A 54,931-nucleotide genomic window follows, 5' to 3' on the forward strand; every position below is an offset into this window, starting at 1 on the left:
CGAACTGGTCCGCGCGAAGGGCCGCCCCGGCGAGGTCTACAACATCGGCGGCGGCACCGAGCTGAGCAACCGGGACCTCACCGGGCTGCTGCTCCAGGCATGTGGCGCCGGCTGGGACCGGGTCGACCACGTCCCCGACCGCAAGGGCCACGACCTGCGCTACTCCGTCGACTGGAGCAAGGCCCGCGACGAACTGGGCTACCGTCCACGGCGCGACTTCACCACCGCCCTCGCCGAGACGATCGCCTGGTACCGCGACCACCGCGCCTGGTGGCAGCCGCTCAAACAGCGGGGAGCGCGATGAGGTGGCTGGTCACCGGGGCGGGCGGCATGCTCGGCCGGGACACGGTCGTGGAGCTGCTCCGGCGCGGCGCGGATGTGCGGGGCCCGGACCGCGCGGCACTCGACATCACCGAACCCGAGTCGGTGCGCCGGGCCTTCGCGGAACACCGCCCGGACATCGTCGTCAACTGCGCCGCGTACACCGCCGTCGACGACGCCGAGACGGACGAGGCCCGGGCGCTCGCCGTCAACGGCGACGGGCCGCGCCTGCTCGCCCACGCCTGCGCCGCCCACGGCGCCCGTCTGGTCCACGTCTCCACCGACTACGTCTTCGACGGCGGGACGCACCCCCGTACCCCGGACCCGGCCCGGCCGGCAGCGGTCCCCGCCACGCCCTATCCCGAGGACCACCCCCCGGCCCCGCGGACCGCCTACGGCCGTACCAAGCTGGCCGGCGAGCGGGCGGTGCTCGGCGCGCTCCCGGGCGCCGCCGCCGTCGTGCGCACCGCCTGGCTGTACGGCGTCCATGGATCCAGTTTCGTGCGCACCATGCTCGAACTGGAGGCCCGCCGGGACACCGTCGATGTGGTCGACGACCAGCGCGGACAGCCGACCTGGAGCGCGGACGTGGCCGCCCGGATCGTGGACCTCGGCGTCCGGCTCGTCCAGGACGGCGGCGCGCACGGCGTGTTCCACGCCACCAGTTCCGGCGAGGCCAGCTGGCACGAACTGGCCCGGGAGGTGTTCCTGCTGGTGGGCGCCGACCCTGACCGGGTGCGCTCCATCGGCAGCGCAGCCTTCCCGCGCCCCGCGCCCCGGCCCGCCTACAGCGCCCTCGGACACGGCCGGTGGCGGTCGGTCGGCCTGGAGCCGCTGCGCGACTGGCGGCCGGCCCTGCACGAAGCACTGCCCCACATCCGCAAGGAGATGTCCCAGTGAAACGGCACGAGTTCCTGCGGGAGCTGCACAAGGTCACCGCGAACCGTAACTACCTGGAGATCGGTGTCAACGACGGCCGCAGCCTGACGCTGTCCCGGGTGCCCAGCATCGCGATCGACCCCGCGTTCAAGGTGGTCACGGAGATCCGCTGCGACGTCCACCTCGCCAGGGCGACCAGCGACGACTTCTTCGCCCGCGAGAACCCGCTCGCGCATCTGCGGGGCGGCCGTCATCCGCTGCGCAACCTCGCCCGCAACCGCAGCCCGTTCGGGTACTGGCGGCGCACCACCCTCGACCTGTCGTTCATCGACGGCATGCACCTGTTCGAGTACGCGCTGCGCGACTTCATCAACATCGAGCGGCACTCGGACTGGGCCGGCGTGATCGTCTTCGACGACATGCTGCCGCGCAACGTGGACGAGGCGGCCCGGGACCGGCACACCGACGCCTGGACCGGTGACGTCTACAAGCTCGTCGAGATCCTGGGCCGCCACCGCCCCGACCTCGTCACGGTCCTGGTCGACACCGCCCCCACCGGGCAGCTCCTGGTCTTCGGGGCCGACCCGTCCAGCACGGTGCTCGAGGACAGGTACGACGAGATCGTCGCCGAGTTCCAGGTCCCGGATCCGCAGAAGGTGCCCGAGTCGGTCCTGGACCGCACCACCGCCGTACGGCCCGAGGCACTGCTGTCGGCCGGCTTCTGGGCGCCGCTGGCGGCGGCCCGCAACCGCGGCACCAAGCGGTCCCGCGGCTGGGAGCCGCTGCGCCGCGCGGTGGCCCGGTACGGCGTCAGCCGCTGAGCCGCCGGGAGCGCAGCCGCTCGTAGTGGGCGGAGCAGTCCGCGTGGCTGGGAAGCAGTCCCGACCGCTCCGCCTCGGCCAGGGTGGGGGCCGCGGCGTCCTTCTCGGACAGCACCGGCGTGATGTCCCGCGGCCATTCGATGCCGAGCCGGGGGTCGAGCGGGTGCACTCCGTGCTCGTGCCGCGGCGCATAGCCGGCCGAGCACAGGTACATCACCGTGGCGTCGTCGGTGAGCGCCATGAACGCGTGGCCGAGCCCCTCGGCGAGGAAGACGGCGTGCCGGTTGCCGTCGTCCAGCCGCACCGCCTCCCACCGGCCGTAGGTGGGCGAGCCGACGCGGATGTCCACGACCACGTCGAGCACGGCCCCGCGCACACAGGTCAGGTACTTGGCCTGACCGGGCGGCACGTCGGCGAAGTGCACCCCGCGCAGCACACCCCGCCGGGAGACCGAGCAGTTGGCCTGCGCGAGGCTCAGGTCGTATCCGGTGGCCGCACGGAACTCGGCGCCCCGGTACCACTCGTGGAAGCTGCCCCGGTGGTCCGGGAAGACCTCGGGCTCCAGGACCCAGGCGTCCGCTATCTCCAGTGCCCGCACTCCGTCACGCCTTCCGTGTCGTCTCTCGCGCTGCCGTCGCCCGTGACGTCGTCCCGCGCAGGGCGGCGCCCAGGACGCGGCGTGCCCGGCGCACCAGCCGGCGCAGCGGTCCCGCGGCGGCGGGACGGGTCAGCAGGGCACCACCGGTACGCGCGGGCCGCAGGACGAGCGGCAGCGGCAGGAAGCGGGGCGCCTCGGCCCGTGGGGCGAGGCACACCTCCAGCCGCCAGGCGGCTCCCCGCACCTCGTGCAGCGGCACCCCGGCCTCCAGCAGGGAGCGGGCGCCGTCGGCCGGGGTGAGCGTCCCGGTCCGCTGGATCCGCTCGCCCGTCGCGGTGCTGGTCAGCCGCACCAGGACGGCGACCCGGTCGGGGACGTGCAGCGGCAGCGCGACGCTCAGCGGATGGGTCTCGGAGACCGTGGCGTCCTCGGGCGTCAGCCGGCCGAGGCCGAGCGCCTTGCCGGCCCGGTCGACGTCCAGAGAGAGGTTGTCGTGCCGCTTGGTCCAGTACGGCAGCACCACGCGGTCCGCGACGATCCCGGCCTGCGGCGCGGGGCGGTCCGGCCCGCGGACCGGACCCAGCCGGCACTCCTTGGTCCAGCCGCCGAGGCCGAGGCGTACGTACGCGTCCCACAGCCCGGCGTGGAGCGCGGTGCCGCCCGCCGCGGTGCCCGGGTCGACGTCGGCCGTCGCGCGCAGCACCAGCCGGACGCGCCCGTCGCCGGCCGGCACCCGTTCGCGGGTGACCTCCACCGGCTGGAAGAAGGAGGCGGAGCTGGCGCGGTCGCGCAGGACGAGGTCGACGGTCGCCTTCTCGAAGCCGTCGACGGCGTCCGCGCCCAGCCAGGCCACCGCCTGGGCCAGGTCCCGGGGCGCCTCGGCCGCGGGGGTGCCCTCCCCGCCGACGGGGAAGGCCAGGGGCGCGCCGTCCCGCCGGTACTCGGCGGTGAAGGAGATCCGCAGCGTGCCGTCGTGCCACTCGACGCCGGTCGGCGCGGCCCCGGGGCCGACCCCGGCCTCCCACTCGGCCTGGGCGACCAGGTCGTCGTACCGGTCGTCCCTGATCAGCGCGGCGACGATGCGCTGCCCCGGGCGCAGGCCGGGGGCCACGCCCGGGCCGAACCGTTCGAGGACGACCTCGTGCATCTCCCGGAACAGCTGCCGCCGGTAGTCGTCCGGGAGGCCGAGCAGGCGCCGGCCGCTCATCCGGTCGACGATCTCGACGCGCAGCCAGCGGCGCAGCAGCCGGTCGCGCAGGGGGCCCGGTTCGGTGTACCGCTCGACGACGTCCAGGGCCTCACGGAGGTTCGCGAAGTAGCCGACGGGGTCGAAGGGCTGGAAGCCGGCGTTCGAGGCGTCGTCCCGCTTCACGTGGTAGTAGCAGACGTAGTCGCTGAGCACGGAGACGTTGTCCGCGCGCAGATACGCCTCCGCGACGAAGACGTGGTCCTCCAGCCGGCGCCGGCCCTCGGGGAAGCGCAGTCCGGTGCGCTCCAGGAAAGCGCGCCGGACCATCTTGTGCGGGGTGAGGCTGTCGATGAGCGGGGCGCTGTCCACGGTGGCGCGCGGGTGGTTGCGCCGGAACAGCTCCACCGGTACCGGGCGGCCCTTGCCGGCCATCTTGCCCACGATCACATCGGCCCGGTGCGCCACCCCGTAGGCGTACATCCGCTCCAGGGCCTCGTCGCCCAGGTAGTCGTCGTTGTCGACGAACATCAGGAACTCGCCGCGGGACGCGGCGATCCCCACGTTGCGCGGCTTGCCCGACCAGCCGGAGTTCGGCTGGTGGACGACCTGGATGTGCGGATGCTCGGCGGCCAGCCGGTCCAGTCTCGCCGGGGTGGCGTCGGTGGAGCCGTCGTCGACGAAGATCACTTCGTACTCGTCGGCGGGCAGCGACTGCCGCAGCAGCGAGGCGACGCAGTCCTCGATGTACGGCCCGGGGTTGTGGACGGGGACGATGACACTGACCTTGACCGGCATCCGGCTTCCAAGCCCCCCTCAGCTCGCTTTCCGTTGCCTCGGTGGCACGGTGCGCGTTGCCGAATGTTAACCCCGTACCCGGTGGGGCGGCGGTCGCCCGGCACCGGGGCCGGGCCTGGGTCAGCCGTGGGTCTCGGCCAGGAGCCGAAGGATCTCCTGTGCCGTGCCGGTCTCGCCGAGCCGCGGGAAGATCCGCTCGACGCTGTTCGCGTGCGCCTCGGGCGTGATGTCGGCGACGGCGTCCGCGGCGACCGTGACGTGGTAGCCGTGCTCGTACGCGGCGCGGGCGGTGGACTCGACGCCGATGCTGGTGGCGATGCCGGTGAGCACGATCTGGGTGACGCCCCGGCGGCGCAGCTGGACGTCGAGGTCGGTGCCGTGGAAGGCGCCCCAGTTGTGCTTGGTGACGTGGATGTCGCCGGGGTGGCCGGACAGCTCGTCGACGATCACGTCCCAGCCCTCCGGGTAGCCGCCGCCGGGCCCCTGCTGCTCGGTGCGGCCGGGTACCCGGTCCGCCCGGTCCGGGGCGAAGGAGACCCGGACCAGGACCACGGGCAGGTCCCGGGCGCGGAAGGCGTCGGCCAGCTCCGCCGCGCGGGCCACCACCTCGGGGCCGCCGTACGGCTGCGTGGGCGCGGCGGCGATGCCGCGCTGGAGGTCGATCACGACGAGGGCGGTACGGGCGTCGAGGGCGGTGAGTGCCATCGGTCGGGCCTTTCGGGGTGTGGATCGGGGGATGGCGCGGGTGATCCTCCGCGTCACTGCTGCGACAGCCGTGCCAGGAGGGTCAGCGCCTCCAGGACCGTGCCGCGTTCGTCCTCGGTGAACCGGTCCTGGAAGGCGCGGGCCAGCCACTCCTCGCGGGCCTGCCGGTTGCCCTCGGCGCGGGCCCGGCCCGCGTCGGTGAGGGTGACCAGCTGCCGGCGGCCGTCGTCGGGGTCGGGGGCGCGGCGGATCAGGCCGTGCTGGTCGAGGGCGGCGAGGGTGGTGGCCATCGACTGCGGCCGCACGCCCTCCGCGGACGCCAGGGCGCTGGCGGTGGCCGCGCCGTGCTTGCCCACCAGGGTGAGCGCCGACTCCTGGGAGGGGGTGAGGTCGGTGTCCTGCGCCACCTCCCGTATGCGGCGCCGTAGTCGGCTGAACACCACGCGCAGGTCGCGCGCGGCCCGGGCGGCGGAGCCGGAGATGTCGTCCATGGCGAGCACCCTAGATTGTACAGGTGAGACTGTCCAGTTCGAACTGTTCAGCTGTCCCTGATTATTTCTCCTGGTTCTTCCGCCGGCCTACGCTGACCAGGTGCGCCTGCTCCTCATGTCCGACACCCACCTGCCCCGGCGGGCGAAGCGGCTGCCGGAGCCGCTGCTCGCCGAACTCCCGCACGCCGACGTGGTGTTCCACGCCGGCGACTGGGTCGACACCGCCACCCTGGACCTGCTGGAGAGCCGCAGCCGCCGGCTGGTCGCGGTGTACGGCAACAACGACGGACCCGAGCTGCGCGCCCGCCTCCCCGAGGTCGCCCACGCCGACCTCGGCGGCCTGCGCTTCGGCGTCGTCCACGAGACCGGACCCGCCGCGGGCCGCGAGGCGCGCTGCGCCGCCCGCTTCCCCGACCTGGACGTCCTGGTCTTCGGCCACAGCCACATCCCCTGGGACAGCACGGCCCCGACCGGCCTGCGCCTGCTCAACCCCGGCTCACCCACCGACCGCCGCCGGCCCCACTGCACGTACCTCACGGCGACCCTCGCCGACGCGGCCCTCACGGAGGTGACACTTCACCGGTTGCCCCGGTGACAGCGCCGGCCACGCGGCCGGGATCGCACACATCGGCGTACTCCCGCGACCACCAGCAGCAGCACGCCCAGCGCCGCCGCCGCGCCCGCCGCCCGTTTGGCCACCGGCAGACCGGCCGCCCGGATCAGGTCCAGCGGTTCCGGCTCCGCCGCGGCCGACGGCTCCGGCCGCGCACCGGGCGCCTGCGGGCGCTCGCCGAGCCGCTCGGCCAGACATTCCGCGAACTGCCCCACCAGCCGGTCACCGACCTCCGCGAGCACCCCCCGGCCGAACTGGGCCGGCCGCCCGGTCACCGTCAGATCGGTGTCCACCGACACCGCCGTGCCGCCGTCGCGCCCGCTCAGCGTGCCGGTCACGGTGGCCCTGGCCGTCCCCTGCCCCCGGGTCTCCCGGCCGCTCGCCACCAGCACCATCCGGTGCGCCGCCCCGTCCTTCTCCTCGAAGACGGCGGTGCCCCGGTAGGCCACGGTGATCGGGCCGACCTTGACCTTCACCGCGCCGGTCACCGTCGTGCCGTCGTACTCCTCCACCGTCGCACCCGGCAGGCACGGCGCGATGCGCTCGATGTCGAGGAGCGCGCTCCAGGCGTCGTCGACCGCGACGGGGACGGTGAACTCGTGGTGCAGATCCATGACTTCCTCCTCGCACTCAGGAAGCGCGCGCCGGATGGATGGCCCCGGCGGTCGCGGTGAGGGGCACGCCGCTGCCGCCCCACCGCAGCGCGACGATCTCGGCGGCGACGGACACGGCGACCTCCTCGGGCGTACGGGCCCCGAGGTCGAGCCCGAGCGGCGAGCGCAGCCGGGCCAGCTCGTCCGCGCCGACCCCCGCCTCGGTCAGCCGCCTCCTGCGCTCGTCATGGGTACGGCGGCTGCCCATCGCCCCGATGTAGGCGGCCGGCCGGCGCAGCGCCTCCTCCAGCAGCGGCACGTCGAACTTCGGATCGTGGGTGAGCACGCAGATCACCGTCCGTCCGTCGGTGTCGGTGCCGCGCAGATAGCGGTGCGGCCAGTCCACGACGACCTCCACGGCCGCCGGGAACCGCTTGGGCGTGGCGAAGACCGGGCGGGCGTCGCACACGGTGACCCGGTAACCGAGGAAGTCGCCGATGCGGGCCACCGCCGCCGCGTAGTCGATCGCGCCGAAGACCAGCATCCGGGGCGGCGGCGCGAACGAGTGGAGGAACACGGTGACCGCGTCCTCGCGGCGCTCGCCGCGCGGGCCGTAGTGCCTCGACCCGGTGGCGCCGAGGGCCAGTTCGCCGCGCGCGTCCGCGGTGACCGCCGCGTCCAGGCCGGCCGTGCCCAGCGTGCCGGACACCGCGCCCGGCCACACCGCCAGCGCCGCGCCGCGCGGCGCCGGCCCGTCGACCACCGTGGCCACCGTCACGGGTTCGCCCCGCGCGACCGACGCGGCGACCGCGCCGAAGACGGGATCGGCCGCGGGCGTCACCGGCCGCACCAGCAGCGTGAGTTCACCGCCGCAGGTGAGCCCGACCGCGAACGCGTCCTCGTCGCTGTAGCCGAAGGTCTCGAGGCGGGCCTCGCCGCTCGCCACGACCTCCTGCGCCAGCTCGAAGACCGCGCCCTCCACACAGCCGCCGGACACGCTGCCCACGACCTCGTCGTCGGGCCCGACCGCCATGGCCGCGCCGGGCCCGCGCGGCGCGCTGCGGCTGACCGCCACGACCGTGGCGAGCCCGAACGGGACGCCCGCCGCGTACCAGCGCTCCAGGGCAGGAAGAATCTCACGCACGCTCCGCTCCTCTCCGTACGGCGGCCCCGGCCGGATCGACCGCCGCCGCCCCGCGCACCACGGCCGCCAGCCGCTCGAGCGCCGCCAGGCTGTGCCCCTCGACGAACACGTCCACGCTCGGCAGGGCCGCCGCCATCCCCCCGGCCAGCGGCACGTAACCGGGGCGCGCCTTGCGGGGGTTGGCCCAGACCACCCGGTGCGCCAGCGCGTGCAGCCGGCGCATCTGCGTCCCGAGCAGTTCGGGATCGCCGCGCTCCCAGCCGTCCGAGAGCAGCACGACCACCGCGCCACGCGCCATGCCGCGCTGCCCCCACCGGTTCAGGAACTCGCGCAGCAGCTCGCCGAGCCGGGTGCCGCCACGCCAGTCGGGCACGGCCGCCGCGAGGGCCGCCATCGCCAGATCCGGGTCGCGGTGGGCGAGTTCACGGGTCACCCGGGTCAGCCGGGTGCCGATCGTGAACACCTCCGTCGGTGTCCGCCGGGCCGCCGCGTGCGCGAACCGCAGCAACGCGTCGGCGTACGGCGCCATCGAACCGCTCACGTCGACCAGCAGCACCATCCGGCGCGGCCGGCGCACCCGCGCGTGCCGCCGCAGCAGCGCGGGCTCCCCGCCGCGCCGCAGCAACTCCCGCACGGTACGGCGCGGGTCGACGGCGCCGCGCCGGGCCGGGCGGCGGCGCGCGGACAGCCGGGTCTGCCCGTGCGGCGCGAACGCGGCCAGCAGCCGGTTGAGCTGGGCGCGTTCGGCGGCGTCCAGCCCACCGACATCACGGTGGCGCAGCACCTCGGCGGAGCTGGCGAGCGCCAGGGCCGGCCGCCCCGGCGGCTCGCTCCCGTCCGCCGCCCGGGCGCCGGACGGCGCGTCCCGCAGGGCGAGCCGGGTCCGCGGCGCGGGCGCGGTGCGGACCGGGGGCGCTACGGAGCCGCCGGCCGGCCCGAAGTACGCGGCGAACACCCGCTCGTACCGCTCCAGGTCGTCCCGCCCGCCGCACAGCGTCGCCCGCCCCGCCGCGTGCACGTCCGCGCGCACCCCGGGCCGCAGCACGTCGACGGCGCGCAGGAAGGCGTACAACCGCTCGGTGCTCGCGTCGACCCCCGCGGCCCGCAGCGCGCGCACGAAACCGAGCAGCACCGCGTCGGGCCCCGCGGGCCCGTCCGCCCACCGCCCCTCGACCGCTGCGCGTGCGCTGTCCGTCATGGCGACCGCGCTCCCCGGGCCGCCAGCACCGCCGTGAGGTCGAGGCCCCGTGCCCGCTCCGTGTCCTCCCGGTACTTGAGCACCGAGCCCAGCGTGGCCACCGCCAGCTCCGCGTCGACCTCGCTCGCCCCGAGGGCGTCCAGGGCCTGCGCCCAGTCGATCGTCTCGGCCACACCCGGCGGCTTGAGCAGGTCGGCGGCCCGCAGCGCCTGCACCAGGGCGGTCACCTGCTCGGCCAGCCGCCCGGCGACCTGGGGCAACCGGCGGCGCACGATGGCCAGTTCGCGGGCGAAGGAGGGATGGTCGAACCAGTGGTACAGGCACCGCCGCTTCAGCGCGTCGTGCACCTCCCGGGTCCGGTTCGAGGTCAGCACGACGACCGGCGGCACCTCGGCGCGCAGCGTGCCCAGCTCCGGAATGGTCACCGAGTACTCGGACAGCAGCTCCAGCAGGAACGCCTCGAACTCGTCGTCGGCCCGGTCGATCTCGTCGACCAGGAGCACCGAGGGCCAGGTCTGCAATGCCCGCAGCAGCGGCCGGGCGATCAGGAACCGCCGGTCGTACAGCTCGCTCTCCAGCCGGTCGGCGTCGGTGACCCCGGCCGCCTCGGCGGCCCGCAGATGCAGCAGCTGGCGCGGGAAATCCCAGTCGTACAGGGCCTGTGCGGCGTCGATGCCCTCGTGGCACTGCAACCGGATCAGCGGGGCGGCAAGCGCCTCGGCGAGCGCGGACGCGAGCGCGGTCTTGCCGACGCCCGCGTCTCCCTCGCAGAACAGCGGCCGGTGCAGTCTCAGGGCCAGGAAACAGGTGACGGCCAGCCCCTCGTCGACGAGATACCCCGTCTCCTCCAGGCGGGCCCGTACCTGCTCCGGGTCGTCCATCCGGGTGATCGGCGCTCACCTCGCCTCGGTGGCGGCCAGCACCGCCCGCCGGGTCAGCACCCGGGCGAGGTGCGTCCGGTACTCGGGCGAGGCCGACACGTCCTGGGGCGGACGGGTGCCCTCGGCGGCCAGTTCGGCGGCCCGTGCGACGGCGTCCGGGCCGTCGGCGCCAGCCAGCGCCCGCTCGGCGGCCACCGCCCGCAGCGGGGTGCTGCCCATGTTGGTGAGCCCGACGCGTGCCTCGGCGATGCGCCCGTCGTCCCGGCGCACCAGGGCCGCCACACCGACGATCGCATAGGCCTGGGCCACCCGGTGGAACTTCTCGTAGTGGAAGCCCCAGCCGTCCGTCTTCGGCAGCCGCACCTCCACCAGCAGTTCGTCGGGGGCCAGCGCGGACTGGAGATAGTCCACGAAGAAGTCGCCCGCCGCGACGGTGCGCCGCCCGTTCGGCCCGGCGACGACCAGCTCGCCGTCCAGCGCCAGCACCACCGCGGGCAGATCACCCGCCGGGTCGGCGTGCGCCAGCGAGCCGCCGAGGGTGCCCCGGTGCCGTACGGCGGGGTCGGCGACGGTCTGTGTCGCGGCGGCGAGCAGGCCCGCGTGCCGGCGGACCAGCGGGTCGCGGAGCACGTCGTGGTGGGTGGTCAGCGCGCCGATGACGAGCGTGCCGCCGTCCTCGCGGACCCCGCGCAGCGCCGGGATCCGGCCGACGTCCACGACCAGTTCGGGGAAGGCCAGCCTGAGCCGCAGGAGCGGCAGCAGGCTCTGCCCGCCCGCCAGCACCTTGGCCTCGTCGCCCGCCGCGGCGAGCGCGCGCACCGCCTCGTCGACGCTCTCGGGGCGGGTGTACTCGAACGCGGCGGGAATCATGCCGCGGCCTCCTTCCCGGCGGCGGCCGACCGGACGGCCTGCCAGATCCGCTCCGGTGTGCAGGGCATCCGCACGTCGAGCACGCCGAACGGCCTGAGCGCGTCCACGACCGCGTTGACCACGGCGGGCGTCGACGCGATGGTGCCCGCCTCGCCGACTCCCTTGACGCCCAGGGCGTTCGAGGCGGCCGGCGTCTCCGTCCGGTCGGTCACGAAGTCCGGGAGGTCCACCGCGGACGGCACCAGGTAGTCCGTCATGGTGCCGGAGACGAGGTTGCCCTCGTCGTCGTAGACGGCCTCCTCGTACAGGGCCTGCGCGATGCCCTGCGCGAGCCCGCCGTGCACCTGCCCCTCGACGATCATCGGGTTGACGACCCGGCCGACGTCGTCGACGCAGACGTACGACCGGATACGGGCCATGCCGGTCTCCGTGTCGACCTCGACCGCGCACAGGTGGGTGCCGTGCGGATAGGAGAAGTTCTCCGGGTCGACCAGGTACTCGGCGTTGATGGTCGGCTCCATGCCGTCGGGCAGGTCGTGCGAGGAGAACGTCTCGAAGGCGATCTCCTGGATGGTCCGGCGCGCCTCCGGGGAGCCCTTCACGGAGAACACGCCGTCCGTGAAGTCCAGGTCCTGCTCGCTCGCCTCCAGCAGATGCGCGGCCACCTTCCGGGCCTTGTCCACCACCCTGGTCGCCGCCCGGTGGACGGCCTCGCCGCCGACCGCCAGCGACCGGGAACCATAGGTGTCCATGCCCTGCGGGGCGGACCGGGTGTCGCCGTGCACCACCTCGACGTCCTCGAACGGCACCCCGAGCACATCGGCGGCGATCTGGCTCCAGCAGGTCTCGTGCCCCTGCCCGTGCGGGCTGGTGCCGGTGACCACCTCGACCTTGCCGGTGGGCAGCATGCGGATGCTCGCCGCCTCCCAGCCGCCGGCCCCGTACCTGAGGTCGCGCAGCACCCGGCTGGGCGCGAGCCCGCACATCTCGGTGAAGGTCGACACGCCGATGCCGAGGCGTACGGTGTCGCCGCGCGCGTTGCGTTCGCGCTGCTCGGCGCGCAGCCCGTCGTAGCCGAACAGGGCGAGGGCCTTGTCCGTCGCGGCCTCGTAGTCGCCGCTGTCGTAGGTGAGCCCGGCGATGGTGGTGTAGGGGAACTCCTCGTGCCGGATCCAGTTGCGGCGCCGCAGCTCCACCGGGTCGAGGCCGAGCTCCGCGGCCAGCTCGTCCATGATCCGTTCGATGGCGAACGTCGCCTCCGGGCGCCCGGCGCCGCGGTAGGCGTCGGTGGGGGTCCGGGTGGTGAAGACGCCCGTGCAGGTGAACTCGTAGGCGTCCATCTTGTAGATCCCCGGGTACATGAAGGCGCCGAGGATCGGGATGCCCGGGGTGACCAGCATCAGATAGGCGCCCATGTCGGCGATCAGATCCACCTTGAGGCCGAGCAGCCTGCCCTCCCGGGTGGCGGCCACCTCGACGTCCTGGATCATGCCGCGGCCGTGGTGGGTCGCCAGGTAGCCCTCGGAGCGGGACTCGGTCCACTTCACCGGGCGGCCGAGCCTGCGGGCGACGGCCAGGGCGATGGCCTCCTCGCCGTACACCTGGAGCTTGGAGCCGAAGCCGCCGCCCACGTCCGGGGCGATCACGCGCAGCTTGTGCTCGGGCACGCCGGTGACGGTCGCCAGCATGATCCGCAGGATGTGCGGGATCTGCGTCGCCGAGTAGACGGTGTACTCGCCGGAGGCGGCGAGCGGGGTGACCACGACCGCGCGGGGCTCCATCGCGTTGGGGATGAGGCGCTGCTGGTGGTAGCGGCGCTTCACGGTGACCTCGGCGCGCTCGCGGACCGCGGCGAAGCTCTCACCGGTCGCCAGCGGCCACACATAGCTGCGGTTGGTGCCCTTGTCGGCGTGGACCAGCGGGGCGTCGTCCGCCAGCGCGGCCTCCAGGTCGAGGACCGGCGGCAGCGGCTCGTAGTCGACCTCGATCGCCTCCAGCGCGTCGGCCGCCAGGTACCGGTCGCGGGCCACCACCACGGCGACCGGGTCACCGGCGTGGCGCACCTCGTCCACCGCGATCGGCGGGTGGCCCGGCAGCACGATGTCCTCGGTCACCGGCCAGGCGCACGGCAGCGAGCCGAGCCCGTCGGCGAGGTCGGCGCCGCTGAACGCCGCGACCACACCGGGGCGGTCGAGCGCCGGGGAGACATCGACGCGCCCGATGCGCGCGTGGGCCATCGGGCTGCGCAGCACGGCGAGCTGCAGCAGGCCGGTGACCTGGATGTTGTCGGTCCAGTTGGTCTGGCCGGTGATCAGCCGGGCGTCCTCCTTGCGCAGCCGGGAGCGGCCGACCTCGCGTGCTACGGCCTGATCGGTCATGCCCTGACCTCCTGAGCGGTCTCCTGCCCTGACCGCGCGGTGTCCTGACCGGAGGCGGCGAGCACCGCGCGGACGATGTTCTGGTAACCGGTGCAGCGGCACAGGTTGCCCTCCAGGGCGTGGCGCACCTCGTCCGGGCCGGGACGCGGGTTCTCGCGCAGCAGATCGCGGGCCGCCATGATCATGCCCGGGGTGCAGTAGCCGCACTGGAGCGCGTGCAGTTCGTGGAAGGCGCGCTGCAGCGCCGTCAGCTCCCCGTTGCGGGCCAGGCCCTGCACGGTGGTCACCTCGGACCCGTCCGCCTGGACGGCCAGCACCGAGCAGCTCTTGACGGTCGCCCCGTCCAGATCGACCGTGCAGGCCCCGCAGTTCGAGGTGTCGCAGCCGATCGGGGTGCCGGTCAGGCCGAGGCGGTCGCGCAGATAGTGGGCCAGCAGGAGACGGGGTTCCACGTCGTCCTCGTAGACCGTGCCGTCCACGTTCACCTTGATGTGGGTCATATGCCCTCCAGACCGGGCGTGCGCGGGGGATATCGGCGATCTGGCGTGATGTACGTCACTCTATGACCGAGGTGTGGTCACGGCGAACGCTGCGGAGGCGGCTCGGGCCGGGCGTTAATCCGTTGCGGCCGGGGCGCGGGTGCTGCTCCACTGCACCGGACCCGTCGTCACACCGAGAGGATCTCCGATGCGCGCTGCGTGCATGTCCCCCCAGGAAGGAACCCCACCCATGCCGAAGGACATCACGCTCAGTGCATCTGCTCAATCTCGGAATCCTCGCGCACGTAGACGCCGGTAAGACCAGCCTGACCGAGCGGCTGCTGTACTCCGTCGGAGTGATCGACGAGGCCGGCAGCGTCGACGCCGGCAGCACCCGGACGGACACGCTCGCGCTGGAGCGGCAGCGCGGCATCACGATCAAGTCGGCCGTCGTCTCCTTCCCGCTCGACGGCGTGGCCGTCAACCTCATCGACACACCCGGCCACCCGGACTTCATCGCCGAGGTGGAACGGGTTCTCGGCGTGCTCGACGGCGCCGTCCTGGTCGTCTCGGCCGTCGAGGGCGTCCAGGCGCAGACCAGGGTGCTGATGCGGACCCTGCGGCGGCTGCGCATCCCCACGCTGGTCTTCGTGAACAAGATCGACCGGCGTGGGGCGCGCGAGGGGGAGGTGCTGCGGGCGATGGCCCGCCGGCTCACCCCCGCGCTCGTGCCGATGGGCACCGCCACCGGGCTCGGCACCCGCGGCGCCCGCTTCGTCCCCCGGCTCGGCCCGGGCGCGCTCGACGTCCTCGCCGACCGGGACGACGAGCTGCTCGCCGCCTACGTGGCGGGCTCCGTCGCCCCCGCCCGGCTGCGCGCCGCCCTCGCCGCCCAGACCGGGCGGGCCCGCGTCCACCCGGTCTACTTCGGTTCGGCCGTCACCGGCGCCGGTGTGGCCGACCTGATCGGCGGCATCGAGGAGCTGCTGCCCGCCGCCGCGGGCGACCCCGACGGGCCGCTGTCGGCGACGGTGTTCAAGGTCGACCGGGGCCCGGCGGGGGAGAAGATCGCCTACGCGCGGATCTTCTCCGGCACCCTGCGCACCCGCGACCGGATCCTGTTCGGGGACGGTCCGCAGGAGGGAAAGGTGACCGCGGTCAGCGTCTTCGACCACGGCACCGACGCCCGGCAGGAGAGCGTCGGCGCGGGCCGGATCGGCAAGCTGTGGGGGCTCGGCGGCATCAGGATCGGTGACGCGATCCAGGGGGCCGCGGGCGAGTCCGGGGGAGTGCCGCGCGCGGCGTACGAGCGCCACTTCGCGCCGCCCACCCTGGAGACCGTCGTCGTCCCGGGCCCGCACGCGGACCGGCGGGCGCTGCACGTCGCGCTCACCCAGCTCGCCGAGCAGGACCCGCTGATCGGCGTGCGCCATGACGAGGTGCGGCGGGAGACCTCCGTCTCCCTCTACGGCGAGGTGCAGAAGGAGGTCGTCCAGGCGACCCTCGCCGACGAGTACGGCCTCGACGTCACCTTCCGGGAGACCACGGTCATCTGCGTCGAGCGGCCGGTGGGCGGCGGAGCGGCCGTCGAGTTCAACGGGAAGGACGGGAACCCGTTCCTGGCGACCGTCGGCCTGCGGGTCGATGCCGCCCCGGCCGGCTCGGGCGTGGACTTCCGGCCGGCGGTGGAGCTGGGCTCGATGCCGTACGCCTTCTTCAAGGCCGTCGAGGACACCGTGCGCGAGACGCTCGGGCAGGGGCTGCACGGCTGGCGGGTCACCGACTGCGCGGTGACCATGACCCACTCCGGGTACTCGCCCCGGCAGAGCCACGCCCATCAGGGCTTCGACAAGAGCATGTCGAGCACCGGCGCCGACTTCCGCGGGCTTGCCCCGCTCGTGCTGATCGAGGCGCTGCGGCGCGCGGGCACCCAGGTGTACGAGCCGATGCACCGCTTCCGCGTCGAGGCCCCGGCGGACACCCTGGGCGCCCTGCTGCCGGTGCTCGCGCGGCTGGCGGCGGTGCCGCAGAGCACCGGGACGCACGGCTCCGTGTGCGTCCTTGAGGGCGCGGTGCCCGCCGCCCGGGTGCACGGTCTCGAGCAGCGGCTGCCCGGACTGACCCGGGGCGAGGGCGAGTTGGAGACCGCCTTCGACCACTACGCCCCGGTCACCCGCGGCCCGGTCCCCGAGCGTCCGCGCACCGACCACAACCCGCTGAACCGGAAGGAGTACCTGCTGAACGTGACGAACCGGCTCGGCGGCTGAGAACGGGCGGCGGTGCGGCCCGGCCGGACCCGCCGCGGAGGGTAGCCGACCGGGCTCATCGAAATGCCGTGGTGACGCGAGGCGTTGAGCCGGGTGGTGCGGCCCTCGCTGGTCGCCGGGTTCTTCGTCGGGCCGGTCCCGGCCAGCGTGATCGAGGTGCGTGAGGGCGCGCTCAGCGCGGGGGCGTGGGCCCGGGCCGGGGTGACAATCGGCCAGGATTGCCGCGGGCGGGCCAGTCATGGCCCGCCTCCGGGGTAACCGAGGTCCGTGTGTGGGTCGGGGTGCAGGGCTGTTGGTCAGCGTCGTGCGGCCCGTCGGGTGTGTCGGGTGTGCGGGGGCGTGAGCCTGGGGCGGGGGAGGCGGCTCGCAGTAGCGCGGTGGTCGTGGGCCGGGCCGGGGCGACGATCGGCCAGGATTGCCGCGGGTGGGCCAGTCATGGCCCGCCCTGGCGTAGCCGTTGGTGTGCGTTGGTCGGGGTGCAGGGCTGTTGGTCAGCGTCGTGCGGCCCGTCGGGTGTGTCGGGTGTGCGGGGGCGTGAGCCTGGGGTGCGGGCGGGGGCACGCGGCCCGCAGCAGTGATCGGAGCAGCGCGGCGGTCGCCGGTCGGCCCACGGCGACAACCGGCCAGGAATGCCGCGGCCGGCCCCGGCCGATCCCGGCCCGGGCCGAGAAGGTCCAGGTCAGACGGGCGTTGACCTGGACCCTCGCGGCCTTTCTCGCTACTCGTCCCATGCCTGGATCATGATCTGTTCGGCGATCTTGCCCTCGCGTAGCGTGATCATGGACTCGGCGAGCACACGGACGCCGTCCGCGTACTCGCAGGACTCGCTGTAGGCGGCGTGGTCGCCCTGCACGACGCACTGGTCCAGCCGGTGCGTCATGTCGCGGCTGTAGACGTCGTCGAGCATCTCCGCTATCTGCGGCCGGCCGCGCAGGACCTTGGGGTGACTGGGCTGGGTGCGCTGGTCGATGATGCGGATCTCCGCGTCGTCCGCGTACAGCGACAGCAGGTTGTTCCCGGTGTTCCCCTCGATGCCCCGGCGCAGGGTCTCGGCGGTGAAGGCGGAGCCGGTCGCGGTGCCCATGGTGACCTCCTTCGAGGGGCCGCGGGCCGGGCGGGGAGCGGGCCGTGCGGTCCCCTGATTCGAGCGTCCTCCGCCCCGGCGGCCCCGGCAAGCGCAGTCGGGGCGCTCCGCCTCACGGGTGAGCGGAGCCGGGCGCCCGTGTCCGCCGGAGTCCGGTGCCGTTGCTGAGGACATGATCTCAACACGACGTATCGTCGCCGCCGTCGGTCTCGCCGCGGGTGTCACGGGCCTCGCCGCACCGCTGGCGCACGCCGCCCCCGCGAGTGCCCGGGACACCGGGAGGATCAGCCCGATGGCGACGCTCGACTCGCTCGCCGTGAGCGGCGTCCCCGTGCAGCACCGGGGCGAGCTGCCGCGGGTCTCCGAGCAGTTGCGGGGGCTGAACGGGCTGCAGGACCTCGGGGAGCTGCACCAGGTCACCGATCTGGTGGCCCCCGTGACCGGGCTGCTGCCCGCCGTGGAGTCCTGAGCGCCGCGCTCCGCCCGCCGACCGAGGGCCGTCCGGAAACGGGCGGCCTCGCGCATGTCCGGGCTCATCCGGGACCATGGGGACGGGCGGCCGGATAGGATACCCCTGAGGGTATACAGGGAGTGGAGGGGTGGTCGTGGAGCTGCGGTTCGAGGGTGACGAGCTGTCATCGGTGCTCAACCGGTTGCGGCGGGCGCAGGGACAGATATCGGGTGTGGTCAGGATGATCGAGGAGGGCCGCGACTGCGAGGACGTGGTCACTCAGCTCGCCGCGGCCTCGCGGGCTCTCGACCGGGCCGGTTTCGCGATCATCGCGACCGGGCTCCAGCAGTGTCTCAACGACGAGCAGGACGGGGCCGACGGCGCCACGACCGAACAGATGAGGGCCCGACTGGAGAAACTGTTCCTGTCGCTCGCCTAGCCGCCGACCTGCCCGTCCGGCTGCCCTGTGCGCCGCTCGTCGTGTCGTGGTACGACCCGTACGGCCGGAAAGATCCACGGCCTTCGGGGTGCTCCGTGCCGCGACCGATCGGTCACGCGTAGGGTCGGAGGACAGGCAGATCGATGGAAGGGGCCAGGCCATGGCGCAGGAAGTACGCGGCGTGATCGCACCGGGGAAGGACCAGCCGGTCCGGGTCGAGACGATCGTCGTGCCCGACCCGGGTCCGGGGGAGGCGGTCGTACGTGTCCAGGCCTGCGGCGTCTGTCACACGGACCTGCACTACAAGCAGGGTGGCATCACGGACGAGTTCCCCTTCCTGCTCGGCCACGAGGCCGCCGGGGTCGTGGAGTCGGTCGGCGAGGGTGTCACCGAGGTCGCCCCCGGCGACTTCGTGATCCTCAACTGGCGTGCCGTGTGCGGCAACTGCCGGGCCTGTCTGCGCGGCCGCCCCTGGTACTGCTTCGACACGCACAACGCGCGGCAGAAGATGACCCTGACCGACGGCACCGAACTCGCCCCGGCCCTCGGCATCGGCGCCTTCGCCGAGAAGACCCTGGTCGCCGCCGGACAGTGCACCAAGGTCGACCCGGCCGTCTCCCCGGCCGTGGCCGGCCTGCTGGGCTGCGGTGTGATGGCCGGCATCGGCGCCGCGATCAATACCGGCAACGTCGGCCGCGGCGACTCCGTGGCCGTCATCGGCTGCGGCGGCGTCGGCGACGCGGCCATCGCCGGGGCCCGGCTGGCGGGCGCGGCGAAGATCATCGCCGTGGACATCGACGACCGCAAGCTGGCCAAGGCCCGCACCCTGGGCGCCACGCACACCGTCAACTCCCGCGAGACCGACCCGGTCGAGGCGATCCGCGAACTGACCGGCGGCTTCGGTGCCGACGTGGTGATCGAGGCGGTCGGCCGCCCGGAGACCTACCAGCAGGCTTTCTACGCCCGCGACCTGGCCGGCACGGTCGTGCTCGTCGGTGTGCCCACCCCGGAGATGAAGCTCGAACTGCCGCTCCTGGACGTCTTCGGCCGCGGCGGCGCGCTCAAGTCCTCCTGGTACGGCGACTGCCTGCCCTCCCGGGACTTCCCGATGCTGATCGATCTGCACCTCCAGGGACGCCTGGACCTGGCGGCGTTCGTGACCGAGACCATCCAACTCGACGAGGTGGAGAAGGCGTTCGAACGGATGCACGGCGGCGACGTGCTGCGCTCGGTGGTGGTGCTGTGATGGCCGCACGCATCGAACACCTCGTCACCTCGGGCCAGTTCACCCTCGACGGCGGCACCTGGGACGTCGACAACAACGTGTGGATCGTCGGCGACGACGAGGAAGTCATCGTCATCGACGCCGCCCACGACGCCCGTGCCATCGCCGAGGCCGTCGGCGACCGGCGGCTGACCGCCATCGTGTGCACCCACGCCCACAACGACCACATCGACGCCGCCCCCGCCCTGGCCGACCTCACCGGCGCCAGTATCTGGCTGCACCCCGACGACCTGCCGCTGTGGAAGCTGACCCACCCCGGCCGGGACCCCGACGAGCACCTGGCCGACGGCCAGGTGCTGGAGACCGCCGGCACCGATCTGACCGTGCTGCACACCCCCGGCCACGCGCCGGGTGCCGTGTGCCTCTACGACCCCGGCCTCGCGACCGTCTTCACCGGCGACACCCTCTTCCAGGGCGGTCCGGGCGCCACCGGACGCTCCTACTCCCACTTCCCGACGATCATCGCCTCGATCCGCGACCGCCTCCTCACCCTCCCGCCCGAGACGAAGGTCCTCACCGGCCACGGCGATGCCACCACCATCGGCTCCGAGGCCCCGCACCTGCAGGAGTGGATCGCCCGCGGCCACTGAGCGGAAAACCGCGCGAGATCGTGCGGAGGCGACCGTACGATCGGCTGCCATGACCTCGAACACGCTCGTGACCCTGGGGGACGTACGCGTCCTGAGCTGCGCCCCCGAAGGCCCGCTCCTCGACGGCGAGAGCGCGGCGCTCGATCTGATCGGCGACGCGCTCGGCCAGGAGGCGCAGCTGGTCGCGGTTCCCGTGGAGCGGATCGCGGACGAGTTCTTCCGGCTGCGCTCCGGTGTCGCGGGCGCCGTCGTCCAGAAGTTTGCCACCTACCGGCTGCGCCTCGCCGTCGTCGGCGACATCTCCCGGCACGTCGCCGGGAGCACGGCGCTGCGGGACTTCGTGTACGAGTCGAACCAGGGCCGTCAGCTGTGGTTCCTGGCCGGCTCCGGCGAACTCGACGACCGGCTGCGCCGCTAGGGCCGCACCGGTCGGTACGACAGGTCGCGTCGGCAAAGGTGACAGAGGATGTCCGGGTTTCCCGGAAGTCTGCACGGTGACAGCTTCGTACGGACACGGGAGGCCGGACATGTCAGGACCGCTGGAGGGCAAGGTCGCGCTGGTGGCGGGGGCGACCCGGGGCGCGGGCCGCGGGATCGCGGTGGAACTCGGCGCGGCGGGCGCCACCGTCTACGCCACGGGCCGCAGCACCCGCGCCCGCCGCTCGGAGTACGACCGCCCCGAGACCGTCGAGGACACCGCCGACCTGGTCACCGCGGCCGGCGGCCGGGGCATCGCGGTGCCCGTCGACCACCTCGACCGGGCCGCCGTCCGCGCCCTGGTGGACCGCATCGCCGACGAACAGGGCCGGCTCGACGTCCTGGTGAACGACATCTGGGGCGGCGAGCACCTGTTCGCCTGGGACGCCCCGGTCTGGGAGCACGACCTCGACAAGGGACTGCGGCTGCTCCGGCTCGCCGTCGAGACCCACGCCGTCACCAGCCACTTCGCCCTGCCGCTGCTGCTGCGTCACCCCGGCGGCCTCGCCGTCGAGGTCACCGACGGCACCGCGGACTACAACCGCGACACCTACCGGGTCTCCTTCTTCTACGACCTGGCCAAGGCGTCCGTGCTGCGGATGGGCTTCGCCCTCGGTCACGAACTGGGCCCGCGCGGCGCCACCGCCGTCGCCCTGACCCCCGGCTGGCTGCGATCGGAGATCATGCTCGACCACTTCGGCGTCCGTGAGGACAACTGGCGCGACGCCCTGGCCGAGGTGCCCCACTTCGCCATCTCGGAGACCCCGCGCTACGTCGGCCGTGCCGTCGCCGCCCTGGCCGCCGACCCCGACGCGGCCCGCTGGAACGGGCAGTCCCTGTCCAGCGGGGGGCTCGCCCAGGTGTACGGGTTCACGGACCTGGACGGCAGCCGTCCCGACGCCTGGCGGTACCTCGTCGAGGTGCAGGACGCGGGCGGACCGGCGGACGTGACCGGCTACCGGTGACCTGCGAACGGCCGGGTGGCCGGGCGGCGGCACGGTGAACCCGTACCGGGATCTGTCGCGCTGATCGCCGCGGCCGTACGGTCGTTGCCATGACCGAACCCGGACGCTTCGCAGGACACGGAGTTCTCGTCACGGGCGCCGCCCGTGGCATCGGCGCGGCCGTCGCCCGCCGGCTCGCCGACGAGGGCGCCCGGGTCCTGGTGACCGACCGGGACCCGGCCGAGGCGGAGCGGACCGCGGGCGCGCTGCGCGCGCGGGGTACGGCGGCGGAGGCGTTCGGGTGCGACGTGTCCGACCGCGCCTCGGTCGAGGCCGCGGTCGCCCGCGCCGTCGGCGTCTTCGGCTCGCTCGACGTCCTCGTGTGCAGTGCCGCGCACTGCACCCCGGACGCCCCGCTCTTCGAGGACGAGCCGGACGAGTCCTGGGCACGGGACCTGGACGTCACCCTCACCGGCGGCTTCCGCTGCTGCCGCGCCGCGCTCCCGCACCTGGCCGCCTCCGGCCGGGGCGCGATCGTCCTCATCGGCTCCGTCAACGGCCTCCAGGACTTCGGCAACCACGCCTACAGCGCCGCCAAGGCCGGACTCGAATCGCTGACCCGCACCCTCGCCGGGCACGCGGCCCCGCGCGGCGTCCGGGTCAATCTGGTGGCGCCCGGCACGGTGCGCACCTCGGCCTGGGCGGGGCGGGACGCCGAACTGGACGCCGTCCGCGGGCTGTACCCGCTCGGCCGGGTCGGCGAGCCCGAGGACATCGCCGCCGCCGTCGCCTTCCTCGCCTCCCGCGACGCCGCCTGGATCACCGGCACCTCGCTCCGCGTCGACGGCGGACTCACCGCGGTCCACACCGGGTTCCACGCGGCCCTTGACGCCACGGCCGGCTGAACGGCGCCCTCCCGCAGCGGAACTTCACCATTCGGTCACAGCACGGCCCGCCCTACAACCGAAGCCGCCGCACACCTGTCTAGATATCCGGGACCGCGGGAGCCGCGGACGCAGCAGCAGGGGGAGGGCCCGGCATGGGGCACATAGGCAGGCGGGGCGCCGTCGCGCTCGGCATCACGGGGCTGGTGGCACCGCTCACACTCGCGCTCGGCGCCGCACCGGCGCAGGCCGCGAGCTGTACCACACAGACCGGCCCGTACCAGAAGAAGGTGGAGAAGTTCCTCGGCCGCCCGGTCGACGGAAAGCAGTCCGCCGCCGACTGCAAGGCCATCAGGGCCTTCCAGACCAAGCACGGCATCACACCCAACATCGGCTACGCCGGTCCGGTGACCTGGGGCGTGATGGATCTGATGAACAAGCAGAAGGCCGTCGGGAAGAACCCGAACAAGGCCGGCAAGTGCCCGGTGAACAAGGGCCGTATCGCCTGTGTCAACCTGACGCTCCAGCTGAGCTGGATCCAGGACGGCAAGAAGCTGGTGTACGGGCCGGTCCCGGTGCGCACCGGCCGCAACGGCTACGAGACCCGCACCGGACTGAAGAAGGTCTACTGGCGGCACATCGACCACGTCTCGTCCCTCTACGACGTGCCGATGCCCTACAGCCAGTTCTTCGACGGCGGCCAGGCCTTCCACTCGGTCGGCATCAGCATGTGGAACCCGCCGGGCTCGCACGGCTGCGTCAACATGACCACGAAGGACGCCAAGAAGTACTGGTCGCTGCTGAAGAAGGGCGACGACGTCTTCGTGTACGGCCGCAAGCCGGGCACCTGAGCGCCGAGGGGTGAACTCCCCTGTGATCACTCGGGGATTGACGTGATGAGCGACACGGTCCGATATGTCCCGCATCGGTGGTACTTACTCACCTCGCCTTCACCCCGATCGGCATATGCTCACACCATGTCCACCACTGTTGAAGCCGTCTCCGAGCGATCGGCCGCGGAGGTCAACGAGGCGATCCGGGACCTGTGGCTGCGGTCGGGCGGGACACTGAGCGTCGAGCAGCGCGAGGAGTACCGGCGGCTCGTCCTGGAGTGGGCCGCCGCGGCCCCGCAGCCGTCCAGGGCGGCCTGAGGCACCGCGGTCAGCGGACCGTTCCCGGCTCGGGCAGCGACTGCTCGAACCAGACCACCTTGCCCGTGCTCAGCCGGGTCGCTCCCCAGCGCAGCGCCAGCTGGTCGACCAGGAACAGGCCCCGGCCGCCCTCGTCGCTCGGCTGGGCGTGCCGCAGCCTCGGCACCAGCGGTGAGTCGTCGCCGACCTCGCAGCGCAGCACGTCCGTGCGCAGCAGCCGCAGCGTGATCGGCCCGTCGGCGAACCGCACGGCGTTCCCCACCACCTCGCCGACCAGCAGCTCCGTCTCCTCGTCCAGCGCGTCCAGACCCCAGCGGTGCAGCGTGCGCCGGGCGAGCCTGCGGGCCTGCCCGGCGGCGCGCGGATGCGGCGCGAGATACCAGGAGGCGACGGTCTCCGGATCGAGGCCCACGAACCGGGCGGCGAGCAGCGCGATGTCGTCGTCCCGGTCCCGCGACCCCAGGATGCCGAGCGCCTCCTCGCACAGCGCCTCCAGCGCCGGGGGCGCCGCTCCGGCGGGCCCGGCGGCCGCGGCGCGCAGCCGGTCCTGCAGCCGCTCCACCCCCGTCAGCACGTCCGAGTCGCGGGATTCCACGAGGCCGTCGGTGTAGAGCAGCAGGGTGGCGCCGGCGGGCGCGGTCAGCTCCGTGGTCTCGAAACCCCCGGTGCCCACGCCGATCGGCGCCCCGGGCGGCACCCGGACGATCTCCGCCCGGCCGTCGGGGCGCAGCAGCAGCGGGGGCGGGTGCCCCGCGTTGGCCACCAGCAGCCGGTGGCGCACCGGGTCGTACACGGCGTAGAGGCAGGTCGCGATGTGCCGCCCGCCGAGCCGCTCGGCCTGTTCGTCGAGGTGGTGCAGCACCTCGTCCGGAGGCAGGTCGAGCCGGGCCAGGGTCTGTGCGACGGTGCGCAGCTGCCCCATGATGGCGGCCGAGGTCAGGGAGTGTCCCATCACATCGCCGATGACCAGCGCGACGCGGTTGCCGGGCAGCGGGATCGCGTCGTACCAGTCGCCGCCGACCCGGGAGGTACGGGACGCGGGCAGATAGCGGCTGGCCAGCCGGACTCCGGGCGGCGCGGGCAGCGACGGCGGCAGCATCGTGCGCTGCAGCGCGTCGGCGAAGGACGCCTCGCGGCGGTACAGCACCGCCCGGTGCACGCCGAGGGCGGTGTACGTGGCGAGCTGGGAGGCGACGGGCAGGTCGTCGTCGGTGAACGGCGGCCGGCCGGTGGCGCGGACCAGGACGACGCTGCCCAGGAACCGGCCGCCGCCGCGGAGCGGGGCGACGAGCAGCCGCCGGCCGGACGGCACGGGCCCGGACGCGTCCCCCGTCGCCAGCAGCGCGCCCACCACGGAGGCGACGTCGGGAGCGTCCCCGAACACCGGCCCGCCGCCGTCGAGCAGCCCGGCGAGCCGGACGGCCACCGCCGACGGGGTGACCGGACCCGACGCGGGCGGGGCCGGGACGCCAGGAGGCCGCGGGGGCGTCCGCTCGGTGCCGTACAGCCGCAGCACGGGGAGCGTGGCGGGCAGGTCCTCGCCGAACGGCAGCGGATCGCTCAGATGGACGAGGACGTGGTCGGCGAACGCGGGGACGGCCGCCTGGCACAGCTCGTACACCGTCGCGTCGAGTTCCAGGCCGCGGGAGATCCGCCCGGTCGCCTCGTCGAGGAAGCGCAGCCGGTCGGTCTGTCCTCCGGGCTGCGCCTGCCGGTCGCTCCGGCCGGGCCGCAGGGGACTGCGGTCGGCCCCGAGGCCCTTCGTCACCGCTCGGGCTTCCGTCTGCAGCGCAGGAAGATCTGCTCCTCGGGCTGTACGTCGGCGGAGGCCGGCGCGTACGAGTAGAGGGACTCGCCGACGATGTCGAAGCCCGCCGTGTCGACCACCTCGCGCAGCTCGTCCCGCAGATAGCCGGAGACCCGGACGGTGCTGCCGAGGAACGGGATCGCGAAATCGTCGACGTCGGCCTCGACCATCGACAGGGCGAACACGCCCTCGGGGGCCAGCAGCCGGCGGACGCTCTCCAGCGCGAGGGGGATCTCCGCGCGCGGCAGCATGAGCAGCGCGAAGAACGCCGTGATCGCGTCGAACCGGCCCAGGTCGCGGGGGCCGCCGGGGCGCAGGTCGGCGATGTCCAGCTGGTGGAACTCGGCCTCGGGCACATTCGCCCGGGCCAGCTCGACCATCGCGTGCGACAGATCGACGCCGACGACCTGGAACCCCGCGTCCGCCAGGCGGCGGGCGGTGGGCAGTCCGGTGCCGCATCCCAGGTCCAGCACGCGGGCGCCGGGCGGCAGCGACTCGACCAGCCACTCGGCGGCGGCGACCTGGCCCTCCTTGTGCGGGAAGGCGTCGTCGTACCGGTCGCCGATGGCGTCGAAGGCCTCGGCCTGGCCACCGCGGTCGAGCTGTGGGTTCCCGTAACCGGGCTGGTTGCTGGGGCTGTTCACGAATCATCTCCCCTTGGAGACTTTTAGGTGCGATTTTTGCATAGATCGCCCGATCGTGGGGGGCCCGAAAGGTCCGGGTGACCGGTGCCTGAGTCGTCACCAAGAGTAGTTGCCTCCGGGGCAGGATCAACCCCAAGTGGCCGAGTAGTGCCGCTGGTACGCCTTGCGGTCCTGTTCCGCCCGGATGTAACGGGTGGCGACGAGTGCGATCAGACTGCCCGCGATCACCAGCAGGCCGGGCCCGACGGCCCGGCTGTCCGTGAGCCGGGACAGCGCACTCGTGTCCTGCGCGGCGCCGGTGACCGGAGCCGAGGAGCCGGGCGAGGCCGCGCTGGGGGCGAGCGCGCCCTGCGTGGCCGAGGCGGACGGCGCGGGGGTGGCGCCCTGGCCGGCACCGGCGTCCGGCGCCGCGACGATCAGCCGCACATCGAGCGCGGCCAGCGCCTTGGTCACCGGCTGGAAGAACGTGGTGCCGCCCGTGGCGCAGTCGCCGCTGCCGCCGGAGGTCACGCCCAGCGCGACCCCCTCGGAGAACAGCGGGCCGCCGCTGTCGCCCGGCTCTGCGCACACATCGGTGCGCACCAGGCCGGTCACGGTGCCCTCGGGATAGTTGACGGTCGCGTCGAGCCCGGTCACCTGGCCGTCGCGCAGGCCGCTGGTGCTGCCGCTGCGGAACACCCGTTGCCCGACCGCGGGATCGGCGGCACCGGTGATCCGTACGCCCTTGCCGTCGCCGACGGCCACCACGTCGGCCCCGTCGCCGGCCCGGCCGGACGCGTACGAGATGAGCGAGAAGTCGCTGCCCGGGAACGCGGTGTCGATCGTCGTGCCCAGTTGCCGGCCGCCCCGGCCGTCCGCGAACCAGATGGTGTCCTCGGGCCCGCAGTGCCCGGCCGTCAGGATGAAGTCCCGCTGTCCGTCGGTGACGTTGAACCCCGCCGAGCAGCGCCCGCCGGTGGACAGGATCGGCTGCGCCCCGTTCAGGCGCGTGGTGAACCTGCCCGACGCGCGTTCCATGCGGACGAAGCCGCCGATGTCCGCGGCCACCTGGGACAGCCGGGACCAGTCGCCGGCGGAGACGGTCTCGTCGGCCTGCACCACGACCTGGTTGGTGCGGTAGTCCAGGGTCCATGCGGTCCCCGCCACCCGGGGTGCCGAACGCAGCTCCGCGGTGGCCGACTTGAGCTCGTTCATGCTGTGCCGCACGACCTTCGCCGCGGCCCCGGCCCGGCGCACCGTCCGCGCGGCCCCCTCGTCGGTCACCGCCACGACCGGACGGCCGTCGGCACCGAGCCAGCTCCCCGCCGTACGGGCGGTGCCGAGCCGCGCCACCAGGCCGGTGCCGGTGCCGGCGGCGTCGCGCGCCGCGCTGAACGGGACGGCGGGCTCGCCGGGCGGCTCGCCGGCCACGGCCCGCGTGACCATCACGCCTCCCAGGAGGAGTCCGCCGACCGCCGCCAGCTGTGCCGTCCGCCGGACGAACCGTCGTCGTGCGTGCCTCATGCATGGCTCCCGAACCCCGAACGCGCGGTGCCGACACCGCGGGGCCCTCCGGTCGTCGAGCGCCCGCTGCTCCATACGTGGCCCGGCACACCGGCGTTCACCGCGACCACGACCGGGTGCCGACAACCTCCGGTCACCGCAGCGGAGTCGAGGGCCCCTCGCCCAGCGGGCGGCGCGGACGACCGGCGATCTCGTGTCCGGGCCCGGCAACCTGCATGACCGTCCTAGACTGCCCGGCATGACCGACTCGTCGTTGGACCGGCTCGGTGCGGGCGCGTATCTGCTCGTCACCAGCTACCGCAGGGACGGCAGCCCCGTCGGCACACCGGTCTGGGTGGTGCGGGACGGGGACGCGCTGGGCGTCTGGACGGTCGCCGACTCCTGGAAGGTGAAGCGGATCCGGCGCCGCGCCGACGTCCTCGTCGGACCCTGCGACGTGCGCGGCAGGCCGACCGGTGAGCAGGTCCCGGCCACCGCCGAGGTCGTCGACGCGGCCACCACCGCCCGCTACCGCGGCCTCATCGCCCGCAAGTACGGCGTCCTCGGCCGGCTCACCCTGCTCGGCAGCCGGCTGCGGCGCGGCGCGCAGGGAACCGTCGGCATCCGGCTGACGCTCACCCCCTGAGCCGACGTCACGAAAGCACCGGCCGACACCCGCACAGCGCGTCGCCCGCCCGTCCGCCACGGTCATGTGGTTTCTCCAGGGGGGAGCGGGTGTCAGGTCCAGGCTCGGTACGGCTCGTCGAGCAGTTGGAAGAGCGGTTCGCCGCGTACCGGGTCCTTGGCCGTGGACAGCCGGACCCGGTCGCCGCTGTGCACGCCCACCGGCGGGCCCATGACCCGGCCGCGCAGGACGAAGCCCTCGGCCATCTCGATCAGGGACACATTGCGCGCGGCGGGCGAGTTGCGGTGCACCACCGAGGAGTGGCGGACCGTGCCGATGCCCTCGCTGCGCTCCGTACGCAGGTCGCTGCCCTGGCACACCGGGCACAGCAGTCGCTGGTACATGGCGGTGCCGCACCAGGTGCAGCGCTGGAAGAGAAGGGCGTCGCCGGAGCCCGCGGGCCTGGGGTCGAGGACGCCCGTCGTGGTGCCGGCCACCGCACGAGCCGCGTTTCCTGAGTCGTGGTACACGCTGGTCAACTCCCTGCACTCGGCCGGAATCCCGCGTGCCCGGCACCGACCGGGCACGCTGGTGCGCGGTACGCCGTGCCACCGCGCACGCCGACAGGGTATGGCACTCAGTGTCAGTGGTAAAGGTACTCGGTACCCCGATTTTCGACCGTCAGCCGCGGCCCAGCGCCGACTCCAGTTGCTGCACCACCCGCCACAGCGGGGCGTCGCGCCGGGAGACGAGGACGACCACGTCCTCGGGGCCCTCGGCGCGCGGGAGTTGTGGTGCGCCACGGTCCGTCCGCGGGCGGCCGAAGGCGGACTGCACATGGTCCAGCGCATGGTCGACGGCGGTGCCCGGGTCGCCCCGGCCGTCCGAACGCAGCCAGGAGCGCAGGGCGTTGTTGTGCGCCGCGACGACCGCGGCGGCGACGACGTCGGCCCGCAGCGTCCCGTCCGGCTCCCCGGCGAAACGGCGGCGCAGATATCCGGCCAGCGCGCGCTCGTAGCGCCACACCACCGACAGCTCGTACGCGCGCAGCCCCGGCACCTCCTTGGTGAGCCGGTAACGCTGCACGGAGAACGTCGGGTTCTCGGCGTACATCCGCAGCACCAGCCGGGCCGCGTCGCACACCCGCCGCACCGGCTCGTGCTCCTCGCGGCCCTCGGCGAGGAAGGCCGTCATCTCGGCCAGGCAGCTCTCGTGGTCGGGGAAGACCACGTCCTCCTTGGAGGGGAAGTAGCGGAAGAACGAACGCCGTCCGACCCCCGCGAGCGCCACGATGTCGTCGACGGTGGTCTGTTCGTAGCCGCGTTCCAGGAACAGCCGGAAGGCCGCCGCGACCAGGGCGTCCCGCATCGGCGGCTTCGCGGAGGGCGGCGCGCTGCTGGTGCTCATGGACGCGAACGTAGCACTCGTCGGGGGCCGTGTGGCACTCAGTGCACGGGCATCGGGGAACTGAGTGCTCTCGGCCGGCCCGTGTCCGTCGTGTGCCGGGTTGAACCGGAGGGCCGGCGCAGCCGTATCACTTCCCGGGGATCGCCTCCCGGGGAGTGCGGAAGGAGAGCAGCGTGTCGACACCGCCGGACCCCAGTGAGGAGCCGCAGCGCGGCCCGGTCCTGGAGCCCGTCCGGGTGCTGCGGCCCCGGCGCTTCGATGCCCTCGCCGAACTGATGCGGGAGATACGGCAGGACGCCGAGGGGTACGAGTCCATCACGCCGGAGCAGCGCGCGGACCGGGCCGAGGAGGAGACGCAGGAGCTGCCGCCGCTGCGGGTGCCCGGCGCCCACACCGGTCGCGGGCTGCGCCGGGCCGCCGTCGCGGCCGTGGTCGGCGCCGCCGCCCTCGTCGGCTTCGGCGGCGCCCTGCTGCTGCCCGGCCGTGGCGACGCCGCCCCGAGCGCCGCCCCGAGCGCCGAGCCGTCCCGGTCCGCCCCGAGCGCGCCCCCGGCGGCGAGCGCTCCCGCCGTGGACCCCGACGGTGCCGGCACTCTGCGCGAGGGCGACAGCGGGTCCGAGGTCGTCGCGCTCCAGCAACGCCTGCTGCGCATCCCGGACGTCTACCGCGACGGCGCCACCGACGGCCGCTACGACGCGGTGCTCGCCGCGGCCGTGGCCCGTTTCCAGCTCTGGTACGGCATCAGAGGGGACGAGACCGGCGTCTACGGCGACGACACCCGCCGCGACCTGGAGTCCCGCACGAGCCTGGCCGACGGCTGACCGCACCCGAACGGCCGGGCGGCCGCCGCCGGGTGGGGCGCGAAGGACCGCGACTCAGCGGCCGGTGGTCTGGGCCACCAGGGCCTCGGTGACCGCGCGGACGCTGCGGGCGATGTGCTGGAGCTGCCGGACCTCGGCCGCGTACATCATGATCGTGTGCTCGATGACCGACTCGGGCAGGCCCAGCGGGGGCAGTTCGGCCCGGGCGGTCTGCAACGCCGTACGGGCCACCCGGATCTCGTGCTGGACCTGGATCTGCGCGTGCCGGGCGAGCAGCACCGGGTGCCGGATCAGCGCCGGGTAACTGGCGTAGCGGGCCGGTACCAGCTCGCGCAGCCACTTGGCCGCGGAACGCTCCCAGTCGTAGCTGCCGGGCAGCTTGACCTGGCGGGGCCAGTCCGGACTGATGCGCGTCGTCGTCAGGGCCATGATCATCGCTTCCGGGTGTGCGGCATCGTGCGGGGTGGTGCGACGGGTTCGGGCGGTCCCGGCCTAGGGGATGGCCGGGACCGCCACGGGCGAATCGCACAGGCGATGCCCGGCCGAACACCCCGGGGGCCGACGAGGGTAGGAAACGGCGGCTCGGGGTGCTCGTCGAGGGGCCCCGGATGCCGGGAGCCGGCGCGGTGAGCGGTGCGGCGGCGTGCGCATGGGCGGTCCGGCTTTCTCGGGGCGGTGCGACAGGTGCGTCCTGGGGTGCGGAACGCGCCCGGAGTGAGCCGGGTGCGGTCTGTATGCAGTATTTATATATGCCGTCGTCTTGGCAAGCGACATGAAAACATTCATGCCGGATCTGTGGTGAATGGTCCTGTTCGGACCCGGTCGGCCGGCCGCCGCAGCAGGGCCGCGGCTCAGTCCTTCAGAAAGAATTGATGCTGCTCGGCGACCTGTTCGTACTCCTCGAGGCGGGCCTGGGTGCGCTCGGGATCGGCGTCGGTCATGGCCTGCAGCAGCGCCGCGGACAGCACGCCGGGCGCGGCATAGGAGTCGAAGACCAGCCGGGAGCCGGTACCGGTGGCGAAGGTGACGTCCGCCTCGTCGGCCAGCGGCCCGAGCGCCAGATCGGTCACCAGCGCGACCCGCAGTCCGGCGCCGCGCGCGACCCGGATCGCGGTGAGGGTCTCCTGCGCGTGCCGCGGCATGCCGAACGCCAGGAGCCAGGTGCCGCCCGCCTCGCGCGACTGCAGCAGCGCGTCGTACGCCACGCTCCCCCCGCGGGTCACCAGCCGTACGTCGGGGTGGATACGGCGGGCGGCGTAGGCGAAGTACTCGGCCAGCGACACGGAGATGCGCAGCCCGAGGACGGTCAGCGGGGTCGACCGGGACAGTTCGCGGCCCACCCGGATCACCCGGTCCGGATCGGCGAAGTCCCGCCGCAGGTTCTCCAGATTCGCGATCTCGGCGTCGACGGCCGCCTGCAGTTCATTGCTGCGCATCTCCTCGGCCGCCCCCGGACCCCCGCCGGGCAGGGCGGCCAGCGCCATCGACTGGAGCCGCTCCCGCAACGCGGGGTAACCGCTGAAGCCGACGGCGGCGGCGAAACGGGTCACCGACGGCTGGCTCACGCCCACCCGCTCGGCGAGATCGGTGATCGACAGGAACGCGGCCTCGTTGATGTGCTCGATGAGGTACTGGGCGATCCGGCGCTGGCCCGGGGACAGCCCGTGTCCGTCGAAGACCTCTCTGAGCTGGGAGGTCGGCGCGGCCTCCGCCTCCGGCACGGTCTTGCCCGAGGTGATCGCGGACGCCTGCGCACGCGCCTGCTGCGGCGATGGCACCGGAGTGCCTCCTTTGTCTCCCACGAAGACTCAACATAGCTCACGGACCGTGGCGGCCAGGGGCGATGCTCAGCGCCGAAAAATCATGATCGAATGACCGACCTCGTCGACGAGGCGGCTGCTGTCGATCAGTTCGGCCAGCCCGCCGCGCGCCTTGGCGACCGACGAGCCGGACACGACCAGCACACCGCGCACCTCGGACGGGGGCACCCGGCGCGGATCGCCCGCGTGGATGCCGTAGTACGCGGGCACCCCACTGCCCTTGTAGACGAGCCAGATCCGCTCGCCCCGGTACCGCTCGGCGAGCCGGTCGGCGAGCCGGCCCAGATCCTGCCCCCAGTCCACGTTGGAGTCGTGCAGCCGCAGCCGGGTCCGTTCGGGTCCGCCGAACGCCTCGTTGGAGTACGGCAGATAGCTGGGATACGTCCGGAGCGAACTGACGGCGACGAACGCCACCAGCGCCCCCGTCAGCAGCGGCCCCCACCGCCACCGCACCGCGAGCACACAGGCCGCCGCGACCGCGAGAAACATCGGCACGAACACGGCGTACCGGGTGCCGAAGTCCCGCGACCCGGTCATCGCCGCGGCCAGCAGCACCGCGGGCGGCAGCAGCAGATACGGCGCCGCGGGCCGCAGCCGGCGCACCGCCACGACCGCGGCGGACCCGGCCGCCCCCAGCGCGAGCAGCCCGAGCGGCGTCTTCACCAGCAGCGCGGCCGGCAGGTAGTACCAGAGGGAGCCGGTGTACCGGCGCCCGAACAGGAAACCCTGCCACGGCTGGTCCTCCAGGCCGAACTGCATCCGCACGCCCACCCGGTACGCCTCCGGGAACGGCAGCAGCCCGACCAGGCGGCCGCGCAGCCCGTGCAGGGCGGGCACGGACTCCGCGGGAGCGAGGCGCAACCGCGGATCGACCGCCAGATAGACGGCCCACACCACGGCGACCGCGGTCACCGCCACGACCGCAGCCCCGGCCACCCCCGCCGCCACCGTTCCGCGCCGGCCGGCTCGCCCCGCGGCACGCCGGGCGTGCCGTACCGACACCGCGGCCAGCAGCATCAGCACCGGAATCGCGGGCAGCGCGCTCATCTTGGTCGCCACGGCGGCGCCGAGCGCCGCCCCGGCGAGCGGCAGATACCGCCAGGGCCGCCGCCGCGCCCGCCACACCAGCCAGGCCGACGTCAGCACGAACCCGGCCGCCGGCACATCGAGCGTGGCCAGCGCACCATGGGCGATGACGTCCGGCGAGAAGGCGTACAGGGCGAGCGCGACCAGCCCGCCCGCCGGGCCGGCGACCTCGCGCGCGAACGCCAGCACCACCAGCCCGAACAGCACCGTCAGCGCGATCACCGGCAGCCGGGCCCACAGCAGCAGCCGCCCCGGCTCGTTGCCGGACTCGTACAGCAGATGCCGCCCCACCTGCCCCTGCGTCCCGGTGTACGACGGGTCGTAGTGCGGATCGGCGACGGCCACCCCAGCCATCACGACGAGCTTGCCGAGCGGCGGGTGTTCGGGGTTGAGCAGCAGCCGGTGCTCGTGCAGATAGTCGGTGGCGGCGGCCACGTACACCGGCTCGTCGATGGTCGGCGTCTGCTGCACGGCCGTGGTCACCATCGCCACGGCCGACTGCCCGAGCAGCAGCGCCACGAGCAGCGGCACCGGCCAGCGCCGCGGCCGGCGCAGCGCCGCGCGCAGCCGCGCCCCCGCCGCGGCCTTCGCGCGCCCCGGGTCCGGTGGGGCCGAGCCGCCGATGGGGGCCCCAGGGACCCCGGCGGTCTCGGCCGCGAGGGCCGAGCGCTGTTCGCGCGCCATCCTCCGCCCCCTCACGAGTCGTACCGGCAGACCCTCCGCCGTACACACCGGTACGGCCCGCGACCGGCGGGAGTTCACCTTGGCACGGTCGAACCGTCCGCGGGCGCGGGCTACGCTGATCCAGCAGTACGCGATCTTCACCTTCATCTGGCCCCACGACGACCTCCTCGGCCCGCCGGACCGGCCGGCCGCCACCGGAATGAAGGGCCGAGACCCGTGCATCTCCCTTACCAGCGCGGCCCGTTGCACGACCTGCCGGACTCCGCGCAGGCGTACGACGCCGTCCTCGCCGACGTCACCGAGCAGGCCCTGGCCCGCATCACCCCCGAGGGCAGCCTCGAACACCCCGATGCCTTCCTGGACATCGGCGACACCTCCCTCGGCGTCACCTCGCTGCTGGCGCTGGCCTGGCAGCGCGGCGGCGACCCGCGGCTGCCGCCGGCCGTGCGCCGCAGCCTCGCCTTCCACCTGCGCGAGCGGGTGTACACCGAGGACAACCCCGGATACCCCAATCTGACCGTCCGCAACTCCCGGCTGCCGTACGCCCGGTACGTCCTGGAGCCGGGCGCGCACCCCATCGGTGACTGGCCGAGCACCGTATGGGCGCTGCTCCAGGCGGTCGACGTCCTGGACCTCGCCGACGGCCTCGTCGACGACGCCCAGCGCGCCGCGCTCACCGAGGTGGCGCACGGCTACTGGCGGTGGCTGACGGAGGCCACCTTCTTCAACCCGCAGAACGCCGGCAACCAGGCCATCGGCTGCGTCGTCGGCGGTCTGCTGCTGGCCCGCCATCTGCCGCCCGCCCAGGGCGAGTCGGTGCGTTCCCGCGCCCTCGCCCTGTACACCGAGCGGATCAGGACGCACCGGGTCCGCGACCGCGGCGCGCTGCTGCCCCCGGAACACGGCGGCGCCTACGACAACAACTACGGCCCCATCGCGCTGTCCTTCCTCGCCCAGGCGCACCGGATCAGCGGCGCGGCGGTCTTCGCCGAGGACGGCGACACGCTGGCCCGCTACCTCGACGCGCGCCTGCCGGGCGGCGGCTTCGACACCGGCGGCCCCCGCTACAGCGAACAGCACTCCGGGTTCGAATCGGTGCTCGGCCTGCGCTACTTCAGCGGCCGTATCGGCTCCGACCTGGGCCGCTACCGGGGCGACACCCGCTGGGGGCGGCACGCGGTCCAACCGGACGGCGGGGTCGACGGGCACTTCGCCTGGATGCTGGTGTGGCAGATCCAGGACACCTCGCGCTGGCACCGCACCCCGTCCGTGCGGCCTGTCCGCCACCAACTGCGCGCGGGCACCGTCTCGGTGGCGTTCGACGACCGGACGACCCCGTCGCTGATCGAGGCCGCGGGAACCTACTACCTGCCCGCCGCGGTCGACCGCCGGCACGGCTTCGGCCCGGTCGCCGACGGTTTCCTGCTGTGCCGGCCCATGGGGCGGGTCCGGGTGCGCGACGCGCGCGTCGCCGGTCTGACCGCCAAGCTGGTCGGCACGCCGGCCGTCGACCGCGACCATGTCCTGCGGCACGTCCGGTCCCTGTACGTCACGGACGGCACGAGCCTGTGGGTGACGGTCGCCGTGGAGCGGCTGGCCGGGGCGCCCTACCTGCTGGCGGGGCTGCCGTACGCCGCGGACGACGGCGACCGGGTGCGCCGTGTCGCGCACGGCGAGGTGGTCTCCGCGGGCGGTCTGCGGCTGACCCACCCCATGGGCGGGGGCGCCGACGTCTTCGACACGCGCGGCGAACTCACCCAGGAACAGGCGGCGTTCGCCCTCGCGGCCGACCCGCGCGGCTACGGCGATCCCGACGCGGGCTGGCAGCACCTGGTCACCACGTCGGCGTTCGAGGCCGGTCCGGCGCCGGGCGCACCGCAGGGGCTGCACGTCTTCGCCGTCCGGTACGGCCCCGGCGGGCCGTTCGCGCCCGCCTTCGCCGCCGGCGACGACGGCCTGACCGTCTGCACCGAGGCGTTCACCGCGGTGATCGGTCCCGTCGCGGGCGACGCCCACGGCGAACCGGCCCTGATCCTGCGCGGACCCGGGGAAGACCGATGAGTTCCCCCGCGGCGCCGAGTCGCCACCTCGACGCCCCGCCGGCGGGCGGGGCGGTGATCCGCCGTACCACCGTTCCGGCCCTGCCCGGTCCCGGACCAGCCGCGGCACCGCCGCCCGCACCACGCCTGACGGCGGTGACACCGGTTCCCCGGCCGCGGCGGCGTGCGTGGGGAGACCGGCCGGCCGGCGCCCCCGTCATGCCCGCCTTCGGCCCGTTCCGGATCGGGGTTCGTGCCCGGTTCCGGGTGGGAAACGGGGGCGTGTGATCAGAAGAGCACGCTCGTCAGCAGCGCCAGCATGTCGTTCGTGGCGTCGGCGGCGCACAGGGCCGACAGGGCGCCCAGGGCGAGGACGGCGAGCGCGACGGGCCACAGGCGCGGGGGCGGGGCCGTCTGCAGGGCCGCGATCCGGCGGGTGACGGCGCGGTCCGTGAAGCCGAGGGCGCACGCCGGCCGGGTGCGGCACGTGGTGAGCGCGGCCCGGGCCAGGGCGCGCGCGGTGGCCCCGCGGTCCCCGACCGCTCCCGCGGCCTGCTCGTCGGCCCAGCGCTCCACCAGGAAGGCCACGGCCCGGCGGGTCGGGGCGAGCAGCGGATCGGCCGCGGTGGCCAGCGTGACCGCCGTCACCAACGCTCCGTGGCGGTGCGCGAGATGGGCCCGCTCATGGGCGAGCAGCACCCGCCGCTCGGCCGGCTCGAGCGCGCCCAGCATGGCGGAGGTGACCAGGATCCGTCCGGGACGGCCCGGGATGGCGAACGCCTGCGGCACGGGGGAGGCGGCGACGATCAGCTCCGTGTCCGCGGGATGCCCCTCGGCCAGGCGGCGCAGGGCCCGCCGGGTGGCGCGTTCGGTCCGCACGGCACGGTGCACCCGCCGGGCGACGACCGTGAGAGCCGCGCACGCCGCGATCCCGATGGCCGCGGGCACGGGGTCCGCCAGCCGCTGCCCGTCCTCCCGGGCCTCGGCCACCACCGAGGGCGCGCTGCCGAGCAGCGTGGTGGCGAGCAGCACCAGGGACCAGGTGGTGGCCGCCGCGGTGAGCACGGCCGCGGCGGTGAGCACACGCGCGGCCAGCGCCGGGGCCACCCGGCGGCCGATCACCGGGCTGACGGCGGGCAGCAGCAGCGACAGCAGCAGCGGCGTGTAGACGTCGACCCTCATACGGCGCCCCCGCCCAGCAGGTCGCGCAGCGCCCGTTCCTCCTCGGCGCTCAGCCCGGTCACGAACTGCTGGAGGGCGGCGATCGGGTCCGGACCGCGGTCCAGGGCCTCGTGCATCGCCTCGGCGGTCAGCTCCGCGGCGTTCTTCGCCGGCCGGTAGGCGCCGCGCCGCCCGTCGGCGTCCCGCAGCACCAGCCCCTTGTCGTACAGCCGTTTGAGGATGGTGTGCACCGTGTTGTAGGCGAGCCCGCCGTCGATCTCCGCCTGGATCTCGGCGGGGGTCAGCGGCCGTTCGGTGGCCCAGAGCGCGGCCAGCACCTCGCTCTCCAGCTCCCCGGCGCTGCGCCGTTCCGCCCTGCCGTGGGTATCCGTGCCAGCCATGCCCCCAACCTTACAGCGCGTAGGGCCGTCCTTCGTATGGCCGTGCCTGCGCCATGCGGCCACCCGATGCGGGTTATTTTGCTCGTGTTTGTCGTCGACTCCCACACTACGTACTACGGCCTGTAGGGTGTCAGAAACCCTACACGATGTAGGGGTGGAGGGGTGGATGATGGCCGGCGGCGCGAACGTCACACTCACCGGGGCACGCCGCGACGGACGGCGCCCCGGGTCCGGCGCCGCCCGCATGTTCCGCGCGGACCGCCCCCTGGCCGCCGTGGCGGCCGCCTTCACCCTGGCCCAACTCGTCCTGGTGCGGCCCGCCATGGGCCTCGGCTGGGACGAGACCGTGTACGTCAGCCAGGTCAGCGGGCACGCCCCCGCCGCCTTCTTCAGCGCGCCCCGCGCCCGCGGCATCTCCCTGCTCGTCGCGCCGGTGACCTCCTGGTCCTCGTCCACGCCGCTGCTGCGGAGCTACCTCGCCGTGCTGTCCGGGCTCGCCCTGTTCCTCGCGCTGCGCGCCTGGCGGGGACTGTTCCCGGTGCGCGTCCTGGCCGTGGCGGGCGCCCTGTTCGCCTCCCTGTGGGTGACGCTCTTCTACGGCCCGCAGGCCATGCCCAACTACTGGGTCGCCGTCGGCGCGCTCGGCGCCGTCGCCTGCTTCCTGCGTGCCCGCGCCGACCGGGCCGACCGCGCCGCGCTGTGGGGCCTGGCCGCGAGCGCCGCGCTGATGGCCTGGATGCGGCCCACCGACGCGGTCTGGACGACCCTGCCGCTGCTCGCCCTCGCCCTGTACCGCCGCCACTGGCGCCCGCTCGCCGCCCTCCTGGCCGGCCTCGCGGCCGGCGCCGTCGAGTGGGTCGTCGAGGCGTACGTGAGCTACGGCGGCCTCGCGCGGCGGCTGTCCGACGGCTCGGACATCCAGGGCGGCCTCGGCTGGCACCTCGCCGTCGTCGACCAACTGCGCAGTCTCGGCGGCCGGGCCCTGTGCCGGCCGTGCACCGGAGCGATGCCGCACCCGCTGGTCACGGTGTGGTGGTTCGTGCTGCCCGTGCTCGCCCTGTACGGCCTGGTCGTCGCCGTCCGGGCCCGGCGCACCCCCGCCGCCCTGCTGCCGGCGGCCTGCGCGGCCACCGCCGCCTTCCCCTATCTGTTCCTGATCGGATACGCGGCGCCCCGCTTCCTGCTGCCCGCCTACGCCCTGCTCGCCGTCCCGGTGGCCGGCGCGCTCGTCCACCTCGTGACCGCGACGGCCCGGCGGCGGCTCGCCGTCGGCCTGGTCACGGCCGGGCTCGTCGCCCACCTCGCGGTGCAGGTCACCGTCCTGGAGCACACCGTCGCCCGCATCACGGCCGCCCACCGCGACTGGGCGCGCACCGCGGCCGAACTGCACCGCCTGGGCGTCCGTCCGCCCTGCCTGCTCACCGGGCACGACGCCATCCCGATCGCCTTCTACGCCGGCTGCTCCTCGGCCGCCACCTCGGGCCACAACGCCAACACGACCCGGGCCGGCATCGAACGCACCGCGCGCCGCACCCCCGTGGCCACGCTCGTGACGGCGGACGGCAGGCCACCCGCGTACGCGCGCTCCTGGCCGTCCACGCCCTTCGGCGGACTGCGCCTCTACTACGTCACCCCGGCGGCCGGCTCATGACGGCCCCGGCGGGCCTCGCCACCACCAGGGGCCGGCGGCGCGCCTACTGGCAGTCCGCCTGCTGTCTCGCCCTCCTGCTGGTCGCCGCCTATGTGGCCCGGCACCACTGGCCCACCGTCGAGACGGGCGCCGTACGGCTGGCCGTGGCCGACCAGGGCTGGCTGCTGGTGGGCGCCACGGCTGCGGTCGCCACCTGGGCGTCCTCGGCGCTCGCCCAGCAGGGCGCGGTGCCGCGCCGGCTGCCGGGCGGCCGGCTGGTGGCCGCGCAGTTCGCCGCCTCCGCCGCCAACCATGTGCTGCCCGCCGGGCTCGGCGCGGGCGCCGTCAACCTCCGCTTCCTGATGCGCTGCGGGCTCCCGGCCGGCCGCGCGGCGAGCGCCCTCGCGGTCAAGGCCACCGCAGGCGTCGTGGCCCGCGGCGCGCTCATCGCGGCGCTCGCCGCGGCCTGCCCTGGCCTGCTGCATCTGCCGCGCGTCCCCGCGGTCGCGTGCGCCGCCGGGCTCGCCGCGCTCGCCCTGCTGGCCGTCCTGCCGCGCACCCCGCTGTGGCCCCGTTGCCGGCGGGCCCTGCGGGCGGTGCTCGCCGACATCCGCGCCGTGCATGCGAAACCGCCCCGCGCCGCCGCCCTGTGGGGCGGCTCGCTGGCCTTCGCCGCGCTGCACAGCCTGGTGTTGATCGCCGTCACCCAGGCCGTCGAACTGCCGCTGTCCCCCCTGCGGGTGGCACTGCTCTACCTCGCCGCCAGCAGCGCCGCCGCCCTGCTGCCCACCCCGGGCGGCATCGGCTCCCTGGACGCCGCGCTCGCCTTCGCGCTCACCGTCAACGGGGCCCCGGGCGCCGCGGCGGCCTCCGCCGTGCTCGGCTACCGCCTGCTGACCGTGTGGCTGCCACTGGTCCCGGGCCTGCTGGTGCTCGGGGTGCTGATGCGGCGCAACGCGCTCTGAGCGGCGCGGCGTTTCCCGCGGGCCCGCATCAGGTAGGAGTCGGATGCCGGCGACGGCAGAACCACAAGAGGACGAACGAGGGGGAGTGCCATGGCAGGAGACGACACCGGCGGGCGGCTGGGGGAGGAGTTCTTCACGCCCGGCACCACGTCCTTCACCGACTTCCTCGTCGCGCACCGGCCCGGACTGCTGCCCATGCGCCGCCCCTTCCCGGACGGCGTACGGGCCGCGGCCGACCGGTTCCCGCACGGCACCACGGTCCTCGCCCTCGCCTACCGCGACGGCGTGCTGATCGCCGGCGACCGCAGGGCCACCATGGGCAACCTGATCGCCCAGCGCGACCTGGAGAAGGTGCACCCCGCGGACGACCACACGGCGGTAGCCTTCGCCGGCACGGTCGGGCTGGCGCTGGACATGGTGAAGCTCTATCAGGTCGAGCTGGCGCACTTCGAGAAGGTGGAGGGCATCCCCATGACCCTCAACGCGAAGGCGACCCGGCTGGCCGGCATGATCCGGCAGAACCTCGGCCAGGCCATGCAGGGTCTCGCGGTCGTCCCGCTGCTCGCCGGCTACGACCCGGCGGCGCCCGCGGGCCGACGGGGCCGCATCTTCGGCTTCGACGTCGCCGGCGGGCGCTACGAGAAGCCGGACTTCCACGCGGAGGGCTCCGGCTCCCCGTACGCCCGCGGCGCGCTGAAGAAGCTGTTCCGGCCCGGCATGCCCCGCCGCGAGGCCGCCCTCGCGGCCCTCCAGGCGCTGTACGACGCGGCGGACGACGACTCGGCCACCGGCGGCCCCGACCTCAACCGGCGGATCTTCCCCCGGGTCTCGGTCATCACCGAGGACGGCTTCGAGCGGCTGTCCGAGACCGAGACGGAGGAGCTCAGCCACGAGACGGTGGACCAGCGCCGCAGCCGCCCGGACGGCCCCGGCGCCACGCCCTGAGCCCCGGCGCGCTACGCCGGGTCCGTCTCCAGCCGGTAGCCGTGCCCCCGCAATGTGGTGATCCGGGGCAGCCGCACCGCACGCGGCGCGGACTCGGCCGCCTCGGCCAGGCGGCGGCGCAGGCTCGCCATGGTGACGTCGAGCGTCTTCGTCGAGCCGAACCAGTTCTCGTCCCACACCCGCGCCATCAGCATCTCCCGGGACACGGCCGTGTCCGCGTACCGGGCGAGCACCGCGAGCAGATCGAACTCCTTGGGCCGCAGCGGGACTTCGGCGTCGTCCAGGGTGCACCGCCGGGCGGCCGTGTCCAGCACGAAGTCGTCCAGCAGGACCGGTTCGTGGAGCGGCGCCGCGGTGTACTGGCGGCGCAGATGCGCGCGCAGCCGGGCCAGGAGCACGCTGAGGCTGAACGGCTTGACCAGATAGTCGTCGGCGCCGGCCTCCAGTCCGGCGATCACGTCGATGTCGTCCGTGCGGGCGGTGAGGACGATGATCCGCAGGGCGGGGAACCGGTCCCGCACCCTGCGGGCGACATCGAGCCCGTCCATGTCCGGCAGCCCCAGATCCAGCAGCAGCGCGTCGTACGGCGCCCGTTCGGCCTCCGCCAGCGCGCCCGACCCGGTGCGGCTCCAGGTCGGCGCGTAGTCGTTGGCCCGCAGCCCGCTCTCCAGATGGCGGCCGATCGTGTCGTCGTCCTCCACGATGAGGATGCGGAAGGGGCGGGGATCCGGGGTTGCCGCGGGGGTGCGCATACCGGCCAGCGTAGAGGCGGCCCACGCGCTCACAGTTCGCGGAGCTCCTCGACGGCGGGCCGGCCCGCCCGCCGTACGCCGTTGACGGCGGCGGCGAACACCGCGGCGACGGCGGCCAGCGCGGTGAGCGTCAGATAGCCGGCGGGCACCGAGAGCGCAGCGGGCGGCGGGTCGAAGACCCCGGTGAGCACCTTCACCAGCATCTCGGACAGCGCCCAGCCGATCAGCGTTCCGCCGGCCAGACCGGCCACGGCGAGCAGCGCCGCCTCGGTGAGGACCATGCCGCGCAGCCGGCGCCGGGTGGCGCCCAGCACCGTGGCGACCGCGAACGTCCGGCGCCGCTCGGCCAGCCCCAGCGCCAGCACGAGCCCGCCCGCCCCGGCCGCCAGCAGTACCGCGAACGCCAGCTCGATCCGGGTCAGCCCGCCCAGGTCGACGGAGGTCAGACTCGTACCGATGGTGCCCCGGGTCTGGGTCAGATCGGTGACCGTGGCACTCGTGCCGACCCGCTGCCGCAGCCGGTCCGCGACCGCCCGCTGCCCGCTGCCGCCGGTGTCGACGAGGAACGCGCCCGTCGCGTCGCTGCCCGTCGTCCGCGCGAGGTAGGAGGCGTTGGCGACGAAGAAGCTGTCCTTCGGCGCGGTCGGGAACTCCTTGACGATCCCGGCGTAGTGGAACGGCACCGTCCGCAGGGCCTTCGTGCGCGCGTCCTGGATCCGCAGATTGACCGTGTCTCCGGGCGAGAGCTGGAAGTCGGTGACCGTCTCCGCGCTGACCAGCAGGTTGTCGGGCCGCTCGGCCAGGGTCCGCATCAGCTCCCGGGCCGTGCCGCCGGCGAAGTAGGCGTCCTGCAGCGAGGTCGCGGAGGCGATCGTGTCCGGCCGCACCCCGTACAGGTCCTGCAGGTCCGAGCCGACGTACGCGAACCGGTGCTGCAGCGGCTCGACGTGCCGCACCCCGGCGACCTTCAGGGAGTCGGCGGCGCCGGGCGGGACGGTCGCGCCGGGCGGCTCCGTGACGGTGACGTCGGCGCCGTTGGTCAGCCGGGCGTCGACCTCCGCCTGCTGCCGGTAGGTGGCGTTGAAGACCGCGGTGGACACCGCGAACGTCGCCGCCAGCGCGAGCAGCACCACGGAGCGGGCCAGCGGGCGCCGTCCCCGGGCCAGCATGGCCGCCGTGGTGCCCGCCAGCGTGCCGGTCAGCGGGCGGGCGAGGCGGGTGAGCACCGGACGCCCGTACGTCAGCGCCAGCAGCGTCAGCCGCCACAGCAGCAGCGCCGCCCCGGCCCACAGCAGCGCCGGGCCCAGGAACGCCCAGTACGACACGGAGATGCTCGGCACCCCCTCCGGGGCGAGGACCAGGGCGTACTGGTTGCCGGAGGACGCCCGGAAGATCAGCCAGGCGCCGATCAGCAGCAGGACGTCGAGGCCGCAGCGCAGCCACCACGGGGCGCGGGCGGCGCGTCCCGCCCGCCGGGTGTCGGCCACGGTCACCGTCCGCAGATCGCGGACCGCCGGGACGAGCACCGCGCCCGCGGCCACCACGGCACCGAGCGCGAACGCGCCGCCGTACCAGGTGCCCCAGCTGCCCGCCCCGGCGCCGAAGGAGGCCGTCCCGAAGGAGAACCGGCCGGTCAGCGCGGCGATGCCGAGCCCGGCCAGGCCGCCGGCGGCCCCCACCAGCGCCGCCTCAAGGCCCGCCAGCGCGAGGATCCGGCCCGGCCGCAGCCCGCGCAGCCGCAGCAGCGCCTGCTCCTGGCGGCGCCGCTCGCCGCCCGCCGAGGTGACCGCCACGGTCAGGGCCGCGGCCAGCACGGCACCGGGCACGCCGAGGAACAGGAACAGCAGTTGCGCGTAGAGCGCGTCCTGCCGGGCCGAGTCCAGGGCGGCCCCCAGGCTGTCGCCGACCACCGCGCCGCCGGCGGAGCCGGCCTCCAGGTGGTGTGCGGCCCGGGTGACCGCGGTGAACGCGGCAGCCGGGTCCGAGGGCAGCGCGGCGTCGCGGGCCACATGGATCTGGGTGCTGACGCCGGTGGCCGTGCGGGTCAGCGAGGCGAACGCGGCGGACGGCAGCAGCACCACGTTGTCCGGGGGCGCCGTCGGCTGGGACTGGGCGGGCGCGCCCACCTTCTGGAACAGCTGGTCGGCCTGCGGCAGGTCGACGACCCCGGCCACCCGGACCTGGTGCGTGCCGCCGGTGCCGGGGAGCTTGATGTCGACCGTGTCGCCGGGCATCACATGCAGGTTGGCGGCCGTCTGCTGGGCCAGCAGCACGCCCGTGTCGCCGCCGCTGAGGGTGCGCAGCTCGCCGGGGAACGCGGCGCGGTAGCCGTCGGGCAGGCCCAGCACCATGCCGGGTCCGGTGGTCTGGGTGGTGCCCTGTGCCGTGGCCGTGAAGCCGCTGCTGGGCACGAGACCCACCGGCAGCGCGGTGCGTACCCCGGCGGTCGACCGCACCAGGTTCCGTACCGCCCCGGGGTCGCCGCCCGGCTGCACCTCGACCTGCCAGTCCACCGCGACGGACCGTACGGCGCGCTGTGTCATGGTGGCCTTGGACGCGGTAAGGAAGGATCCGAGCGCGGCGATCAGGGCCACGGCGAGGGCGATCCCGGCCGCGGCGGCGAGCAGCCGTCCGGTGCGGTGGCGGGCGAGTCCGCCCGCCCACGAGATGATCATGACGCCTCCTCGGCGGCGAGCAGCCGGCCGTCGCGCATCGTCCGGCGCGTGCCGAACCGGGCCGCGACGGCCGGGTCGTGGGTGGTGACGACGAGCGCGGCGCCCGTCCGGTCGGCCGCCATGAGCAGCGCGTCGAGGACGCGGCTCCCGGTGGCGTGGTCGAGGCGGCCGGTGGGCTCGTCGGCGAGGACGAGCCGGGGCGCCTGTGCGAGCACCCGGGCCGCGGCGACCCGCTGGGCCTGCCCGCCGGAGATCTCCTCCGGCAGCCGCTCGGCCAGGTCGTCGGCGGCCACCAGGGCGAGTGCGTCCAGGGCGGCACGTCGCGCCCGCTCCTCGGGAACATCGGCGAGGATCAGGGGAAGCGCGGTGTTCTCGACGACGTCGAGGGCCGGGATCAGGGAATCGCTCTGGAACACCAGCCCGATGTCGCGCGGTCCGGCCGGCGCCGGCCGGACCACCGTGCCGCCGGTGGGCCGCTCGAGACCGGCCAGCAGATGCAGCAACGTCGACTTCCCCGAGCCCGAGGGCCCCACGATCGCGAGCCGGTCGCCGGGGCGGACGGTCAGACTCGCCCCGTGCACGGCGACCACCGCGTGCGCGCCCTGCCCGAAGGTCACAGCGGCGTCCCGGCATTCGACTAGCACCTCGTCCGGCGGTCCCGTGCGGCCCCGCGCCGGGCCGTGTCGCCCCGGCACCGCGTCAGCCCGTGACATCGCGCACCTCCTCCTTGGGCCGGGACGCGGCGTCCCGGACCTTTCCGTCGTCGAGTTCGATCACCCGGTCCGCGATCCGCACCGCCTGGGCGCTGTGGGTCACGACGAGCACCGCGCAGCCGTCCGCGGCCCGGTCCCGCAGCAGCTCCAGCACCAACCGTTCGTTGTCGCCGTCGAGTTCACCGGTCGGCTCGTCGGCGAGCAGCACCGTGGGGCCGTTCGCGAGGGCCACGGCAAGCCCGGCGCGGGCCAGTTCCCCGCCGGACAGCTGCCGGGGCAGCGCGTGCGCCCGGTCCGTCAGACCCACCCGCTCCAGCAGCTCACCGGCGGACGCCGCCGGCCGGCCGCGCACCGCGCTCTGGGCCAGCCGCACATTGTCCCGGGCGCTGAGATGGGGCAGCAGGTTGCGGCTCTGCAGCAGGACGCCGACCTGCCGGGCGCGCAGCCGGGCACGCTCGGTCTCGGGCCGGTGGCTGATGCGTACGCCGCCGACCCGGACCTCCCCGCCGGACGGCTCGTCCAGCCCGGCCAGGCACGCCAGCAGGGTCGACTTGCCCGCGCCGGACGGCCCGACCACGGCGACCGTCTCGCCCCGGCTGACCCGCAGCGACACCCCGCGCAGGGCCGGGGTCTCCTCCTCACCGGCGCGGAAGAACCGGTACAGCTCGCGGGCGATGAGGGCATCGTCCTGTCGCGTGGCGTTCATGGCCCTCACCGCCAGGTGAAGGAGTCGCTGACGATCCGCCACGGGTCCACGTTGTCGGCGTTGACCGGGCCGGAGAGCGTCAGGTCCACTTCATGACCGCCGCGGTGGAAGGCGTAGCGCTCGAACGCGTCCCGCACGACCTTCCCGGTCACCGGGTCGGCGGCGGAGTCGCCCTGATACCTGAGCAGGACGGCCTGCCCGCCCTTGCGACCGACCTGCGACACCTGCGGTTGCGCGAACTTGGTCACCTGACCCCGCAGCCGCGGCACCACCTCGTTGGTGACCGCCCCGACGGTCGGCGCCGCGGCGGCGGTCGTCTCGGAGATCCGGACGGCGTTCAGCTTGTCCGTGAACACCGTGGCGGCGCCCTGGGTGCTGCGGGCCCACCCCTCGGGCACCCGCACCGTGAAGTCGCTGCCCCGGAAGGCGACGAACGCCTGGTTGTCGGGGATGTCACCGGGCGGATTGGACTCGGTGGGAGCGGGCGCCGAGCCGGTGCCGGCCGAGGCGTGCGCCGCCCCGGATCCGGTCGTACCTGTCGAGCAGCCGCCCCCGGTCACCGCTGCGAGCAGCGTGAACGAGACGACGGCGAGAGTGTGTGCACGTGCCATGTCCCATGCCCTCCCGGGCCGTTCCTCAGGGCCGCCCGCGGGCCGGCCGGCCGTGGCCCCGACGTTAGGAGCGGGCCGGTTAACGCTCCGCCCGACGTGGGTGAGACGACGGCAAAAGCGTGCCGCGGGGCTCCTGTGCCCCGGCGGGGGCCGCGCATGATGAGAGGCATGAGACAACGCGTGGTGCGGGTGGCCCTCACCGCCGTCCTGGTCGCCCTGGTCCTGCTCGCCGTCCCGCTGGCCCTCGCGATCAGGTCGTCGCTGTACGCCGACCGGCGCGACGCCCTGGAGCGCACGGCGCTGTCCGCCGCGGTGCGGGTCAGCCCGGACTACACCGGCGGCGACCCCGTGGAACTGCCCGCGCCGCATCCCGGCGAGCGCATCGGACTCTACGATCCACGGCTGCGGCTGCGCGAGGGCACCGGGCCCGCGTCCGGCGACGCGGCCGTGCGGCGGGCGCTGCGGGCCGTGGTCGCGCGCACCGGCAGCGGCGGCGAACTGGTCGTCGCCGTCCCCGTCTCCCACGCCGAGCAGGTCATCGGCGTCGTACGGGCCGCCGCACCCGCAGCCGAGGTACGCACCCGGGTGCTGCTGGGCTGGGCCGCACTCGGTGGCGCCTGCGCGCTCGCCCTGACCGTCGCGGTCCTGGTCGCCAGGCGCCAGGCGCGGGCGCTCGCCGCCCCGCTGGAGGACCTCTCCCGGCACTGCCGGGCCGTCACCGGGGGCGACCTCGGCGCCCGGGCCGCGCCCAGCAGCATCCCCGAGGTCGACCAGGTCGCCCGCACCCATAACGAGATGCTGCACGGCCTCACCGAACTGCTGCGCCACGAAAGGGACTTCACCGCCAACGCCTCCCACCAGCTGCGCACGCCGCTGACCGGCCTCCAGCTCGCCCTGGAGGCCGGACTCGACCAGGACGAGGCGCGGCTGCGCCCGGTCCTGCGGGAGGCCCTGGAGACCACCCGGCGGCTGCACCGCACCGTCGAGGAGGTGCTCCGGCTCGCGCGCGCCCACGGCCTGCACCGCCCGCCCGTGCCCGACCGGCCGGTGCGCCGCCTGCTGCGGGAGACAGCGGACCACTGGCACGGGCCGCTCGCGCACGACGGACGCCGGCTGGAGTGCGTGGCCCGGGACGTGCCGGACGACGCACGGGTGCCCGGCGCACCGGTCGCCGAGATCCTCGGGGTGCTGCTGGACAACGCCCGGGTGCACGGCCGCGGCACGGTACGGCTCACCGTGCGCGACCTCGGCGACGCCCTCGCCTTCGACGTCGCGGACGAGGGGTCGGTCACGGTCGACGGGACGCGGCTGTTCGAGCGCGGGCACAGCGGTGCCGACGGGGCCGGCATCGGTCTCGCGCTCGCCCGTGACCTGGCGGTCTCGCTCGGCGGCAGGCTCTCCCTCGCGCGGGCGGCGCCCACTGCCTTCACCCTGCTGGTGCCCCTCGGACCCGAGGACTGACCGGCGGGGGGCGGTCAGGATGCGTTCAGGTTTCCGCTGGCACCGTCGGGCCTCATGACACAAGAGACCTCCCGGATCCCCGTGGCCGGCTCCGCAACCGCGGCGCCCGGCCGCCGGTCGCGCTGGAACAAGGTGCCCGAAGTCACCGTCTACTTCTGGGTGATCAAGGTGCTGTGCACCACCGTCGGCGAGACCGCGGCCGACCTGCTCAACCAGAAAGCGGGCCTCGGCCTGACCGGCGTGTCGGTGCTGACGAGCGCGCTCCTCGCGGTGGTCCTCGTCGTGCAGTTCCGCACCCGGGCCTACCGCGCCGCCGTGTACTGGACGGCCGTCGCCCTGATCAGCGTCGTCGGCACCCTCATCAGCGACAACCTCACCGACAACATGGGCGTGCCGCTGGAGACGAGCACCACGGTGTTCGCGGTCGTCCTCGCCGTCGTCTTCGGCATCTGGTACCGCCGCGAGCGGACTCTGTCGATCCACAGCATCGACACCGGCGCCCGCGAGGCCTTCTACTGGCTCGCCGTGCTCTTCACCTTCGCCCTCGGCACGGCGGCCGGCGACCTCGTCGCGGAGCGCATGAACCTCGGCTACTGGCTGTCCGCCGTGCTGTTCGCCCTCGCCATCGCGGCGGTCGGCGTCGCCCACTTCGCGCTCGGCCTGGACGCCGTGCTGAGCTTCTGGATCGCCTACATCCTCACCCGGCCGCTGGGCGCCTCGGCCGGCGACTATCTCTCGCAGCCGACCGGCGACGGCGGCCTGGGACTCGGCACCGTGGTGACCAGCGCGCTCTTCCTCGCGGTCATCCTCGGCCTGGTCACCTATCTCACCGTGACCCGCAAGGACGTCACCGAGGAGCGGGCCGTCCCCGCAGCGGGGTGAGGGGCGCCCGCCCGGCGGACGGCGCCACCGAGCGCCGTCCCTACCCGGCGGGCAGCGTCACCACGAAGCGCGCCCCCGGCACGTTCCCGGGGTCGAAGGTCACCTCACCGCCGGCGGAGCGGGCCAGGCGTCGCGCGAGCGGCAGCCCGAGGCCCGCTCCGCCGTGCCCGTCACCGGGCTCGGCCCGCCGGCCCGGCTGGAAGAGCCGGTCCGTGAACCACTCCGGTACGCCCGGCCCGTCGTCCGTGACGTCGACGCGCACGCCGCCCGCCGCCGGACGGGCGGCGATCGTGACATCCGCGCGGGCGTAGCGCAGCGCGTTCGCGACGAGCGGGCCGACGATCCGCTCCAGGAGCGCGGGCTGCACCCCGGCGCGCAGCGGCAGATCCGGGCCGGTGACCGTGATCCGCACCGCGCCGGGGGGCTCAAGGGCGGCGACGAGACGACACAGCGCGGGCCCGACATCGGTGGTGCCGGGGGCCGCGCCGAGTCCGTCGCGGGCCTCGTTCAGCAGGGTGTCGCAGATGGTGCCCATCGACCGGGCCGCGTCGGCGATCACCTCGTGGGTGGCCCGGGTCTCGGCCCGTGACCGTGGGCGGGCGCGCCACCAGTCCAGCTCGGCGACGATCCGGCTGAGCGGCGTGCGCAGTTCGTGCGACAGCTCCGCGGTGAGCTGCCGCTCGTGCCGCAGCACCGCCCGTATGCGGTCGAGCAGGGCGTCCAACGAGGCGCCGAGCCCGGCGAGTTCGGCCGGACGCTCGACTCCGCCGAAACGCTCGTCGGAGGCCGTGGCGCTCCACTGGGCGGCCTGGTCCGTCATGGTGCGCACGGGCCGCAGCGCACGTCCGACCGCCAGCCGGGTCAGCCCGTAGGTGCAGGCGAGCATCGCGACGTCGAGCGCGAACGAGCCCAGCAGCAGCGTCTCGGCGGAGTTGCGGTACGGCGACAGATCCAGGGCCGTGACGACGGTGGCGGCCCTCGCACCGCCGCCGGGCACCGGCGCGGCGCACAGCCGGACCGGATCGCGCCCGTCGACGGTGGCGCAGCCCCGGCCCGCGCGGGCCAGCGCCTCGGCCGCCCCGGTGAGGGTGCCGGCCCGGGCGGTGGCCGGCGGACGTTCGAGCAGCCGCGGGCCCGCGTAGATCCATACGTTCGTGTCCAGGAGCGTGTCGTTGGCGGTCTCCAGGACCCGTACCGATCCGCCGCGGGTGTCGACGGTGGTGGCGACGGCCGCCGCCCGGGTGCGCAGTTCGTCGTCGGCCTCGCGCTGGAGGCGCTGCCGGGCCACGGTGTCGAAGGCCACGGTGAGGATCACCAGGAGCAGCGCGGCCGTCGTCAGCGCGATCAGCGACAGCCGGCCGCGCAGGGTCCGCGGCGCCCACCGCAAGGCGATCCTCATGTCAGCCGGTGGCCGATGCCGCGCGCCGTGCCGACCGTCAGCTCGCTGCCCGCGGCGCGCAGCTTGCGCCGCAGCCGGGTCAGATACTGGTCCAGGGTGTTGTCACTGACCTGCGCGCCCTCCGGCCAGCCGGCCCGGACCAGTGCGCGGCGGCGCACGAGGTCCCCGCCCGCCGCGGTGAGCGCCGCGAGCAGCCGGAACTCCGTCGGGGTCAGGGCGATCGGCCTGCCCGCCACGGTGGCGCTGTGCCGGACGGGGTCCAGGACCAGGCCGCCAGCCGTGGCGACGGGCGGGGCTGCGGCCTGCGGTGCGGCGCGCTTGAGCGCGGCGCGCAGCCGGGCGGCGAGTTCGGCCAGATGGAAGGGCTTGGGGAGATAGTCGTCGCCGCCCGCGGAGAACCCCGACAGCCGGTCCGTCAGACCGTGCCGTGCCGTCAGAAAGACGACGGGGGCCAGGAATCCGCCCGCGCGCATCGCCTGGCACACGTCCCGGCCGTCGGCATCGGGCAGTCCGACGTCCAGCACCGCGGCGGCCACGTCGGGTGTCGCCAGCCGCAGGGCCGTGGCGCCGTCCGGGGCGGACACCGTGTCGAAGTCCTCGTCGTGCAGGCCGCGGCGCAGGACGTCACGCAGGGCGTGATCGTCCTCGACGACCAGGATCTTGGGACGCATGTTCCTCCCTGGATGCTCCCGTCGAATCCGAATCCGAATCCGAATCCAAATCCGAGTACGAACTCGCCGAACCCGTTGGACCGTTCGAGTCCGCGGGGCCGGTGACGAGCCGTGCCGGCAGCCACCAGGCCGCCGCGCACAGGCAGATGCCGAGCCAGCCGACGGCGAACAGCCAGCCGCCGAGCACGTCGGTGAACCAGTGCACACCGAGATGGACCCGGGTGAGCCCGACCAGCACGCCCCAGCAGCCGACGGCCAGGCATATCGGCGTTCTGCCCCGCGGGGCGCGCACCAGGACCGCGAGGATCACCAGTCCCGCGGTGAGGGCCGCCGTGGTGCTGTGGCCCGAGGGGTAGGCCCAGCCCGAGGCGTGCGTCCGCCAGTCGGGCAACGGCGGGCGGGCCCGCGCCACCAGCTCCATGACGCCGTACCGCGCGGCCTGTCCCGCGCCGAGGCAGACCGCGCCCAGCAGCGCGGCGACCAGCCGCTGCCGCGCGGTGCGCCCCGCGACCAGTGCTGCCACCGCCACCAGGGCGTACGGCACCACACCCGTGCCCGTGGCGGTCAGCCCGCGGGCCATGGCCACCGCCACGGCCGGGCGGTGGCCGAGGGACCAGCGCAGCAGGGCGTCGTCCAGGAACAGCGGGGCGCCGTGGGCGCCGACCACGACCATGGTCAGCACCCCGAACGCGGCCCAGGCGCCGAGGCCGGTGCTGCCGGCGAGTTCGGTGCTGCTCCTGCGGTTCATGACACCAGGAGCGGGCGCAGCCGGGTCGCCGACAGCCGTCGGGCGAGCCCTCTCGGCCAGCGCCGCAGCACCGTCATCGACACGAACGCGACGAGTCCGCCGAGCACGACCCCCGCGAGGACGTCGTGCGGATAGTGGACGCCGATCCACACCCGGGAGACCGCCATGGCGCCCGCGGCCAGGACGGCGACGGCGCCCAGCCGGCGGGAGACGAAGCAGAGGGCCACCGCCGCGGCGGCCGCGATCGCCGCGTGATTGCTCGGGAACGACCAGTCGCCCGGCGCCGGACACGCCTCCAGTGTGCTGACCCGCAGGCTCTGGCACGGCCGGTTCTCCCGGACCAGCGCCTTGAGCCCGGCGTCCACGCCGAACGCCGCCACCACGGCCACCGGAACGGCCAGTGCCGTCATGGCGGCCCGTGCCCCCGTACGGCGCGAGCGCCACCAGCCGACGGTCATCAGCACCGCGAAGAGGGCCAGGCCGTAGGCCGACCACACCGTCACCGCGTCGTTGAACCAGCCGGGCGAGCGGTGCGCCAGCCCCACCACATCCGTGTAGGGCTCGCCGTCGACCGCCGAACCCGAGAACGCGAGGATCATCGGGCCTCCTTCGCCGCCTTGCGGGATCGCAGCACCTCGGCGACGAGCGGGATCAGGGACACCACCACGATCACCGCGATCACCGGCAGCAGGTACTTGTCGATGTTCGGCACGGAGGAGCCCAGCGCATATCCGCCGAGGGTCAGGCCGACGCTCCACACCAGGCCGCCGATCACCTGCCACACCGTGAACGTCCTGGCGGGCACGCCGAGTGCCCCGGCCAGCGGATTGAGCACCGTGCGCACCACGGGCACGAACCGGGCGAGGACGATCGCCTTCGCGTGGCCGTAGCGGTCGAGCAGTTCCTCGGCGTGCCGCGCACCCTCGTGCAGCCGGGCCGAGCGGCTGCGCGCGAGCAGGGTGCGGCCCGCCTTGCGGCCCAGCAGATACCCGCACTGCGAGCCGACCAGCGCGCCCACCGCGGCGGCGACCAGCAGCGGCGCCAGGGACAGTCGCAGTCCCCGGTCGGCGGTGCCGGTGCACAGCAGGCCCGCCGTGAACAGCAGCGAGTCGCCGGGCAGGAAGAAACCGATCAGCAGCCCCGTCTCGGCGAAGAGCACCACGCCGACGCCCAGCGCGCCGAAGGCGGCCAGCAGCGAGTGGGGATCCAGCACGTTGACAGCGAGCTGCGACGACAGGTGTGCAGCAGTGATCATCGTCGCGCGCCCTTTCATTCGACTACATAGTTGTAGACGGTCTACCGAACTGTAGACGATCGGCGGGTGTGCTCGGTTCCGGGTCTTTGCTGCTCCATTGCCGGTTCGTGACCTGATGACTACACGGGTGTAGTCATCATGGTCCGCGAAGGTAAGGCATGCCTTCACTAACCGGGGAGGGTCGCGGGCCATGTGGGACGACGCGTTTCCGAGTTTCCTGATCGGGCTGAGGGAGGGACTCGAAGGCGGGCTCATCGTCTCCATCCTGGTGGCCACCCTGGTGCGGGCGGATGCCAGAGCGCGGCTGCCGCAGGTGTGGACGGGCGTCCTCGCCGCCGTCGCGCTGGCGATGAGCTTCGGTGCCGTCCTCACCTTCACCGCCGCGTCCCTCTCCGCCACCGCGCAGGAGACGTTCGGCGGCACCCTCAGCGTGATCGCCGTCGCGTTCGTCACCGCGATGGTGTTCTGGATGCGCCGCTCGGCCCGCAGCCTGTCGGGCGAGATCAGGGAGAAGGTCACCGGCGCGCTCGCCATGGGCGCGGGCATGCTGATCGTCACCTCCTTCCTCGCCGTGGGCCGCGAGGGCCTGGAGACGGCCCTGTTCCTGTGGACCACCGCACAGGCGGCCGGCGAGTCCGCGGGCCCGCTGACCGGCGCGGGCGTCGGCCTGGTCCTCGCGGCGGGCCTGTGCTGGGGGCTGTACCGGCGGGTCCTGAAGATCAACCTGACGCGGTTCTTCACCGCCACCGGCGTCGTCCTCGTCGTGATCGCGGCCGGCGTGCTCGGCTACGGTCTGCGTGACCTCCAGGAGGGCGGCGTCCTGCCCGGCCGGACCGCGTACGCAGTCGACCTCGGCGGCAGCATCGACGCCGGCGCCTGGTACAGCACCCTGGTGCAGGGCGTGTTCAACCTGACACCGACGATGACCTGGCTCCAGGTGACGGCGTACGTCGCCTACCTGGCCGTGGTGATGACCCTGTTCACCCGCCGCGCCCGCGCCGTGCCCTCCAAACCCCCGACCACCCGCGAGCGGCCGGCTGCCGAGCCGTCTGCGTCGGGGGCGACCACCGGTGGGCTGTTGCCTGTCGAGCGGTCTGCGTCAGGGGCGGCGGGCCCTGGGCCGTTGCCTGCGGAGCCGTCTGCGCCCGAGCCGTCCGGGTCCGGGTCGGCGGCCGGTGGACCGTTGCCCGCCGAGCCGACCGAGCGGTCGTCGACCGCCGAGCGGTCTGCGCCCGGGGCGACCGCGGGTGGGTCGTTGCCTGCGGAGCCGTCTGCGTCCGACCCGGTCACCCGCGGGCCGTCGGTCGTCGGGCCGTCCGCGTCCGAGCCGGCCGCTCGTGAGTCGTCGGCTGCCGAGCGGTCTGCGCCCGGGGCGACCGCCGGTGGGCTGCTGCCTGTTGAGCGGTCTGTGTCCGACTCGGTCACCCGCGGGCCGTCGGTCGTCGGGCTGTCCGCGTCCGAGCCGGCCGCTCGTGAGTCGTCGGCTGCCGAGCTGCCCGCGTCCGACCCGGTCACCCGCGAGCCGTCGACCGCCGAGCGGTCTGCGCCCGGGGCGACGGCGGGTGGGTCGTTGCCTGCGGAGCCGTCCGCGTCCGAGCCGGTCACCCGCGAGCCGTCCGCTGCCGAGCAGGCCACCCGCGAGCCGTCCGCGTCCGACCCCGTCGGGGCCGGCCCGCGGCGGCCCGGGTGGGTGGTGCCTGTTGCTGTTGTTGCCGTTCCCGTGCTGCTCGCGGCTCTCGTCGTCGCTCTCGCCCGGCCCAAACCGGCGGGTGCCCAGACGGTCGCCGTCTCGGAGACCGACTGCGGGCAGGGCTTCGCCGCGCCGGAACGCGGACGGCAGACCTTCCGTATGCACAACACCGGCGGCAAGACGTCCGAGGTCTACCTCATCGACCCGGCCACCGGCGCCGTCTACGGCGAGATCGAGGGCCTGGCGCCCGGCACCACCCGGGAACTGGTCGCCACGGTCGCGGGCGGCACGTACGCCTGGCGCTGCGTGCCCACCGGCAGCAGG

General features: G+C 74.4%; 55 protein-coding genes (2 of these 55 running past the window's edge). 23 read left to right on the top strand and 32 right to left on the bottom strand.

Annotation, left to right across the window (positions count from 1 at the left end):
- The 3 genes in view from rfbB to CTZ28_RS11265 are tightly spaced (each overlapping or abutting the next) and all read left to right on the top strand, a layout consistent with a single transcriptional unit that may run on beyond the window.
- On the top strand, positions 1–304 hold the 3' end of the coding sequence (gene rfbB, locus CTZ28_RS11255) for a dTDP-glucose 4,6-dehydratase (protein ID WP_121889156.1). 668 nt of this gene lie to the left of the window's left edge; only the last 304 of its 972 coding nucleotides appear in the window; its start codon lies off the left edge, out of view; it ends in the stop codon at positions 302–304.
- The gene (gene rfbD, locus CTZ28_RS11260) at positions 301–1,221 is read left to right on the top strand and encodes a dTDP-4-dehydrorhamnose reductase (protein ID WP_121889157.1); all 921 of its coding nucleotides are present in this window, start codon (positions 301–303) and stop codon (positions 1,219–1,221) included. The genes rfbB and rfbD overlap by 4 nt, the downstream gene beginning before the upstream one ends.
- The gene (locus CTZ28_RS11265; protein ID WP_121889158.1) at positions 1,218–2,021 is read left to right on the top strand and encodes a class I SAM-dependent methyltransferase; all 804 of its coding nucleotides are present in this window, start codon (positions 1,218–1,220) and stop codon (positions 2,019–2,021) included. Before rfbD ends, CTZ28_RS11265 begins: the two co-directional genes overlap by 4 nt.
- Here the strand turns inward: CTZ28_RS11265 and rfbC are convergent.
- From rfbC to CTZ28_RS11285, 4 genes are all read right to left on the bottom strand, one after another.
- Positions 2,011–2,619 carry a dTDP-4-dehydrorhamnose 3,5-epimerase gene (rfbC, locus tag CTZ28_RS11270; RefSeq protein WP_121889159.1) on the bottom strand — a complete coding sequence of 203 codons (609 nt, stop codon included), beginning with the start codon at positions 2,617–2,619 and terminating at the stop codon, positions 2,011–2,013. The two genes, CTZ28_RS11265 and rfbC, sit on opposite strands and share 11 nt — an antisense overlap.
- Before the next feature lie 4 nt (positions 2,620–2,623).
- Positions 2,624–4,603 (bottom strand): glycosyltransferase family 2 protein, encoded by a 1,980-nt coding sequence (locus tag CTZ28_RS11275; protein ID WP_121889160.1) that lies wholly within the window; start codon positions 4,601–4,603, stop codon positions 2,624–2,626.
- Between the two features lie 120 nt (positions 4,604–4,723).
- Positions 4,724–5,308 (bottom strand): hydrolase, encoded by a 585-nt coding sequence (locus CTZ28_RS11280; protein ID WP_121889161.1) that lies wholly within the window; start codon positions 5,306–5,308, stop codon positions 4,724–4,726.
- 53 nt (positions 5,309–5,361) lie between these two features.
- Positions 5,362–5,799: a MarR family winged helix-turn-helix transcriptional regulator gene (locus tag CTZ28_RS11285; RefSeq protein ID WP_121889162.1), complete on the bottom strand. Its 438-nt coding sequence runs from the start codon at positions 5,797–5,799 to the stop codon at positions 5,362–5,364.
- A 100-nt stretch (positions 5,800–5,899) separates the two neighbouring features.
- On the opposite strand from CTZ28_RS11285, the gene CTZ28_RS11290 reads away from it, so the two are divergent.
- Positions 5,900–6,394, top strand: coding sequence for a metallophosphoesterase family protein (locus tag CTZ28_RS11290; RefSeq protein ID WP_121889163.1), 495 nt, complete (start codon positions 5,900–5,902; stop codon positions 6,392–6,394).
- Here the strand turns inward: CTZ28_RS11290 and CTZ28_RS11295 are convergent.
- Genes CTZ28_RS11295 through CTZ28_RS11325 form a run of 7 tightly spaced genes read right to left on the bottom strand, consistent with a single transcriptional unit; the run spans position 6,376 to position 13,976 of the window.
- Entirely contained in the window at positions 6,376–7,026 is a 651-nt protein-coding gene (locus tag CTZ28_RS11295) for an SRPBCC family protein (protein ID WP_121889164.1), read from the bottom strand. The two genes, CTZ28_RS11290 and CTZ28_RS11295, sit on opposite strands and share 19 nt — an antisense overlap.
- A gap of 16 nt (positions 7,027–7,042) precedes the next feature.
- Entirely contained in the window at positions 7,043–8,149 is a 1,107-nt protein-coding gene (locus CTZ28_RS11300) for an XdhC family protein (protein WP_121889165.1), read from the bottom strand.
- Positions 8,142–9,347 (bottom strand): vWA domain-containing protein, encoded by a 1,206-nt coding sequence (locus tag CTZ28_RS11305; protein WP_121889166.1) that lies wholly within the window; start codon positions 9,345–9,347, stop codon positions 8,142–8,144. Before CTZ28_RS11305 ends, CTZ28_RS11300 begins: the two co-directional genes overlap by 8 nt.
- Positions 9,344–10,228: an AAA family ATPase gene (locus tag CTZ28_RS11310; RefSeq protein WP_121889167.1), complete on the bottom strand. Its 885-nt coding sequence runs from the start codon at positions 10,226–10,228 to the stop codon at positions 9,344–9,346. The genes CTZ28_RS11305 and CTZ28_RS11310 overlap by 4 nt, the downstream gene beginning before the upstream one ends.
- 15 nt (positions 10,229–10,243) lie before the next feature.
- Positions 10,244–11,098, bottom strand: a complete 855-nt coding sequence (locus tag CTZ28_RS11315; RefSeq protein WP_121889168.1) for an FAD binding domain-containing protein — start codon at positions 11,096–11,098, stop codon at positions 10,244–10,246.
- Positions 11,095–13,476 carry a xanthine dehydrogenase family protein molybdopterin-binding subunit gene (locus tag CTZ28_RS11320; protein ID WP_121889169.1) on the bottom strand — a complete coding sequence of 794 codons (2,382 nt, stop codon included), beginning with the start codon at positions 13,474–13,476 and terminating at the stop codon, positions 11,095–11,097. Before CTZ28_RS11320 ends, CTZ28_RS11315 begins: the two co-directional genes overlap by 4 nt.
- Complete coding sequence (locus tag CTZ28_RS11325) at positions 13,473–13,976, bottom strand: (2Fe-2S)-binding protein (RefSeq protein WP_121889170.1); 504 nt, start codon at positions 13,974–13,976, stop codon at positions 13,473–13,475. The genes CTZ28_RS11320 and CTZ28_RS11325 overlap by 4 nt, the downstream gene beginning before the upstream one ends.
- A gap of 251 nt (positions 13,977–14,227) precedes the next feature.
- Here CTZ28_RS11325 and CTZ28_RS11330 point away from each other — a divergent pair, with 251 nt between their 5' ends.
- Positions 14,228–16,222, top strand: a complete 1,995-nt coding sequence (locus tag CTZ28_RS11330; protein WP_121889171.1) for an elongation factor G — start codon at positions 14,228–14,230, stop codon at positions 16,220–16,222.
- A gap of 718 nt (positions 16,223–16,940) precedes the next feature.
- Here the strand turns inward: CTZ28_RS11330 and CTZ28_RS11335 are convergent.
- On the bottom strand, positions 16,941–17,306 hold the full coding sequence (locus CTZ28_RS11335; protein ID WP_121889172.1) for a nuclear transport factor 2 family protein: 366 nt from the start codon (positions 17,304–17,306) through the stop codon (positions 16,941–16,943).
- Between the two features lie 172 nt (positions 17,307–17,478).
- On the opposite strand from CTZ28_RS11335, the gene CTZ28_RS11340 reads away from it, so the two are divergent.
- The 9 genes from CTZ28_RS11340 (at position 17,479) to CTZ28_RS11380 (ending at position 23,527) form a co-directional block, all read left to right on the top strand.
- Positions 17,479–17,775: a hypothetical protein gene (locus CTZ28_RS11340; RefSeq protein ID WP_121889173.1), complete on the top strand. Its 297-nt coding sequence runs from the start codon at positions 17,479–17,481 to the stop codon at positions 17,773–17,775.
- A 136-nt stretch (positions 17,776–17,911) separates the two neighbouring features.
- Positions 17,912–18,196 carry a metal-sensitive transcriptional regulator gene (locus tag CTZ28_RS11345; protein WP_121889253.1) on the top strand — a complete coding sequence of 95 codons (285 nt, stop codon included), beginning with the start codon at positions 17,912–17,914 and terminating at the stop codon, positions 18,194–18,196.
- A 160-nt stretch (positions 18,197–18,356) separates the two neighbouring features.
- The gene (locus tag CTZ28_RS11350) at positions 18,357–19,442 is read left to right on the top strand and encodes an S-(hydroxymethyl)mycothiol dehydrogenase (protein ID WP_121889174.1); all 1,086 of its coding nucleotides are present in this window, start codon (positions 18,357–18,359) and stop codon (positions 19,440–19,442) included.
- On the top strand, positions 19,442–20,071 hold the full coding sequence (locus CTZ28_RS11355; RefSeq protein ID WP_121889175.1) for an MBL fold metallo-hydrolase: 630 nt from the start codon (positions 19,442–19,444) through the stop codon (positions 20,069–20,071). The genes CTZ28_RS11350 and CTZ28_RS11355 overlap by 1 nt, the downstream gene beginning before the upstream one ends.
- A gap of 49 nt (positions 20,072–20,120) precedes the next feature.
- Positions 20,121–20,489, top strand: coding sequence for a DUF4180 domain-containing protein (locus tag CTZ28_RS11360; protein ID WP_121889176.1), 369 nt, complete (start codon positions 20,121–20,123; stop codon positions 20,487–20,489).
- A 109-nt stretch (positions 20,490–20,598) separates the two neighbouring features.
- Positions 20,599–21,513: an SDR family oxidoreductase gene (locus CTZ28_RS11365; RefSeq protein ID WP_121889177.1), complete on the top strand. Its 915-nt coding sequence runs from the start codon at positions 20,599–20,601 to the stop codon at positions 21,511–21,513.
- Positions 21,514–21,602: 89 nt separating this feature from the next.
- Complete coding sequence (locus tag CTZ28_RS11370) at positions 21,603–22,397, top strand: SDR family NAD(P)-dependent oxidoreductase (RefSeq protein WP_121889178.1); 795 nt, start codon at positions 21,603–21,605, stop codon at positions 22,395–22,397.
- 134 nt (positions 22,398–22,531) lie between these two features.
- Positions 22,532–23,227, top strand: a complete 696-nt coding sequence (locus CTZ28_RS11375; RefSeq protein WP_121889179.1) for a L,D-transpeptidase family protein — start codon at positions 22,532–22,534, stop codon at positions 23,225–23,227.
- Positions 23,228–23,353: 126 nt separating this feature from the next.
- Positions 23,354–23,527, top strand: a complete 174-nt coding sequence (locus CTZ28_RS11380) for a hypothetical protein (RefSeq protein ID WP_121889180.1) — start codon at positions 23,354–23,356, stop codon at positions 23,525–23,527.
- Positions 23,528–23,537: 10 nt separating this feature from the next.
- On the opposite strand, the gene CTZ28_RS11385 is transcribed toward CTZ28_RS11380, so the two are convergent.
- From CTZ28_RS11385 to CTZ28_RS11395, 3 genes are all read right to left on the bottom strand, one after another.
- A complete protein-coding gene (locus CTZ28_RS11385; RefSeq protein WP_398655721.1) occupies positions 23,538–25,295 on the bottom strand; it encodes an ATP-binding SpoIIE family protein phosphatase in 1,758 nt (585 codons plus the stop codon).
- Positions 25,292–25,978 carry a class I SAM-dependent DNA methyltransferase gene (locus CTZ28_RS11390; protein ID WP_121889181.1) on the bottom strand — a complete coding sequence of 229 codons (687 nt, stop codon included), beginning with the start codon at positions 25,976–25,978 and terminating at the stop codon, positions 25,292–25,294. The genes CTZ28_RS11385 and CTZ28_RS11390 overlap by 4 nt, the downstream gene beginning before the upstream one ends.
- A 126-nt stretch (positions 25,979–26,104) precedes the next feature.
- On the bottom strand, positions 26,105–27,481 hold the full coding sequence (locus CTZ28_RS11395) for a S1 family peptidase (protein WP_121889182.1): 1,377 nt from the start codon (positions 27,479–27,481) through the stop codon (positions 26,105–26,107).
- Positions 27,482–27,719: 238 nt separating this feature from the next.
- On the opposite strand from CTZ28_RS11395, the gene CTZ28_RS11400 reads away from it, so the two are divergent.
- Positions 27,720–28,106 carry a PPOX class F420-dependent oxidoreductase gene (locus tag CTZ28_RS11400; RefSeq protein ID WP_121889183.1) on the top strand — a complete coding sequence of 129 codons (387 nt, stop codon included), beginning with the start codon at positions 27,720–27,722 and terminating at the stop codon, positions 28,104–28,106.
- A 92-nt stretch (positions 28,107–28,198) separates the two neighbouring features.
- Here CTZ28_RS11400 and CTZ28_RS11405 read toward each other — a convergent pair whose 3' ends face one another.
- Positions 28,199–28,615 (bottom strand): Zn-ribbon domain-containing OB-fold protein, encoded by a 417-nt coding sequence (locus CTZ28_RS11405; protein ID WP_121889184.1) that lies wholly within the window; start codon positions 28,613–28,615, stop codon positions 28,199–28,201.
- Between the two features lie 151 nt (positions 28,616–28,766).
- Positions 28,767–29,492: a TetR family transcriptional regulator gene (locus CTZ28_RS11410; RefSeq protein WP_121889185.1), complete on the bottom strand. Its 726-nt coding sequence runs from the start codon at positions 29,490–29,492 to the stop codon at positions 28,767–28,769.
- Positions 29,493–29,665: 173 nt separating this feature from the next.
- Here CTZ28_RS11410 and CTZ28_RS11415 point away from each other — a divergent pair, with 173 nt between their 5' ends.
- Positions 29,666–30,313, top strand: coding sequence for a peptidoglycan-binding domain-containing protein (locus CTZ28_RS11415; protein ID WP_121889186.1), 648 nt, complete (start codon positions 29,666–29,668; stop codon positions 30,311–30,313).
- 54 nt (positions 30,314–30,367) lie between these two features.
- Here CTZ28_RS11415 and CTZ28_RS11420 read toward each other — a convergent pair whose 3' ends face one another.
- From CTZ28_RS11420 to CTZ28_RS11430, 3 genes are all read right to left on the bottom strand, one after another.
- Positions 30,368–30,748, bottom strand: coding sequence for a hypothetical protein (locus tag CTZ28_RS11420; protein ID WP_183154344.1), 381 nt, complete (start codon positions 30,746–30,748; stop codon positions 30,368–30,370).
- A 416-nt stretch (positions 30,749–31,164) separates the two neighbouring features.
- Positions 31,165–32,091, bottom strand: a complete 927-nt coding sequence (locus CTZ28_RS11425) for a MurR/RpiR family transcriptional regulator (protein WP_183154345.1) — start codon at positions 32,089–32,091, stop codon at positions 31,165–31,167.
- Positions 32,092–32,160: 69 nt separating this feature from the next.
- Positions 32,161–33,903 carry an ArnT family glycosyltransferase gene (locus tag CTZ28_RS11430; protein ID WP_121889256.1) on the bottom strand — a complete coding sequence of 581 codons (1,743 nt, stop codon included), beginning with the start codon at positions 33,901–33,903 and terminating at the stop codon, positions 32,161–32,163.
- Positions 33,904–34,119: 216 nt separating this feature from the next.
- On the opposite strand from CTZ28_RS11430, the gene CTZ28_RS11435 reads away from it, so the two are divergent.
- On the top strand, positions 34,120–35,964 hold the full coding sequence (locus CTZ28_RS11435; protein WP_121889188.1) for a hypothetical protein: 1,845 nt from the start codon (positions 34,120–34,122) through the stop codon (positions 35,962–35,964).
- Positions 35,965–36,230: 266 nt separating this feature from the next.
- On the opposite strand, the gene CTZ28_RS11440 is transcribed toward CTZ28_RS11435, so the two are convergent.
- Both CTZ28_RS11440 and CTZ28_RS11445 read right to left on the bottom strand, forming a co-directional pair.
- Complete coding sequence (locus tag CTZ28_RS11440) at positions 36,231–37,124, bottom strand: M56 family metallopeptidase (RefSeq protein ID WP_121889189.1); 894 nt, start codon at positions 37,122–37,124, stop codon at positions 36,231–36,233.
- Positions 37,121–37,504, bottom strand: coding sequence for a BlaI/MecI/CopY family transcriptional regulator (locus CTZ28_RS11445; RefSeq protein WP_121889190.1), 384 nt, complete (start codon positions 37,502–37,504; stop codon positions 37,121–37,123). The genes CTZ28_RS11440 and CTZ28_RS11445 overlap by 4 nt, the downstream gene beginning before the upstream one ends.
- Positions 37,505–37,673: 169 nt before the next feature.
- On the opposite strand from CTZ28_RS11445, the gene CTZ28_RS11450 reads away from it, so the two are divergent.
- From CTZ28_RS11450 to prcB, 3 genes are all read left to right on the top strand, one after another.
- A complete protein-coding gene (locus CTZ28_RS11450; protein WP_121889257.1) occupies positions 37,674–39,155 on the top strand; it encodes a hypothetical protein in 1,482 nt (493 codons plus the stop codon).
- Positions 39,152–40,099 (top strand): lysylphosphatidylglycerol synthase domain-containing protein, encoded by a 948-nt coding sequence (locus tag CTZ28_RS11455; RefSeq protein WP_121889191.1) that lies wholly within the window; start codon positions 39,152–39,154, stop codon positions 40,097–40,099. The genes CTZ28_RS11450 and CTZ28_RS11455 overlap by 4 nt, the downstream gene beginning before the upstream one ends.
- A 90-nt stretch (positions 40,100–40,189) precedes the next feature.
- Positions 40,190–41,044: a proteasome subunit beta gene (gene prcB, locus CTZ28_RS11460; RefSeq protein WP_121889192.1), complete on the top strand. Its 855-nt coding sequence runs from the start codon at positions 40,190–40,192 to the stop codon at positions 41,042–41,044.
- A gap of 11 nt (positions 41,045–41,055) precedes the next feature.
- On the opposite strand, the gene CTZ28_RS11465 is transcribed toward prcB, so the two are convergent.
- The 5 genes from CTZ28_RS11465 to CTZ28_RS11485 form a co-directional block, all read right to left on the bottom strand.
- Complete coding sequence (locus CTZ28_RS11465; RefSeq protein WP_121889258.1) at positions 41,056–41,796, bottom strand: response regulator transcription factor; 741 nt, start codon at positions 41,794–41,796, stop codon at positions 41,056–41,058.
- A gap of 29 nt (positions 41,797–41,825) precedes the next feature.
- Positions 41,826–44,471, bottom strand: a complete 2,646-nt coding sequence (locus tag CTZ28_RS11470; RefSeq protein WP_121889193.1) for an FtsX-like permease family protein — start codon at positions 44,469–44,471, stop codon at positions 41,826–41,828.
- Positions 44,468–45,088 carry an ABC transporter ATP-binding protein gene (locus tag CTZ28_RS11475; RefSeq protein ID WP_259471546.1) on the bottom strand — a complete coding sequence of 207 codons (621 nt, stop codon included), beginning with the start codon at positions 45,086–45,088 and terminating at the stop codon, positions 44,468–44,470. The genes CTZ28_RS11470 and CTZ28_RS11475 overlap by 4 nt, the downstream gene beginning before the upstream one ends.
- Before the next feature lie 82 nt (positions 45,089–45,170).
- Positions 45,171–45,890 (bottom strand): ABC transporter ATP-binding protein, encoded by a 720-nt coding sequence (locus CTZ28_RS11480; protein ID WP_121889195.1) that lies wholly within the window; start codon positions 45,888–45,890, stop codon positions 45,171–45,173.
- A gap of 5 nt (positions 45,891–45,895) precedes the next feature.
- The gene (locus CTZ28_RS11485; RefSeq protein ID WP_121889196.1) at positions 45,896–46,501 is read right to left on the bottom strand and encodes a hypothetical protein; all 606 of its coding nucleotides are present in this window, start codon (positions 46,499–46,501) and stop codon (positions 45,896–45,898) included.
- 168 nt (positions 46,502–46,669) lie between these two features.
- Here CTZ28_RS11485 and CTZ28_RS11490 point away from each other — a divergent pair, with 168 nt between their 5' ends.
- Together CTZ28_RS11490 and CTZ28_RS11495 are read left to right on the top strand one after the other, a co-directional pair.
- Positions 46,670–47,962, top strand: coding sequence for a HAMP domain-containing sensor histidine kinase (locus CTZ28_RS11490; protein WP_121889197.1), 1,293 nt, complete (start codon positions 46,670–46,672; stop codon positions 47,960–47,962).
- Positions 47,963–48,016: 54 nt separating this feature from the next.
- Positions 48,017–48,844, top strand: coding sequence for a COG4705 family protein (locus CTZ28_RS11495; RefSeq protein WP_121889198.1), 828 nt, complete (start codon positions 48,017–48,019; stop codon positions 48,842–48,844).
- A gap of 40 nt (positions 48,845–48,884) precedes the next feature.
- On the opposite strand, the gene CTZ28_RS11500 is transcribed toward CTZ28_RS11495, so the two are convergent.
- Genes CTZ28_RS11500 through CTZ28_RS11520 form a run of 5 tightly spaced genes read right to left on the bottom strand, consistent with a single transcriptional unit; the run spans position 48,885 to position 52,917 of the window.
- Positions 48,885–50,243, bottom strand: a complete 1,359-nt coding sequence (locus CTZ28_RS11500; protein ID WP_121889199.1) for an ATP-binding protein — start codon at positions 50,241–50,243, stop codon at positions 48,885–48,887.
- Positions 50,240–50,914: a response regulator transcription factor gene (locus CTZ28_RS11505; protein ID WP_121889200.1), complete on the bottom strand. Its 675-nt coding sequence runs from the start codon at positions 50,912–50,914 to the stop codon at positions 50,240–50,242. Before CTZ28_RS11505 ends, CTZ28_RS11500 begins: the two co-directional genes overlap by 4 nt.
- Positions 50,868–51,662 (bottom strand): phosphatase PAP2 family protein, encoded by a 795-nt coding sequence (locus tag CTZ28_RS11510; protein ID WP_121889201.1) that lies wholly within the window; start codon positions 51,660–51,662, stop codon positions 50,868–50,870. The genes CTZ28_RS11505 and CTZ28_RS11510 overlap by 47 nt, the downstream gene beginning before the upstream one ends.
- Positions 51,659–52,261, bottom strand: coding sequence for a phosphatase PAP2 family protein (locus tag CTZ28_RS11515; protein WP_121889202.1), 603 nt, complete (start codon positions 52,259–52,261; stop codon positions 51,659–51,661). Before CTZ28_RS11515 ends, CTZ28_RS11510 begins: the two co-directional genes overlap by 4 nt.
- The gene (locus CTZ28_RS11520) at positions 52,258–52,917 is read right to left on the bottom strand and encodes a DedA family protein (protein WP_259471547.1); all 660 of its coding nucleotides are present in this window, start codon (positions 52,915–52,917) and stop codon (positions 52,258–52,260) included. The genes CTZ28_RS11515 and CTZ28_RS11520 overlap by 4 nt, the downstream gene beginning before the upstream one ends.
- A gap of 190 nt (positions 52,918–53,107) precedes the next feature.
- Between CTZ28_RS11520 and efeU the strand changes: the two genes are divergently transcribed.
- Positions 53,108–54,931 carry the 5' portion of an iron uptake transporter permease EfeU gene (gene efeU, locus CTZ28_RS11530; protein ID WP_259471548.1) on the top strand. It continues 819 nt past the right edge of the window, so 1,824 of the gene's 2,643 nt are visible here — the first part of the coding sequence; it begins with the start codon at positions 53,108–53,110; the stop codon falls past the right edge of the window.

This window comes from Streptomyces shenzhenensis (assembly GCF_003688995.1).
Taxonomy (GTDB): Bacteria; Actinomycetota; Actinomycetes; order Streptomycetales; family Streptomycetaceae; genus Streptomyces; species Streptomyces shenzhenensis_A.

Bases quoted from the DNA above. Each gene is read 5' to 3' on its own strand.
- CTZ28_RS11410 (WP_121889185.1), bottom strand. From the start codon at position 29,492: ATGAGCACCAGCAGCGCGCCGCCCTCCGCGAAGCCGCCGATGCGGGAC.
- CTZ28_RS11495 (WP_121889198.1), top strand. From the start codon at position 48,017: ATGACACAAGAGACCTCCCGGATCCCCGTGGCCGGCTCCGCAACCGCG.
- CTZ28_RS11520 (WP_259471547.1), bottom strand. From the start codon at position 52,917: ATGATCACTGCTGCACACCTGTCGTCGCAGCTCGCTGTCAACGTGCTG.
- CTZ28_RS11325 (WP_121889170.1), bottom strand. From the start codon at position 13,976: ATGACCCACATCAAGGTGAACGTGGACGGCACGGTCTACGAGGACGAC.
- CTZ28_RS11280 (WP_121889161.1), bottom strand. From the start codon at position 5,308: ATGGCACTCACCGCCCTCGACGCCCGTACCGCCCTCGTCGTGATCGAC.
- CTZ28_RS11355 (WP_121889175.1), top strand. From the start codon at position 19,442: ATGGCCGCACGCATCGAACACCTCGTCACCTCGGGCCAGTTCACCCTC.
- CTZ28_RS11515 (WP_121889202.1), bottom strand. From the start codon at position 52,261: ATGATCCTCGCGTTCTCGGGTTCGGCGGTCGACGGCGAGCCCTACACG.
- CTZ28_RS11450 (WP_121889257.1), top strand. From the start codon at position 37,674: ATGGCCGGCGGCGCGAACGTCACACTCACCGGGGCACGCCGCGACGGA.
- CTZ28_RS11275 (WP_121889160.1), bottom strand. From the start codon at position 4,603: ATGCCGGTCAAGGTCAGTGTCATCGTCCCCGTCCACAACCCCGGGCCG.
- CTZ28_RS11285 (WP_121889162.1), bottom strand. From the start codon at position 5,799: ATGGACGACATCTCCGGCTCCGCCGCCCGGGCCGCGCGCGACCTGCGC.
- CTZ28_RS11310 (WP_121889167.1), bottom strand. From the start codon at position 10,228: ATGGACGACCCGGAGCAGGTACGGGCCCGCCTGGAGGAGACGGGGTAT.
- CTZ28_RS11485 (WP_121889196.1), bottom strand. From the start codon at position 46,501: ATGGCACGTGCACACACTCTCGCCGTCGTCTCGTTCACGCTGCTCGCA.
- CTZ28_RS11440 (WP_121889189.1), bottom strand. From the start codon at position 37,124: ATGAGGGTCGACGTCTACACGCCGCTGCTGCTGTCGCTGCTGCTGCCC.
- CTZ28_RS11470 (WP_121889193.1), bottom strand. From the start codon at position 44,471: ATGATCATCTCGTGGGCGGGCGGACTCGCCCGCCACCGCACCGGACGG.
- CTZ28_RS11510 (WP_121889201.1), bottom strand. From the start codon at position 51,662: ATGAACCGCAGGAGCAGCACCGAACTCGCCGGCAGCACCGGCCTCGGC.
- CTZ28_RS11480 (WP_121889195.1), bottom strand. From the start codon at position 45,890: ATGAACGCCACGCGACAGGACGATGCCCTCATCGCCCGCGAGCTGTAC.
- CTZ28_RS11430 (WP_121889256.1), bottom strand. From the start codon at position 33,903: ATGGCGCGCGAACAGCGCTCGGCCCTCGCGGCCGAGACCGCCGGGGTC.
- rfbD (WP_121889157.1), top strand. From the start codon at position 301: ATGAGGTGGCTGGTCACCGGGGCGGGCGGCATGCTCGGCCGGGACACG.
- CTZ28_RS11465 (WP_121889258.1), bottom strand. From the start codon at position 41,796: ATGCGCACCCCCGCGGCAACCCCGGATCCCCGCCCCTTCCGCATCCTC.
- CTZ28_RS11365 (WP_121889177.1), top strand. From the start codon at position 20,599: ATGTCAGGACCGCTGGAGGGCAAGGTCGCGCTGGTGGCGGGGGCGACC.
- CTZ28_RS11445 (WP_121889190.1), bottom strand. From the start codon at position 37,504: ATGGCTGGCACGGATACCCACGGCAGGGCGGAACGGCGCAGCGCCGGG.
- CTZ28_RS11420 (WP_183154344.1), bottom strand. From the start codon at position 30,748: ATGATCATGGCCCTGACGACGACGCGCATCAGTCCGGACTGGCCCCGC.
- CTZ28_RS11500 (WP_121889199.1), bottom strand. From the start codon at position 50,243: ATGAGGATCGCCTTGCGGTGGGCGCCGCGGACCCTGCGCGGCCGGCTG.
- CTZ28_RS11350 (WP_121889174.1), top strand. From the start codon at position 18,357: ATGGCGCAGGAAGTACGCGGCGTGATCGCACCGGGGAAGGACCAGCCG.
- CTZ28_RS11395 (WP_121889182.1), bottom strand. From the start codon at position 27,481: ATGAGGCACGCACGACGACGGTTCGTCCGGCGGACGGCACAGCTGGCG.
- CTZ28_RS11375 (WP_121889179.1), top strand. From the start codon at position 22,532: ATGGGGCACATAGGCAGGCGGGGCGCCGTCGCGCTCGGCATCACGGGG.
- CTZ28_RS11505 (WP_121889200.1), bottom strand. From the start codon at position 50,914: ATGCGTCCCAAGATCCTGGTCGTCGAGGACGATCACGCCCTGCGTGAC.
- prcB (WP_121889192.1), top strand. From the start codon at position 40,190: ATGGCAGGAGACGACACCGGCGGGCGGCTGGGGGAGGAGTTCTTCACG.
- CTZ28_RS11315 (WP_121889168.1), bottom strand. From the start codon at position 11,098: ATGATTCCCGCCGCGTTCGAGTACACCCGCCCCGAGAGCGTCGACGAG.
- CTZ28_RS11335 (WP_121889172.1), bottom strand. From the start codon at position 17,306: ATGGGCACCGCGACCGGCTCCGCCTTCACCGCCGAGACCCTGCGCCGG.
- CTZ28_RS11340 (WP_121889173.1), top strand. From the start codon at position 17,479: ATGATCTCAACACGACGTATCGTCGCCGCCGTCGGTCTCGCCGCGGGT.
- CTZ28_RS11490 (WP_121889197.1), top strand. From the start codon at position 46,670: ATGAGACAACGCGTGGTGCGGGTGGCCCTCACCGCCGTCCTGGTCGCC.
- CTZ28_RS11370 (WP_121889178.1), top strand. From the start codon at position 21,603: ATGACCGAACCCGGACGCTTCGCAGGACACGGAGTTCTCGTCACGGGC.
- CTZ28_RS11455 (WP_121889191.1), top strand. From the start codon at position 39,152: ATGACGGCCCCGGCGGGCCTCGCCACCACCAGGGGCCGGCGGCGCGCC.
- CTZ28_RS11400 (WP_121889183.1), top strand. From the start codon at position 27,720: ATGACCGACTCGTCGTTGGACCGGCTCGGTGCGGGCGCGTATCTGCTC.
- CTZ28_RS11320 (WP_121889169.1), bottom strand. From the start codon at position 13,476: ATGACCGATCAGGCCGTAGCACGCGAGGTCGGCCGCTCCCGGCTGCGC.
- CTZ28_RS11305 (WP_121889166.1), bottom strand. From the start codon at position 9,347: ATGACGGACAGCGCACGCGCAGCGGTCGAGGGGCGGTGGGCGGACGGG.
- CTZ28_RS11295 (WP_121889164.1), bottom strand. From the start codon at position 7,026: ATGGATCTGCACCACGAGTTCACCGTCCCCGTCGCGGTCGACGACGCC.
- CTZ28_RS11360 (WP_121889176.1), top strand. From the start codon at position 20,121: ATGACCTCGAACACGCTCGTGACCCTGGGGGACGTACGCGTCCTGAGC.
- CTZ28_RS11380 (WP_121889180.1), top strand. From the start codon at position 23,354: ATGTCCACCACTGTTGAAGCCGTCTCCGAGCGATCGGCCGCGGAGGTC.